This is a genomic window from Helicobacter sp. TUL (assembly GCF_002287135.1).
Classification (GTDB): Bacteria; Campylobacterota; Campylobacteria; order Campylobacterales; family Helicobacteraceae; genus Helicobacter_F.
Genome location: NZ_NESU01000009.1, coordinates 1 through 57,671, shown reverse-complemented (window position 1 = coordinate 57,671; position 57,671 = coordinate 1). Strand labels below are relative to the sequence as shown.

Below are 57,671 nucleotides of genomic sequence, written 5' to 3'. Positions count from 1 at the left end.
GCACTTCAGGATATTATGATTACCCAGCGAGTTCGACATCTGCTTTGCTTATTGAGGAAGCCAAACTTGGTGCGGTTTCAAATGCGACTATACAAGCACTTGATAAGTTTATTTCTCAAATGGCATATTATGGGGCACAACAAGAACAAAAGCAAACACAAAAACAAGAAGAAGCACAAGACCTACCAAGCACAAAGAAATGAATACTCTTAACACAATTATTTTGCGGATTTTACAAGATACACGCAATATGTCTATGGAGCAACAAGCGCGTATCATAGCCCAAAAATTAGAGCATAGATATAAGCTCTCACCAAGAACTACAGATACAAAATCCCAAAACAATTCCATAACCGCCCTTAATATAGTGCTTATTAAGATTATACGCGATCTTTTTGCGCCAAAGGTGAGGGAAAAATATCAAGAATTTTTCAAAATAGGCACAATTCACACTCCACATGGTGCAAAGGAATTAGAGCAACAATGGCTAAAATTTTATAGGGCAAAGGGACATCTTGTGGCACTCAATGCCATTGCACAATGTATGGTATGCGCCTTAAACCTTGCAAAAAACACAAAAGAAAATAATGAGCTTACGCGACTTTTGGCACACCCACAGAATCTTACAGATTTAGAATTTCTTGCACGCCTGTATAATGCGTTTAAAGATTCTAAGCAGCCGCTTTTTGAGCAGGTTTTGCAAGATGCAGAAAAAATGGGACAATATATCTACGAAAGCTGTGTGGCAAAACTTACAAACACGGCACCTAATCCTATTCCGCAGTTTAGTAATAAAGAGCTTGGTGGAATATGTGAAAAATGGAGTATGCAGATTCAGGCATTGGAGGTGGCGCCACGCCATAGCGAGAGTTTAGGAGACAAACAAGAGAGTGATTTGCGCCATAATATTCAAGAATTTCTTAACGCTAAAAATACATTTTTGTGCGTGATACGCGTGTTTAATCATCATGAGATTATAAAAGAATTTGGGCAAGAGGGTTATGCAAGGCAAGTTATTGTGTTTAAGCGTATTTTTTTGGGACACTTTGAATCTTTGTGCCGACATCACGATGTATTTGAGCCAAAAAATGGGGTTTTTTATCTTTTATTAGAGGGTGAAAAACAAGAGATACAACAGCGTTTTGAGACATTTTGTGCGCTTTTAAGGGAGCAGGTTTTTAACTACAAAGAACATAAGCAAACACTCAAATTTGATGGAAGATTGTTTGATAAGCATAGAGATTTTTTGCAAACCCTGCTTGATCTCCGAGCATACATAGGCGAGGTCCAATGAATCTATGGGAATTTTTAGAATCCAAGGGGCAAGAATATGCACCTTTTGATCCTAGACGCGCTCATAGAATCTACGCAAAATTAGCACCAAAGCTACATATAGAGAATCTTAAAGTTATCCACCTTGTGGGCACAAATGGCAAAGGAAGCACAGGGAGGTTTATCGCACTGGGGCTTATGCAGCAAGGGTATAAAGTCTTGCATTTTAGCTCACCGCATTTATGGCATTTTAGAGAGCGTTTTTTTACGCATACTGGTGAAGTGTGTGATCAAACATTGCAACAAGCACACGAGTTTTTGCAACAACAAGACTTTGTTAATGAAGCAAGTTATTTTGAGTATGCGACATTTTTAGCACTTTATATTGCACAGGGTGATGATTTTTTGGTGCTAGAGGCAGGGCTTGGGGGTGAATTTGATTCTACAAGCGTGATAGATTCAGATCTTAGTGTTTTTACGCCCATAGGTTTTGATCATAAGGATTTTTTAGGGACAAGCATAGAATCTATTGCAGGCACAAAGTTGCGTGTTATGGGAAAAAATGTCATTATGGCACCACAACACTATCGGCAATGCGTATCTATAGCCTATGAGATTGCCAAAGATTATCATGCAAGGATTTTTGCGCTAGAGTGTATCAAATCCCAAACACAATATGATGTGCAATATGAGAAATTTTGCCTCACTTTTGGGTTGCAAAATACGCTAGATTCTAGCTTTTGGCAAGGATATGTGGATTATGTATCACGCTATCATCTTGCAGAGTTTTTGGCACAAAATCTTTTGGTTGCAAGTTTTGCTTTGCAATTTTTTGGGATAAAGATAGATTTTTTGACGCTCCCTGCATTGAATCTACATGGGCGATGTGAGTGGCTTGCTCCTCATATCCTGCTTGATGTAGGGCATAATCAAGAATGTGCTAGGGCGTTAAAATCCGTGATAGAGCAAAATTTTAAGCAAAGGCGTGTGATTTTAGTGTATAATACGTATTCTGATAAAGAAGTGCATTGTATTTTAGAGCTATTAAAACCACACATTCAAGAGTTATGGATTTTTCCCTTAACTCATAATCCTCGTGTTATTGCGCGCGATGAGCTCCTAGCGATTTTAGAGGATTTGGGGATTGCTTATAGGGATTTTGTATTTGAAGATATGACAGATTCCAAAGAATATGTCATTTTTGGATCTTTTAGTGTGGTCGCTGGATTTTTAGATATATGGAGAGAGAAATTATGCAAGATAAACTAATGATTTCTATTATTGATGGTGATACTTTTAAACAATTTAGTATTCATAAGATTATAAAGCGTGTGCTTTTGTATGTGGCATTGGCGCTTGGAGTGGCGTTAGTAGTGTATTTTGTGATGGTAAAGTTTTTGGTTAAAGAGCTTGATGGGATTATTGCTGAAAAAAACAAGGCAAGAGAGCAATTCCAAGAACTCTATGAAAAAAACAGCGAACTTGTGCGTAGCATAGAGTATAAAACCAACGAGCTATTAAAGGCAAATACGCAAATTGGCGAGCTAGAAAAGATTGTGAGCATTCATAGAAATTTTGATATAAAAGTCGATAATCAAGATGTCGATCTTGATGCGCTTAGTGATGAACAAAGACAAATGGTTTTAAAGATTATGCCTAATGGTGATCCTGTGCGTGGATACAAGTGGGATCATGCCAAAAATTTGGATAACACCCAAGCACAATCTTTTGTGTATGAAGTCCCAAAAGGCACACCAGTGTATGCGACTGCAAATGGTATTGTTGATAGTCTGAATGCCTTTCAAGGTGGGAGCTATGGTGCGTATGTAAAAGTAGCCCATTCTTTTGGCTTCACATCAACATATGCGTATTTAGATTCTATGGTTGTCAAAAAGGGTGAGTTTGTCGCAAAAGGACAGCTTATTGGCTATAGTGGGCAAGGAGGTAGTGCTAAAAAAGAAGGGCTTTTATATGAGCTACGCTTTTTGGGCACACCGCTTCATACGATTGATTATGCATTATGGGATCTTGATAATTTTAATGCAGTAACCAAAAACAGAGATCGCATTGATTGGAAAAGCCTTGTGTGGGCGCTTGATGATTTGGCACAAATTCACACTTATAGGACTGCACAAGCAGATTCTCAATCTAATAGAGTGAGTATAGAATAGCCTATGAGTAATAAACGCCTGATATTGATGATAACCGATCAAGAAAAGACGCGTTATATCAATATACATTCTGTGTTTAGGCAAGTGGGTTTGTATGCACTGATTTTTTTATTAGTGTGCATTATTTATGGTATTGTTTCTGTGCGTGCGTTTAAGCATGAGATAGCCAATGTGTCTGCCCTCAACCAAAAAATCCTCGCGCAATATGAAAAAACGCAAGAAAAAAATGCGTATCTTAATTTTCAAATCGAGCAAAGATCCGAAGAAATTGGGCTTATAGGAGATAGAGTAGGGGATTTGGAGAGTATTGTAGGTGTGGGAGATACGCGAGATATTGCAGGTGAGGACTTAGGTGAGCGTATCGATGTGGCTTCATTGACAGGTGCACAAAAAGTTTTTGTGATGAAATTTGTGCCAAATGGCTATCCCTTGGATTATTATAAGCGTATTTCTGCCGAGTTTGGCTATAGAATCCATCCTTTATATTTTACAAGACATTTGCACGCTGGAATGGATTTTGCCACCGATATTGGCACTCCCGTGCATGCGACTGCTGATGGCGTCGTAGAATTTGCCAAAATGGGTCATAATGGTGGCTTTGGTAATTTAGTGAAAATCGATCACTCATTTGGTTTTAGGACTTATTATGCTCATTTGAATAAAATTGTCGTTTCACACGGCAGTTTTGTCAAAAAAGGACAACTTATTGCCTATTCTGGCAATAGTGGTGCTAGCACAGGTCCTCATTTGCACTATGAGGTGAGGTTTTTGGATAGTGTTTTAGATCCACGAAATTTCATCGAATGGACAATGAGTGATTTTTCATCAATCTTTGAAAAAGAAAGGAGCGTATCATGGCAATCTTTACTAACGACAATAAACAGCTTGATGGATCAAGCACCTCATCAGGAGGAGCAACTATCATTGCTACAGGAACAACCATAAAAGGTGAAATCGACATAGAGTGTCGTTTACATATTGATGGATATGTTGAAGGAACTATCAATTCCAAAGACACGGTGATGATTGGTAAAAATGGTTTTGTTAAGGGCATTATTAATGCACATGCATTGGTGGTGGCTGGTAAATTTATCGGTGATTGTGTATCTAATATACTTGAGCTTAAAGCACAAGGACGTATTGAGGGGACAATTACGGCAAATGAACTTGTGGTAGAACGCAAAGGTGTGTTTATTGGTGAAAGCAAAGTGCGTGATTCCAAGGAAATACCAAGCAAAGATATTGCCAAGGATATAGATTCTAAAAAGAAAGTTTAGGATTTGATACAGGGTGATATTTACGCACTTTTATCTCAAGAGTGCGCACAAACTAAGGAATTTAAACACGATTTTATTATCGCTTGCAAGGACTATCAAGAGGCGAGATCTTCTTATGAGGTGCTAGAATTTTGCCATAAGCACAGGGATTTTAGTCCTTATGTGCCTTTTATTTTACCAGAGGTGCGTGTGCATTTTGGCGATGATTTGACGCCATTTCGTGAGGATTTACTCGAGCTTTTACAGGTTTTGCGCACATTTTATCAATGCCAAAGCCCAAAAATCCTATGTGCTCCCATTTCAAGTATTTTGTATCCACTGCCTAAGTCAGAATTTTTACAAAGCTTTGTGATTGACAAAACAAATCCGCTAGATTCTCAAGTATTTGCCAAAAAACTCATAAGCTATGGCTATGAGAATGTAGAAGTCGTAGAAATGCCCGGCGAGATTAGTGTGCGTGGTGAGATTGTGGATATATTTTTGCCAAATGCACCTGCTCCATATCGAATCTGCTTTTTTGATGAGAATATTGAGAGCATACGCGTTTTTGATGTAAGCACACAGCTTAGTCAAAAAAATGAGATTGATTCCCTTGAAATCCCTGTTGCACTTTTTGGCGTGGATCAAGATGATATTACGAGATTAGGTGAGATACAATCAAGTGATGAACTTAGTGTAGAAAGTGGTGCATCGTGGTTGTGGCATTTGGGCGATAAGGGTGTGCATTTAAGCAAGTCTTATCCGTGTTTTATCACACAAAACGCGCTTGAGGAAGCCAAAGAATTATATGCCATAGAAGAGGAATTGCAATTAGCATTAGCGCCCAATCATATATATCAAATGCCCCTTATTCCTCGTAGTGAAGCATACGAGGAGATTCTCTTTGCACCAAAGATGTTATCTTCACTCCTTGCACTTCACAAACAAAAAGACATTACACTTATTACGCCAAATTATGCGTTACTCAAATCCTATGGACTTGATTATAGTGTTACGCCACCAAAGCTTTTAGAACCACTTGATATTGATCTCTCGCGCATACATGTTGTGTTAGATTCACAAAATCTCAATATCTTGCATAAAGATTGGCTTATCCTTTCTCTAAATAAAACCCAAAAATCCGCCAAAAAGCACAAAAGATCGCGATTACAGCTTAATGAGCTTAACATAGGCGAATATGTGGTGCATACAGATTATGGGATTGGAATCTTTAAGGGATTAAAAAGCACAAGTGTGTTGGGTGTGGTTCGAGATTTTATCGAGATTGCATATCAGGGAGAAGATAAGCTTTTATTGCCTGTAGATCGCTTAGATATGATAGATCGCTATGTGGCAGATTCTGGAATCTTGCCGATTGTCGATAGGCTTGGTAAAGGAAGTTTTAGCAAGCTTAAAGATTCTGTGCGTAAAAAACTCTTTGAAATTGCTGGGGCTATCATCGAGCTTGCCGCGCAACGCTCACTATTAGAGGGTGTAAAGATTACGAGAGATTGTGCGTTGCTTTATGCATTTGATAAAACTCGCCCCTTTGCCTTGACACAAGATCAAGAGCGTAGTATCAAAGAAATTTTAGATGACTTAGAATCTGGGCGCGTTATGGATAGATTGCTTAGCGGTGATGTAGGTTTTGGTAAGACAGAAGTTGCTATGAGCGCGATTGTTGCGCTTGTTTCACAAGGCTATCAGTGTGCTTTTATCGTGCCTACGACATTGCTTGCTTCACAGCATTATCAAACTCTGCAAGATAGGCTAGGATCACTCACAAAAGAGAATGGGCAACCTATCACAATAGCCAAGATTGATAGATTCACAAAAGACAAAAACACTCTACAGAGGGATTTACAAAGTGGCAGTGTTGATGTAGTCATCGGAACACACGCCATTTTAGGATTAGCATTTAACAAACTTGGGTTAGTTATTATTGATGAAGAGCATAAGTTTGGCGTTAAACAAAAAGAAAAAATGAAGGCATTATGCAAAAATGTGCATACTCTAAGTATGAGTGCTACTCCAATTCCACGCACACTCAATATGGCACTCTCACACATCAAGGGCTTTAGTGCATTGCGCACGCCACCTATGGAGCGCAAAGGTGTGCGAACATTTTTGAAAGTATATGATGAGAAGCTTATACGCGAGGTGATTTTGCGTGAGTTGCGACGCGGAGGACAAGTTTTTTATGTGTATAACAATATCGCGACAATCGCACAAAAAGCAAAGGACATTAATGAGCTTTTGCCAAAGTTGCGCATAGGGATTTTGCACTCTCAAGTAGAAAATGCACATTCTCAAGACATTATGGCGGATTTTGTGCAAAGAAAGCTTGATTTGTTGCTTTGCACAAGCATTGTCGAATCTGGCTTGCACCTACCCAATGCCAATACTATCATCATAGAGGAAGCAAATCGTTTTGGTATAGCGGATTTACATCAATTGCGTGGTCGTGTGGGGCGTGGTGCAAAAGAGGGCTTTTGTTATCTGTGTGTAGCGCGTGAGAGTGCTTTAAGTGATGAAGCCAAAAAACGATTAAGTGCGTTAGAAAAAAATTCTTATTTAGGTAGCGGAGAGAATCTTGCCTATCACGATTTGGAGATTCGCGGTGGAGGCAATTTATTGGGAGAAGCACAAAGCGGACATATCAAAAAAATCGGCTATGGTTTGTATCTCTCTATGCTTGAAGAATGTATCAATCAGCTTAGCGGATTTGGCATGCAAAAAAGCACGCAAGTAGATATCAAGCTTAATATTAGTGCCTATATCAATCCCGAGCTTGTGGGAAGTGATACATTGCGCTTAGAGCTTTATCGTCGATTGAGTTTGTGTGAGAATCTTGCAGAAGTCTATGACATTGAGGGCGAAATTGAAAATCGTTTTGGTAAGCTTGATCCATATAGTATAAACTTTTTAGAGCTCATCAAGATTCGCGTGTTGGCAAATACTTTGAAGCTTAAGCAAATTGCACATTATGGGCAAACTATCACTATCACATATAGCGATGATACAAAAGAGCGTATAGAATCTCCTAGCAAAGATTGGGACGATGTGCTGGGCAGTATTATGACATTTTTACGCAAGAGAGCTGAGGGCAATATATAGGCTTAGATTCTCACGCAAAGATTTGCAGAGAATCTAGCATACAAGAATCTAGCTTTGGTTTATTTTGTGAGGTCTTTGATAAATCTATCAGCGAGGTATGGACCATCACCATTTGATCCAATAAGTTTGATTTTATCAACAATTCCACGGAACAAAGCCTCTTCCTCATGTTGCTCACTTACATACCATTGCAAGAAATTAAAAGTTGGATAGTCTTTGCTTTGCAAGGTGCAATCTACAAGGTTATTGATAGATTGTGTGATTTTTTGCTCGTGCGCATATGTTTTTTCAAACACATCAAGCAACCCATTAAAGTTGGATTCTGGAGCAGCGACTTCTGTGATGATCACCTTAGAATCTGTTTCATTAAGGTATGTAATAAGACGCTTAGCATGTCCGCTTTCTTCATCGGCATGTTGAAACAAAAACAAACCCGCACCATCAAAGCTATTTTCATAGCACCAAGAACTCATACTCAAATACAAATTAGCCGCAAACATTTCTTTTGCAATTTGCTCATTGAGTAGTTTTACAATGTCTTGTGTAATCATTTCATATCCTTTAATGAGAATTTAACATACACATACTAAGTCATACTTTCTGATATTTAGCTTAAATTTTATCATTTTTATGCAATTTTGAGAATTTAGCATAATCTAATACCCACAGATTATTGATTGCAATAGAGTATATTGTGATATGTTGTTTGTTTCATTATGGATTTTTGGCTATGAGTTTGTATGGTATCTTATAGATATGCTCTAAAAATAATATTATAATCGTAATAAATCCAAAAAGGAGCGCATATGTTGATAGATTTCAATGGACACACGCCTCGTGTTGGCAATAATGTATTGCTTTGTGAGGGAGCTAAGATTATTGGGGAGGTGAGTATCGGAGATGATGTATCTATATGGTTTAATTGCGTATTGCGTGGCGATATACATTACATTCAAATAGGCAAAAATACAAATATCCAAGATTTAACCACTATTCATGTGGGATATAGGGATTGTGTGCCTCAAAGTGGTTATCCTACTATTATTGGGGATAATGTAACGATTGGACATAATTGTATCATTCACGCGTGTCATATAGAGGATAATTGTCTTATTGGTATGGGAAGCGTTATTATGGATGGCGTAGTAATTGGGAGAGATTCTATAATCGGCGCTGGATCGGTTGTTACCAAAGGGAAGCATTTTCCGCCACGATCTCTAATCTTTGGTAATCCTGCGAGATTAATTAGAGAATTAACACAATCAGAAATAGAGGAAATCACAGATTCAGCTATGCGTTATGTCGAATGCAAAAACCAATATTTGAAATCTTAGGCTTAGGAGTGCAAGCCTCTACAATTTCGTAGATTGTGCTTTGGTGTATTTTGTATCTTGCCTAGTATGCTTTATGCAATACTTAGGCTTTGTTATGTTTTGCATAAATCCACATTTATATTTATTTTATTCCTTGATATTATGCTTTTTAGCATACCATTCTATTTTATCACGTAGCTCTTGTGGGAAAGATTCTCTATATATGGCTGGGATTGTGGGGTTTAGTTTTTTATCTAGTTTGCCTGCTTCATAGAGTTCATCTAAATATTCTGGTATGTAGTAAGTAGGTGCATTAGGATAGCCTTGTGGGGGAGTTACTGCCAAGATTTTGGCTCGAAGAATAAAATCATTTTTTACCCATTCTTTGTTGTTTTCATTGGATACATCAGCATCTATAAATTCATCCAGTTTGCCTGTGCTAAATGGGATGATGTTATCTGTTCTATTCATAAACTCCTTTCTTGTTTGTTCTGTAGCTCTAGGATCTCTTGGATCTAGTAGTTTTCCTGCTTTGAGTTCATCACCCAGAATCAATAACACATCTCCACTATCCAGGTATCTACCATAATCCATTATCCAATCTACCCCCATTATCTCATCAATATAGGGATACATACCAAATCTATCTGGCTTTATCTTTTTGGCTAGACTCATCATTTGTGTTTTTCGCAATGGATTTTCATATGTGCCATAAAAAAATAGCCATCTGTATAATATCCTTTTTCCCAAATCTCACCTAATTGATGCACCAACACTCTTTTTTGATATGTTCTTGCTGTAAAGCCATCCACTCGTATTGCACTAAACCCCTTTATATCTCCTAGCATACCTGCTGCTATTTCCCACTCTGCCATTGCCAAAAATCCATCGCTTATATGAGCCATTCCCCTATTTGCCTCTACTATTTCATAGAGTTCTCTATACTCTTCATTAATAAGTTTTCCATTTTCATCTACACTAGCTATAGCATCTAATGGTATATCTATGACAGAGCTTCTTATCCCACTTCTAATTACTAAATATTTATATCTTTCTCTTTTTGTTTTTAGTGATTCATAATAGGCTTTTTCAGCTTTAGTCCAAGGAGCTATTTTACCTATAGGAGGTTGTGTAAGATAGAGATTGCGAAGTGCTTGATACTCTTTAAGATGATTTGGATTTGTTTTAAGGCTTGGATCAAAGTAGATAGGTTTGTAATTGGCATAGGGGGAAGATTTCATAATGATATTTGTTTGATGATATATATTTGTTACATATTGGCTTGTTTCTTCTGAAGTATCCATTTTTATTACCTTTTCAATTGGTAATTGTGTGGTCTCATCTTTTCTAAGTGTTGTTCTTTCTTTCTGTAAAATTACCTTACCATCGGAATCCAATGTTATATCTTTATTAAATGCATCTTTTGTTGTCATTGCTTTCTCCTTATTATTTGAATTCCCACAACCAACGACACTATATCCACCCAATATCCCTAATCCTAATACAGATATTGTATGTAAAAACTTTCGTCTATCTATCCTATCCATAATCCATCCTCCATTATTATTGTAGTAGCTAAGCGTCCTATGGATTTAGGGCGTTATTGCTATATTATTTGGTATTGCCATTTTAGCATTACTTTTAGATGATGTGTAGTTTATTGTTTGCACAAGATTTATAAAAGGCGTCATTGCATGGAGATAAAGAGTATATAGAATCTCCAAGGAGATTCACAAAGCTTATTGCGTAATCAGTAGAATCAAAGCCCCTTGTATAGCTAAAATATATTCTTTAGATTCTGTATATTCATATCGAGCCTCACGCAGTGCATCGTAATAGTCTTTATGATATGTGTTTTTTATGTTGTATTCCTGTATTTTGCGTAAAAATTGTGTTTTGTAGTATTGTAGCAACGAATCTAGCAAGTGCATTTAGCTTGTTTGATTGTTTTGTATTTTGGTGTTTATTGGGGATTCATATAAGTTTATGATACAATCTACACGAGATTTTCCTAAGAGGATAGAGGGTGCAATCACGAGAAAACAATGCTTACAAACTCATCAACAAGCACAAAAAGGCGTATTTTGATTATGAAATTTTGGAGACTTTGGAGGTGGGGATTGTGCTTTTTGGAAGCGAAGTGAAAGCAGCAAGGGCTTTGGCAGTTAATCTAAAGGATAGCTTTGTGCGGATTATGAAAGGTGAAGCATTTTTGTTTAATGCGCATTTTAGCGCACTCACACATACAAATACGCATTTTCGCCCAGATGAAAGGCGGACAAGAAAGCTTTTGTTGCATAGGCGTCAGATTGATAAATGGTTTGGCAAAGTTGCCACACAAAGCTTAGCAATCGTGCCACTTAGTATATATTTTAATCACAAAAACATCATTAAGCTTGAAATTGCATTGGCTAGAGGGAAAAAGCTTTATGATAAGCGTGAATCTCTCAAACAAAAAGAACTTAAAAAAGAGGCACAAAGTAGCCTAAAAAATGCCTTGAAAGGATTGTAAATGCGTGCAGTAGTTGATTATGGGGTGCTTGGATTTTTGTTGTTTTTAAGTATTATCGTGCTTGGTGTAGCCATAGAGCGATATTTGTTTTTTAGAACTATCAATGTGCGCGCCTTTGGCGATAAGAGAGTTTTAGAATTGGCGCTTCATAAGCGACTTACTCTCATCGCAACTATTGGATCAAATGCACCATACATTGGGCTTTTGGGGACGGTGTTTGGGATAATGGTAACGTTTGTAGAGATTGGTAGTAACTCACTTGTGGATACGCAAGCTATTATGTCTGGGCTTTCTTTGGCACTCAAAACAACGGCAGCGGGGCTTTTTGTAGCGATACCTTCAATTGTGTTTTATAATTTTTTGCTTCGCAAGGCAGAGGTGATTCTCACGCAATGGGATATTGCGCATAATCCTACGATACATACCCCAAGTAATTATGACATTTAGGATATGAGTATGAAAAAAATTGATTCTCTAAACCTTATCCCATTTATTGATATTATGCTTGTGTTACTTGTTATTGTGCTTACAAGTGCAAGTTTTGTGCAACAAAGTCGTATTGAAGTGGAGATTCCTAAGTTAGAAGAGGGTGTGCAATCTGGTGAAGACGCACAGACACAAGAAGAAATGATTGTTATCAATAAACAAGGGCAATATTTTGTGCATAATAAACAGCTAGATTCACAAGCACTCAAAGCGTGGCTAGAAAGAACGCCCAAGCAGACACAGATTGTCATAAAGGGCGATAGAGAAAGCGGATTGGAGCATTTTTTGGAAGTAAGTGCGCTTTTACAAATGCTTGGCTTTAGCAATGTGTATGTTGTTACGCAAAAACTTCCTCCAAACAAGGAGTGAGATTGCATAATAAACTAAGCGTGGAATGTGTATCGCTACAATGTAAGGAAATAGAATGCAAGAAGTGATTTTTGGTGTCAATATTGTCTTTAGTGTTTTTATGATTGCACTTTGTGTGTGGGATTATAAAAGCTATGTTGGGGGAATCCATAGGGATTTGAAATCGATTATTATGAGCACAGGGGTTTTGGGGACTTTTGTGGGAATCTTTGTGGGGCTTTGGGGTTTTGATACCACACATTTAGAAAATTCTGTGCCTTTGTTGCTTGATGGTTTAAAGACTGCGTTTTATACATCAATCTTGGGTATGGGATTGGCAATTATTTTGGCGATTTTGCAAAAACGCACACCATTAAAAAGCGATGAAGAGAGTAACCTAGAATATTTAGCCAAACAAGCACAGCATTTTACGCATTTGCATGCTTTGCCACAACTTTTGGAACATGTACAGACACTGCCTAGCACACAAGATATTCATAGCTTGTATGAGCGCAATAACGCCCTTATGCAGTCTCAATTTTCTCTTGTAAATCATACGCTCCAAGAGGCGGTTTCACAACTTGCCAAGGGTGCTTCACAAGAACTTATAGGGGCTTTAGAATCTGTGATTAAGGATTTTAATACAAATTTACAAGATCAATTTGGGGAGAATTTTAAGGAGCTAAATAGTGCGGTTGTGAAGCTTTTGCAATGGCAAGAAGAGTATAAGGATTTTGTGCAAGAAAGCAAGGCGCTTTTGATGAGCACACAACAATCGCTTGATAATGCCAAAGACGCACTTTCGCACACAGCTATGAATCTAGAAAAAATTACAGAGCAAAATACCCAAGTGCAGGAATTTTATGCAACTACATTGCGCCTTATGCAATCTTTTGAATCTACACAAAAAGATTTGGCGGCACATCTTGAAGCTATCGCGAGTTTGGAGGGGGATTCTAAGCAGTGCTTACAAAATCTTCAGACATTTTTTGTTACTGCCAATGAGGGTAGTCAAACAGCCAAACAATACCTTAGCATTCTTGTAGAAAACATAGCAGAATATAGCAAGGGACTTGGCGGCACTTTGCAAACGCATATCACACAAAGCGCAGAGTATCTAAAAGAAAGCATAGATTCACATACGCATACATTAGATTCTCAATTACAAATACATAGGGATTCGCTCACGCAACTAGCTCAAGATAATTTCTCAAATCTCAAAGCCTTTAGCAAGGATATCATCGCACATAGCACACAAAATATAGAATCTATCCTCAAAGAATGTATGCAAGTCTTGCAAGCAGAATTTGCCTCACTCACGCAATCTACACATACGCTTATACAAACTTTTGGGAATGAAGCCAAAGAGGGCTTAGAATCTCTTTTGGGGCAGGTTGAAAATTTTGCCCAAGAATCTAAAGCATTGCACACACAGAATCTAGAGGGCTTTAGGACGCTAAAAGATGAGATTAGCACACAGCACAAAACTATCATAGAGACATTTTCTACTCAACTTTTAGGTATGCAAGAACAACACCAAAAGGCATTGCACACTGCCTTGAATGCGGATTTGCAACGCTATCGTGAGGGCATAGATTCTCTGATGCAAGGGATTGATGGGGCTAAAAATCAAAGTCTTGAACTAAGCAAACATCTTGCTGAAAACTTACAAACACAATATCAACAAGCACATACTTATATCAAATCCCTTGCACTAGAATATCTCAAGGTGTTACAAAAACTTAGCAAAGAATCTGTGCGTATCCCAAAAGATACAAGCACGCAAATCCTTGCAGAGTTTGGAAGTTTCCAAAAGCAGATTATGGATTCTATGAGTAAAACCCAAGGCGATATTACCCAAAATGTCGCGCATTTGCATAGTTTGTATGAGAATCTAGGGCAACATATGCGTCGTGCATTGCAAGATAATGCCACACTCTCTGAAGATATGCAAGATTCACTACGCAACCTTGATAAAGCAATGAGTGCGAGCGTGGATAGTTTTTGGCAAAACTATGAATGGTTTTTAGAGCGTATCAAAGAACTTATTGGCACAAGGCGTTAGATTATGGATAGACACTCTTCACATAATCATTGGATTAGTATCTCTGATATGATGGCAGGGATTATGATGATTTTTTTGCTCATTATGATTTCTTTTATGTTGCTTTCGCAAAAAGATCAAGAAATGCTAAGCCAACAAAACAAAACACTTAGCGAAATGAATGATAAAATGCGCTCTATCGCCCAACATTATTCAAATCTACAGGCAGAACTTTATATAGATTTGCAAAAAGAATTTTCCAAAGATTTGGCGCGTTGGGACGCACAGATTGATACAGATAATACTATACGATTTAGAGAACCTGAAGTGCTTTTTGACACGGGCGATAGATATGTAAAACAAAGATTTAAGGATATTTTAGATGACTTTTTTCCTCGCTATGTGCGTATCCTTTCGCTTCCAAAATATCAAGCAAATATTGAAGAGATTCGCATAGAGGGGCATACTTCGAGTGGTTGGCAAAGCGCAACTACACTAGAAGATAGGTATCTTGGTAATGCAGAACTTTCACAAGCTAGGGCATTTGAGGTGTTAAAGTATTGCTTTAATCAAAAAAGCATAGATTCACAAAAGCCTTGGCTTATAGAGGTTTTGCGCGCAAATGGCTTAAGTTTTGCCAAGCCATTAGAAAACGACGATAAGTCTCGCAGGGTGGAATTTCGTGTCATAACAAAAGCCGATAAGAATCTCCAAGCAATTGTGGATTTAAGCAAAGAGCTTGGGATTAAATAACCTTTTTTTAAGTATTTTTTTGGAAGAATTCCAAGTTTTAAGTTAGCACAAAGGACACAATAATGAAAAGAACATACCAACCACACAACACCCCAAAGAAACGCACACATGGATTTCGCGTAAGAATGAAAACAAAAAATGGACGCCGAGTAATCAACGCAAGACGCGCTAAAGGTAGAAAACGACTTAGTGTGTAAATATTTATATGGGAGCATTGAAGGTAGATTCTCTAAAGAATAAGCGTGAGTTTGATTGTATCTTTAGAAATGGATCTCGCTTTGATACTCCATACTTTAGCCTTTATATTTTATTACCCAAGCAATTAACTCCCAAAATTTCCCAAAAAGCTTTTAGAATCTATCAAGATATACAATCTCGCAAGGCTGATGTATATTTAGGATTGAGTGTGTCAAAAAAGATTGGGTGCGCACCCAAACGTAATCTTTATAAGCGGAGAATGCGTGCATTGTGTCAAGATGAAAGCTTTAAGGGGCTTTGTCTTGTGTTTGTGCCAAAGATTGGGATTAAAGATCTTTCTTATGCGGATTTTGCCACGATGTGCCACAAAGCACTCAAATACACATACAAAAAATCTCAAAATATAGTAAGTAGAGCGTATGCGTAGCGTTTTTAGTGCATTGGTGCGTTTTGCTATCATCGCGTATCAAAAAAGCTTCTCAATCTTTTTGGGACGACAATGTAGATTCTATCCGACTTGCTCGCATTATGCATTGTGGCTTTTTGATTTTGATAGACCTTTTGTGGCGTTGTATAAATCGTGTGTGCGTGTTTTGTCTTGCAATCCACTTCATAAAGGCGGCATTGATTATCCTACAATGTCTTTAACACTAAGGTTATACTTTCCTACACAAAAGCAAAAAACTATCAAATATTGGCTCATACCCTATAAAAATCCTTTGTTTTTGGTTACAATTTCATACCCAAAACAAATACGATGTTTGTTTGTTATAATCAAATCTTTTTAAAGGCATTGCTATGTATTATCCAAACCCAAATCAACATAACAACGACAATACGCCATTAGGGCGTATTATGCTTGTGGTGGTGTTAAGTATCGCTTTTTTTGGCATATATATGTATCTTTTTCCACCCAAGCAATCAAACACAAAAGCTCCAGTAACCACGCAAAACACTCCAGTAGATTCTGTATCGCCTATAAGTGCAAGTCAAGCACCAGTTACCAAGGACGCATTACAACAAGTTAGCACCCATAATCTTGCAATCAAAGATTCTCTTATTGCCATTATTGAATCTGAAGATTTTGAGATAGAAATAGACGCGTTAGGGCGTATCCGACAAGTTTCGCTGAAGGACAAAAAATTTACACATGATGAACAAGAAAGCCTCTTTAGTATCGTGGGATCGTGGCTAGGTTTTGGTAGTAGCAAAAAAGAGCATATTGAGAAATTACCACTTTTTGGGGATTTGGAGCTAAAGCCTCTTGAAATGCGCTTTAGTGATGTGGGAATCAACAAAAAAGCTTACAATACACCATATGTGCTACAAAAAACCTCAAACCAAGGCAATCGCATTGCATTTGATGGAGAATCACAAAATATCGTGCTAACCCAAGATCTTGGCGATGTGCGTATCACAAAAACCTTAACTTTTTATCGCAACCTTTCATATGATGTGCGTATAGAGGTGAGTAATCCAAACCTTGAATATTTTATTAGCAATGGTATGCGACCTATGGGAGATAAAGATACATATGCCTTTAGGGGTGTGCTACTCAAAAAAGAAGATGGATCAATCCAAAAGATAGAAGATGGCGATGGTGAGCGCAAAGACTTTCCTAAGGCAAGTTTTGTTGCGAGTGTAGATAGGTATTATACGAGTTTGTTATTTACGCCTGATGTTGCCAAAGGATTGTATATTAGTCTAGATTCTGATGGGAGCAAAAATCCTATGCCATATGTGCGATCTAGCGGCGAGAGTGTATTGCAAGGATATATCGGACCAAAGGATTTTAAAATCTTAGAATCTATTAACCCAAACCTTACTGATGTGGTGGAATATGGTATGATCACATTTTTCGCACGTTGGGTATTTTGGCTTTTGGCATGGCTATATGATGTATGTGGGAATTGGGGTTGGTCAATCGTGCTTTTGACGCTTATTGTTCGTGTGATTTTATATCCGCTAAGCTATAAAGGTATGGTATCTATGCAAAAGCTTAAAGATTTAGCGCCAAAAATGAAAGAGATTCAAGAGCGTTATAAAGGCGATCCCCAAAAGCTACAAATGCATATGATGGAGCTTTATAAAAAGCACGGGGCAAATCCGCTTGGTGGTTGTCTGCCATTGCTTTTGCAGATTCCAGTATTTTTTGCCATTTATCGTGTGCTTTATAATGCCATTGAGCTTAAAAATTCGGCTTGGATTTTTTGGATTAATGACCTTTCGGCTATTGATCCATACTTTGTGCTTCCAGTGCTTATGGGCGTGAGCATGTATGTTTCCCAACGCCTTACCCCTTCAAATTTTACCGATCCTATGCAGGAAAAAATCTTTAAAATGTTGCCGTGGTTTTTTATGGTATTTTTTATCATTTTCCCATTCCCTGCGGGATTGGTGCTTTATTGGACAATAAACAATATTTTTTCAATCATTCAACAAATGTCCATTAATGCTATGCTAGAGCGCAAAAAACAGGCACAAATTGCACAACACCATGCACAAAATCACTTCAAAGAGCATAAGGGAGGTAAAAAATGAAAAAAATCGTAGCCAAAACACTCCAAGATGCCCTTTTAAAAGCTTCGGAGGAATTACATTGTTCGGTTGTGGATTTGGAGTATGAGATTGTCCAAAACCCTAGTAATGGGATTTTGGGTATAGGTCGCAAAGACGCGATTATTATTGTTGATGAAAAAAAGATACAGCATACCCCACGCCATACCTCACAAGAAAAATTTGAAAAACCCACCAAAAACACTTATACACAAGAAGAGAGCATTTGGGGCGAGGGCTTACAATCAAAGCCTACACGCATACAAAATCTAGGACATAGACGACAACATATGACACCACCAGCAGAGGATTTAGAATCTGCTTATGCGTTTGAATCGTATGCTGAAGTTTCCACAACTAGCGATAAAAATCACAAAAATCCTGCACACACATCATATTCTCAAGAAGTTTTTGATGAGATTAAAGCAGAGGTGATAGAGCTTTTTAGCTATCTACCTTTTGCTATAGATTCTATTAATGTCGAGCCGTATAAGGAAAATGTGGTTGCTATCACGCTTGATGGTCCTGATTGTGCGTTACTTATCGGAGAGAAGGGCTATCGTTACAAGGCAATCTCATATTTGTTGTTTAATTGGATTCACCCTAAATATGGCTATGGTGTGCGCTTAGAGATTGCAGAATTTTTGCGCAATCAAGAGCAAATGATTGATGCGTATTTAGATGGCATTATTCGCATTGTCCGCACTGAAGGCAGGGCGCAAACAAAAGTCCTAGATGGAGTGCTTGCCTATATTGCGCTTGGTAAATTGCGTGTGATTTTCCCTCATAAGTATATTTCTTTTCGCCTTAATGAGGAAGGGCAACGATATATCATTATCAACGATTTTAAACCTCTCTAATGCAGTTAGATTCTACAATTGTAGGCATTTCTACAGCCTCTGGAGTTGGGGCTATAGCTATCGTGCGCCTAAGTGGTGCGCGTGCGCTAGAGATTACACTCACACTTTCTAAACGCACTACTCTTATACCACGCCATGCAACACTTAGCTATGTGTATGATAATGCTTCTAATCCTATAGATCAAGCGATTTTATTATATTTTCAAGCACCAAAAAGCTATAGCGGTGAAGATATTTGTGAGATTCATTGTCATGGTGGTGCGGTGTGTGCAAGGCTTGTAGTAGAAAGGGCTTTGGAACTTGGTGCAGTGTGTGCGCGAAGTGGAGAATTTACCAAACGCGCTTTTTTAAATGGGCGTATTGATTTGGCACAAGCTCAAGCTATTGCAGGAATTATCAACGCACAAAGTGCTTCTGCGACACAGATTTTAGTGCGTCAGCTACAAGGCGAGGTGAGCGCATTTGTCCATAAAGTGCGTGATCAGCTTATCGAACTTCTTGCTTATAGTGAGGCAAATATCGATTATAGTGAAGATTTAGATGAAGACACAAGCTTAGCTATGCAACAAAAGCTAGAGGCACTCTCTCATACCTTGCAAGTTGTGTATCAAGATTCTATACACAGAGTGGGGCTTGTTGAGGGCTTTAGGCTTTGTATAGTTGGTAAACCAAATGTAGGCAAAAGTTCACTATTAAACGCACTTCTAGCCTTTGATCGTGCTATCATTTCGCCTATAGCTGGGACGACACGCGATACTATAGAAGAGAGTTTGTATATACATGGCACACTTGTGCGTTTAATCGACACAGCTGGGATACATCATAGCGATGATACAATTGAGCAAATCGGCATAGAGCGCAGCATTGCAGCTATGGAGCAAAGTAATATCATTATCGCGCTTTTTGATGCTTCTAGGGCGTTAGATTCAGAGGATTATGCGATATTAGAAATACTACAAACCCAAAAAGACGCGCAAGTGCTTATGGTGCTTAACAAATGCGATATGCCAAAAGCCCTTGATACACAATCTCAAGCCTTACTTACACAAACACTTCACGCCTTGCCACATCAAGCGAGTTCAGAAGTGATTGAAATCTCAAGTAAATGTGGCAAAGATGAGGCATTTACTCATCTAAACCCACATAAGATTCTTGATGCTATTGGGCATATGCTAGATAATGAGCAAAAACACGATGCGTTGGTGCTAAGCTCAAGTTATCAAATCACACAAATTACAGCTACAATCAATGCCCTAAACCAAGCAGCATTAAAGCTAGAAAGTGGGGAATTGGAGCTATTTTCTTTTCATATCAATGAATGTATCAAGGCAATTAGCGCTATTAGCCGACCATATGAATACACACAAATGCTTGATGCGATGTTTGGGGCATTTTGTCTAGGGAAATGACAGGCTTTTGCCACTCTATAGCGCAATCGCCAAAAGATCGCATTATCTTGGGTGGCAAAGAGATTTTTATCAAGCGCGATGATTTATTGGATTTTGGAATCACAGGCTTTAATGGCAATAAAGCGCGAAAATTTTTAGAGTTATTGTATTGTGATTTTGAGAGCATTGTAAGCTTTGGGGGCAATCAATCTAATGCTATGCAAACTTTGGGCGCACTTGCGTATGCACATAATAAAACATTATATTACATCACGCCCACGCCACCAAAATTTTTATATGATAATCCTATGGGAAATTATGCTTTTGGGCTTTCACATAATGTGCAATATGTGTTTGCACCATCTGGAAGTAGGGTAGAGCAACTTAAGACTCTTGCGCACAAAGTGTATGCACAAAACAATTCACACACTTGTTTGTTTATCCCGCAAGGTGGGAGTGAAGCATTGGCACAGAGGGGCATGTATGCCTTGGTGCAAGAATTAAGCAAGACATATGGCGATGAGATTCTTGTTTTTATGAGTGCTGGAAGTGGTGTAAGTGCGCGAAGTTTTTTACAAGCACAAAAAACATACAGCCACAATATGGATTTTGTTGCATTGTGTTGTGCTGGAGATATTAGCGGAGTTCCTCGTAGGTTGTGTGCAGATTTTGCTTTTGGGACATTACATAAGGAAATATGGGCTATGTATCACAATCTTATAGCACAGGGTATTGTGTTTGATTTGTTGTATGATTGTGTGGGATTTGTGCTTTTGGAGCATGCCTTAAATCAAGGATATTTTAGCGATGAGGACTTGGCAAAGACATGGGTATTTGTCCATAGCGGTGGGTTATTGGGCAATGCTAGTCAGATTCTGCGTTATGAGAGAAAATTTGGTGTTTCTTTTTAGCCACATATAATATTTTGGTATATAAATCTTATTTGTTTAAGAATATTTCAAGGTTTTAAAAATAAAATTCTTTTTGAAAATCATTATTATAATGGTTTTTAAAACTAACCTTACATAAGGAGGGATTATGTATTATAGGTATGTAACTAGTGCATTTTTAGCAAGTATAGTATTTATAAATTTTGGTTTAGCTAATGAGGAAGGCGATCAAGAAATGCATGATAGAGTGCAACTGCGTTCAGTAACAACAGCAACAGGATTTAAACAAAAGATTAAAGATGCTCCTGCTTCAATTAGTGTCGTGCCAAAAGAAGAGATTCTCACGCGTCCTATTCGAGATTTGGGTGATGCAGTGCAAAATGTCCCTGGTGTCGATGCGAGTGCAACTAAAACCGGCGATACAAGTATTTCTATGCGTGGATTAGGTTCGGATTATGTATTGATTCTTATAGATGGTAAGCGACAAAATGTAAATTCTGGATTCCATAGTAATGGATTTCAGGGTTTTATGAGTGCTATGATACCACCTGCTTCGATGATAGAGCGTATCGAGGTTTTGCGTGGTCCTGCTTCTGTGGTATGGGGTAGTGATGCGATGGGTGGTGTAATAAATATCATTACCAAGAAAAATCCCAATAAGCTTACAGCAAATATCATGCTAGAGACTAGAATCCAAGAGCATAATACAAACTGGCAAAGCAATGCCCAAGATAGAAAATATGGTAGCTTTGGGAATATGTGGGGGATTAATGGGTATCTTGCCACACCTATTGTCAAAGACAAGCTTTCATTAAGTGTGCGAGGGAAATATCAAGATTCTGGAGCGAATCTATTTTTTATTCCAAGTAGCATAACGCTCACTCCAAATGGCAATGGAGTGATAAATCCATATACCACACACTCTCCCACAGGCTATAGCACTTGGACACTTGGATCGAGGCTCAATTATTCACCAAGTGCTAAAAATAATTTCTACCTTGATGGAGAGTTTATCAATCGTGTAAGTGGTAGTTTAAATACCTCTGGTAATCGTATAACTTCTATTAGCACCAACACCAAAACAAATGTTATTGTAAATCACGATGGGGATTATGACTGGGGTAAAACTACTACATATCTTCAATATATGAATACTAGGAGGATTCCACACGCGAGTGATGTAGTTGTAGGGGCAGATTCTGGAATCTTAAATTGGAGTAGTATGCGAGAGAATCAAAATTATGTCTTTGATTCAAAATTTCATAAAAAAATATCTTTTGATACAGCTGGGCTACTTGCGATAAATGGTGGTGTGTATTATATGTATGAAACATACAAAAACTATTCAGATGCTAGAGGATTACTCACCCAACATCAAGCCGCAGCTTATGCAGAGGGTGAATATACCTTTAATGAATATGTTTCTACAAGTCTTGGGTTGCGCTATAACTATTCTAATATCTATTCTGCCACGCCAAACCCACGCTTTTATGTGAATGTCAATCCGACTTCTTGGTGGACTATCAAAGCAGGTATTGCCAATGGTATGAAAATCCCAAGTATTACGCAACTTGGTAATGGGTTTTTATATAGTGATACGACGACAGCGTATTATGGCAATCCTAATTTACAAGCTGAAAAAAGCTGGAATTATGAGCTAAGCACGATTTTTGATGTCAATCCCGGATTTTTTACATTGACTGCGTTTTATACGGACTTTAGAGATAAAGTTTATGCACAAGAATTTGGAAACTCTGGCACCGGTGCAATAAATGGCGATGTATTACCTAATGGTGAGCGATGCACCACTGGATCAACTTGTGTATGGTATACAAATGTAGATAAGGCACTCACAAGAGGGCTTGAAGCAAGTTTTGAGATGAATCCAATCTATGGCATAGGTTTTAACATTAACTATACATTTGCTGATAGTAAGCAACTATCTGGAGCACAGATGGGCTTACCGGTTAATTACCTCTCGAAACATACGCTTAATACAAAGCTTTCTTATAAGCCTAATAGCTTTTTTGATACCTATGTGCGTGTGCAAGGTAAATTTATGACTCCTATTAGTCAAACAAGCAATAGCGGTCAGGCACCAGCAGCACGGGCATTGTATGGGACATATTATAAAGATTATGCGATTGTGGATTTAGGTTTTAATTTTCATTTGCAAAAAGAGCTTACACTTAGCGCTGTGGTAAATAACCTCTTTGATGTAAATTTTGCCGATGTTACTGCGGTTGGTAATAATTACTCAAATATGTATGGTGTATATTTGCCAGGTAGAAACTATTGGATAAGCCTACGCTATGGATTTTAGGTCATCACTAAAATCTTAGAATCTTTAAGGAGCAAGTATAAATACTATCAATAAGCCTATATCTTGGAATACTCAAGATTTTGAGCAAGGAAAGGTGAAAATTACGCCACTAGCGCAAAATGCCTTTGCAAAAGAAATTCAGATTCTTATGGCAAAAGATAGCGTGATGAAAGAGCATAAAGCACCATTTCCTATTAGCGTGCAGGTGTTAAAGGGAAAAATTTGGTTTGAGGTAGAGGGGGAGCGCTTCGTATTAGAGGCGCTTGATATGATTGCGTTGCAAGCAAATGTCCCACACTCGCTAGGAGGCTTAGAAGATAGTATCGTGCGCCTTAGTCTCGCACAAAGTGATAGTGTTGTGCGAGTAAAAACCCTGCTTACATAAAAGTATGCAGTAAAAATTTGCTAAGTGCTAGATTCTAAAAGCCACCATATATTTAAGAATTCTTGTTTTATAATATAATAAAAAGCATTGTATGCTTATGAACATATGGAGGTTTTTACATGGAGATTGTTAGCATATCCGAAAACCCAACTCTTGCAAAGAGTAAAAAAATGATGTTTGGGGGGTTTCTTGGGTATATTATTTTAAGTTTGTTTTCGATTATATTTCCGTTTATAAGTATCGTTACTGCTTTGGCTGGACTTGTGTGTATCGTGGTTGTTTTTATAGGGCTTTATCATTTTAGCAAGATTGCCAATACATTTATATTTCGGTATGGTATATATGTGATTTTATCAAATATTGGCTACCAATTTTTTGCACCTTTTATGCTTGGGTTTTTGGGGATTGGTGATATAATGTTCTCAAACACTCAAGCTTATGTGATTTTGGGTATTGTAGTGTTGTTGGGTGTTGCGACTTTAATCTTAAGTATGTATTTGCAATATAAGATGAGCATAGAGATGAGCTTTTTAACAGGTATTAAAGCATTTATTACCGGCTATAAGCTTTGTGTGATTTATGTTGTAGGATTTATATTATTATGTGTAGCATTTATTTTTATGTTTGTGGATTTTTTGAATAGTAGTCCGCTTTTGGTAAGTGCCTCAATGTTTAGTGGTAGCGAGTATTTGTTTGTTAAATTTATGGAAGCATATAGTTCTGCATCTACGATTATGATTGGTATTTTGTTGTTGTTGTTTTGTGTTGGTATCGTGAGCTTGGGATTTTTGATGCTAGGACTTTTTAGAATTGAGTATACCAAAGTGCGAGAGAGGATTAAGTAGGGTTACCCAAAAGGGGGTTTAGATTCACGCTTTTAATAGTGTGCGCTCTCCCTGTGGGTTTTGGAGTTGTGCGCTAATATTTTCTAAATAAAAGACTGCAAAACTCGGATTTGTAACTTCCTTGTATATCTCTTTCACAATAGGGTATTTGGCAAACATCGCTTCTTTGACATCAAGATGTTGTGCTATCCTTGCTTCTCCTCGCAAACGCAAAAAACTTCCATCTTGATTACAAGCGCAATACTCTATACCCGAATGATTTTGGATATGTTTGTAAAAATTTTTTGTTGTAGCAGTGGCAAAGTAGATTCTATTATTGTGGCAGATGATACTTTGCACGGGGCGCACTCGTGGATTACCACAAGTTCCCTTAGTGCTTAAAAAACCTAATCCACAATCATCGATAAATGCTACGATATCTTGTAAATTTTGCATTTATTTTACCGCTGCCAAAGCTGCATCATAATTTGGTTCATTAGTTACTTCACTAACGATTTCTTTATATACGATTTTACCATTTGGATCAACTACAAATACCGCGCGTGTTAGAAGCCCTTCAAGTGGTGATCCTGCCAAAACTACTCCATATGCTTCACCAAATGCCTTTGTTCTAAAGTCGCTTAATGCACTAACTTTGTCGATACCTTCTGTGCTACAGAATCTTCCTTGTGCAAAAGGTAAGTCTAGCGAAATGACAAATACTTCAGCATTTGATAAGCTTGCTGCTTTTTGGTTAAATGTGCGTGTTTGTGTAGCGCATACACCTGTATCAAGTGAAGGCACGACATTGATAATTTGGAATTTACCACTTGCACCACCCACGCTTTTGACACTCAAATCTCCAGCGACAAGATCAACTTTTGGTGCGTTATCCCCTACATTAAGAGTTTTGCCATTTAAACTTACTGCATTTCCTTTAAATGTTACTGACATTGGATTCTCCTTAGTAAATAAAAGTATTGAGATTGTATCTTTTGATAAAACTTGCTACAATCTCGGATGAGATTTTAGCACAAGGTTAGTAATTGAAGAATAAATCATATTTGCTTGATACCTCTGTGATTTTAGATGATATCCAAAACATTGTCTATCTTTATCAAAATGGAGCAAACACTCTTTTTCTTTCTGATACAATCATTGATGAACTTGATAAAAAAAAGGACTTGATGAATGAAATGGGGTATTTTGTGCGAGAGTTTTTTAGGAATCTACAGACACCAGAAGATTCTAAATCTACAATAGCGCCGCTAAAAAATGATTATATCCGAGAGATATATTTTTCGTATGATACGCACTTGATACCTATCACATTGATTTATCGCCCACATTATGATATACCACATCAAGAGCATAGCTTTAATGATACAAAAATCATAGCCATTGCCAAAGATTATAATTTAATCCTTTTGACTAATGATATTTCGCTAAAAATCCGCGCCCTCACGCAAAATTTACATGCCCAATCACTTTTTAGGGATCGTGTTGAGAATCCTCAAGATATAGATTTTTGGCATACCTTTGAGATTCACAAAGATGAGAGTCTAAGCACTTTTGAATCAAGCAAAGAATTTCAAGTCTTAAAAAATTGGAGTTTATTAGAGCTTATAGAATTAGATAATACAGATTCTGCACTCTATCGCACTGGCAAAAAACATTTTGGTTTAAAAGTCGATGGCAAGTGTGAAATTACTGATTTTGATGAGATTATCACAGAGCATAAACCTTATATCATTCCTACAAACTTAGAGCAAAAAATGCTTTATGCTATGCTTTTACATCCAAAAAATCTTATTAGCATTGTGACAGGTGCTACTGGTAGCGGAAAGACACTTATTGCGCTACAAGCGGGATTAAGTTTGCTTAAAAGTGGTAGCGTAGAGGGGATTGTGTATTTGCGTAATACCGTAACTGCTAGCGACAAAGAAGCAGAATTAGGATTCCGTAAGGGTGATGAAAGCCAAAAGCTTGGATATTTTATGTATCCACTCTATAGTGCTATAAATTGTATGATTGATAAGCTTCAACAAGGTTCTTTAGCTAAACGCATAGAATATCGTGGTGAGGTTAAAACGATAGAAAAAATGGAGGCAACAGAATATTTTTTACAAAAACATAAGATTGAAGTTTTAGACATTGCACACGCGCGAGGTATTACAATTGCAAATAAATTTGTAATCTTTGATGAAGTCCAAAACGCCTCAAATGCAACAATAAAGCTTATTGGGACAAGAATAGGCGATGGGAGTAAGATTGTCTTTTTGGGAGATTGGGCGCAAATTGATCACCCTTATCTTAGTAAATTTCGCAATGGTGCATTAAGTCTCCTCCAAAAAGCCACTAGCGATACTATGATAGCCGCCATACAGCTACGACAAACTATTAGGAGTGATATAGCCAAGTGGTTTGGGAGCTTTGAATAGCACTAGCCAATCATTTTGGTCCTATGTGCTAATATCCCAGTGATATTTAGCGCAACTGCCACACATAGCACTATAATAATCCCATATGTATAGCTTTCAAAATGATCGTGCAAAAGTCCTATAGCAAAAGGACCACTTGCCGCTATGAGATAGCCAAACCCTTGCACCATAGCAGAAAGTTTTGTAGCAACCATAACCGAACTACTTTTTTGAGAAATAAATAATAAAGCCAAACCAAATACGCCACCCATAGGAGCGCCTATGCAAACAATTGCTACATATATTGTCCATTGACTTTCGCCAAGTAATACGCACAAATACCCAATCACATATAGGCTACACAAAAATGCCATATATAAGCTTTTGTGTTTTTCGCGTAATACACCTAACAACAAAGGACCAAAGAATGCTACAGGCACACACACAAATTGTGAATACAAAAGCACTTTAGTGCCATATTCAAGCCCATAGCCTTTTTGTGCAATAATTGCAGGAAGCCACGCAAATGTGCTATATGCTAAGAATCCCTGTAAGCCCATAAAGATTGTAATTTTCCACGCACCTATTTCACGCATAAGACTTTTTGTGTGTTTGTGTCGTATCTTTACTCTTGAAATACGATTGTTGCGTATTTCTGGAAAATATAGCATAAGAGCAAGGATACTAAAAATAAGCCAAAATGCCAAAGTATGTGGCACACCGATACTATATGTTAAAGGTAAAGCAAGCCATATGCCCATAACCGAAGAGAGATTTAGCACAAAAGAATAAAGCGCCATCATTGCTGTTGTATGTTTTGGAAATTTTTTCTTAACAAAGCTAGGCAAAAGGACATTAGCTACTGCAACACCAGCACCGATAAACGCTGTGCCCACAAATAATCCAGTTATGCCACCATAGCTACGCCCAATCTCGCCCAATACAACAGCACAAAGCGCACTAAAGAGAATCTTTATATCCGAAAAATACGATACGATAAACGAAACACTTCCAAAGGCAATGATAGGAATCGCACTTAAAAATCCAAACATAGCCGATGAGATACCATAATGTTCCCTAATGCTTTCTATCATAGGTCCTAATACATTAATTGGAGCACGAAGATTGAGTGAGATAGTTATAAGTATCGCGCAATTTAGCCAAAAATACCATTTTTTAGACATTATGACCTCCTTCATTATACGCCCTAATAATCGCTGGGAGTGTAACACAATTTTCTTACTTTTTGGGCATTAATCCATAAAAATATAGCGTTTCTAGCGTGTAGTTTTTTCTCATGATTATGGATATGGCTTATATACCCTTTGGGATTTATCAAAAATCTATTATACTACCATACCTTAAAACACAAAACTTATATGAGGAGAGGTAATGAAGTTATGTTGGAATACTTTTGATACGCGTTGGATGCTTTCGCTTTTTGGCACTGCGGTTGGTGCTGGAATCTTGTATTTACCTATCAAAGCTGGGGTTGGTGGTTTTTGGCCTATCGTGGTTATGTGTATCGTGATTTTTCCTATGGTGTATTTAAGTCATAGGGCGCTTAGTCTGTTTGTATCACAAGCAGATGGTAATAAAGACATCACACATGCCGCAGAGGAATATTTTGGGCGTGGGGTGAGTGTTTTTATCTCAATATTGTATTTTTTTGCAATTTTTCCTATTTGCTTGGCATATTGTGTGGGGATAACAAATACGGTTGAGAGTTTTATTTATAATCAGATTCTGCCACTTTGTGGAGAACCTCACGAAAGTAGTATCGCGCAATTTATACAAAGTATTTATACTACTTCTATCAATGAAAAAGGGCAGTCTATCCATAAAATTATGCCTATGTATCGTGCATTGTTGGTGTTTTTGGGCGTGAGTGCTTTTATGGGGGTTATGCTTTTTAGTGAAAAATTCATTACCAAAATGTGTGAATCGCTCGTATATCCTTTGTGTATCGCTCTTTTTGTTTTTTCTGTATATCTTATTCCTCATTGGTCATTTGATAGTTTGTCTGTTGTTCCTAGCTGGCAAGAGTTTCTCGTCGTTGTATGGCTTACCTTGCCTGTGCTTGTTTTTTCTTTTAATCATTCTCCAGCTATTTCTACATTTGCACTTAGTGTTAAGCAAGAATATGGCGCTCAACATGCACAAATGAAGTCTAATCAGATTTTGTTTTCAACATCGAGCTTATTGCTTGTGTTTGTGATGTTTTTTGTGTTTTCATGTGTCTTAAGCCTTAGTCCTGATGAGCTTGTGCATGCTAGAGAACAAAATATTCCAGTGCTTTCGTATTTTGCTAATAAATTGGATCAGCCTCTAATCGCATATGGTGCTCCTTTGATTGCATTTTTGGCTATTACGACATCATTTTTTGGGCATTATTTTGGTGCGCGTGAGGGAGCATATGGCATAGTGCGTAAATGTTGCAAACTCGCAGGTAATGAGAATCCAAATCTTAAAGTAATTTCTGTGGCAAGTGGCATTGTGATGTATATCATTATGCTTGTAGTTGCATATTTTGATCCTAGTGTCTTGGATTTTATTGAAAAGCTTGGTGGTCCTATTATTGCAGTTATTTTATTTTTGATGCCAATTATTGCGATTTGGAGCATATCTAAACTTAAGAAGTTTAAAAATCCATTCCTTGATGCTTTTGTATTTATTACAGGGATTCTAACGGTTCTTACCACTATCTATAGTTTTTAGGCATAAGTAATGTCAAGTAACTTTAGTATTTTTAAAATAGGTGTTGGTCCATCTTCTTCACATACGCTTGGACCAATGCTTGCTGGAAATTTATTTTGCACCAAGATTATAAATCGCCTTTCAGAAATACAGCGCATTGTCATTACATTTTATGGTTCTCTTTCGCTTACTGGCAAGGGGCATTTAAGCGATAAAGCAGTAATTTGGGGATTGAATGGATTACAAGCAAAAGACTTAGATGCAGAGATACAAGATACAAGCATTCATAAGGCGCTACAAGAACATATAATCACTCTTTGTGGGCAAAAAGATATTGCGTTTGATTACCAAAGAGATGTGGTTTTTTCTAAAGAATTTTTACCACTACATGAAAATGGTATGATTTTACAGGCATTAGATTCTAATGGTAGTGTGGTTGATGAAGAGACATATTATTCTATCGGTGGTGGATTTGTGCTTAATGCATTGGAATTAGAGAGACAACACAACATAAAAGCCAAAACACAAAAACTTGCCATAGAAGTAAATAATGCTACACAAGCACTAACATTGTGTCAAGAACATGATTGGAATCTTGCTACACTATCTTATAACTATGAGCTACAATTCCATACCAAAGAGGAGATTTATAGCTATTGTCATGAGATTTGGGAAGTCATGCAAGAGGTGTATTATAAAGGCACACATGCAACACAAGAATACTTACCAGGCACATTGCATTTAAAAAGACGCGCTAATGGCTTAAGGGAGCGCATATCGCTTACTACCGATCCTATGGGGATTATTGATTTTATTTCATTGTATGCTATTGCTATTGCCGAAGAGAATGCGAGTGGTGCCAAGGTCGTAACAGCCCCAACAAATGGTGCGTGCGCAGTGATTCCAGCTGTTATGTTGTATCTCAAAAATCATACCATAGGCTTTAATGATGAAAAAGTTGTAGAATTTCTCCTAACAGCTATGCTTATTGGATCTTTTTATAAAAAGAATGCAAGCATTAGTGGTGCAGAAGCAGGGTGTCAAGCAGAAATAGGCAGTGCAAGTTCTATGGCAGCAGGTGCTATGGCAACGGCGCTTGGTGCAAATGCATACAAAGCGTGTAATGCAGCCGAAATGGCTATGGAGCACCATTTGGGCTTAACATGTGATCCAGTAGGTGGCTTGGTGCAAATTCCTTGTATTGAGCGCAATGCTTTTGGAGCGATCAAGGCTATTTCGGCAGCAAGAATGGCAATGACTCGCAAAAGCACACCAAAAGTAGGGCTTGATGAGGTTATTAAAACGATGTATGAAACCGGCAAGGATATGAATTACAAATATAAAGAAACTGCATTGGGTGGGCTTGCTAAGAATCTTAGTGTGTGTTAGGTTGCAAAGTAGTTATGAGAATTTTAAGTTCTAAAATCATATAATTTCGCTCTCAGCAGTATTTTATCTTTGTGAGCAAGGAATCCAAAATGAATAAAATCCAAATCGATCAACAAGCGGTGGCTAAATTTTTTGAAGAATGTAAAATGCATGAAGTGGAATTCATAGATTTCCGATTCACGGATATTAAGGGTGTATGGAATCATATAGCCTTTAGTGCAAGTGCGGTTGATGAAAAGACATTTGAGGGTATCCCTTTTGATGGAAGTTCAGCACCAGCTTGGCAACCTGTCGATAAATCAGACATGATTCTTATTCCTGATCCTGTGCGATATTTTATCGATCCATTTACCGCTGATACAACAATGGTAGTGTTTTGTGATGTGTGGGATATTTATAAAAATCAACCTTATGAAAAATGCCCAAGAAGCATTGTAAAGCGTGCTATGCAGTATCTTAAAGATTCTGGAATCGGTGATGTGGCATATTTTGGACCAGAAAATGAGTTTTTTGTCTTTGATTCTATCAAGATTAAAGATTCTGTCAATTGTCAATATTATGAGATTGATACAGAAGAGGGAGAATGGAATCGTGATAAGGAATTTGAGGGCGTAAATATCGGACATCGCCCTGGGACAAAGGGTGGATATTTGCCTGTGGCGCCTGTAGATTCTATGGTGGATATTCGTGCTGAAATGGTAAAAGTGCTTAACCAAGTGGGGTTAGAAACATTTATCGTGCATCACGAAGTGGCACAAGGACAAGGTGAGATAGGCGTAAAATTTGGTGATATTTTGGAAGCTGCGGATAATGTCCAAAAGCTTAAATATGTCGTAAAAATGGTTGCCCACCTCAATGGCAAAACAGCAACATTTATGCCAAAACCACTCTATAACGATAATGGTAGTGGTATGCACACACATATTAGTATTTGGAAAGAGGGCAAAAATCTTTTTGCAGGTAATGCCTATGAGGGCTTGAGTGATTTGGCATTGCACTTTTTGGGTGGTGTTTTAAAACACGCACGCGCTTTAGCAGCATTTACAAATGCAAGCACCAATTCCTATAAACGCCTTATACCAGGTTTTGAAGCACCTTCAATCCTTACATATTCTGCACAAAATCGTAGTGCAAGTATTCGGATTCCATACAATAGTGGAGAAAAAGCAAAGAGAATGGAATTTAGATTCCCAGATAGCTCTAGTAATCCATATCTTGCATTTGCAGCGCTTTTGATGGCGGGACTTGATGGGATTAAGCAAAAAAGCGATCCAGGTAAGCCAATGGAAATGAATCTTTTTGAGTTAAGCCTTGATGAGATTCGAGAAAAGGGCATTAAGCAATTACCACACACACTACGCCATGCGATTGAAGAAATGCTTGTGGATAAGGCATATCTGAAAGAAGGTAGCGTTTTTAGTGAGGAATTTATCCAAACTTATAAACAATACAAATTTGAGACAGAGATTTGGCCTTGGGAAGGGCGACCGCATCCTTTTGAATTTTTAACTACCTATAGCTGCTAACTAGCCTTTTTGCTTAGCAGTAATCCTTTGGTGCTAGAAATCCTAAATAACCTTTAGGGTTATCTTTCTAGCGCCTCGCTATATTCACTCACTCTTTTTATCACGCGTGTGTAATCTTGGCTTTGTTTTGGATAGATTCTAGGGCTATAGTCGTTATAGGCATTTTGGCTTGAAATGTTTGCAGGGATAATGCGATGAATGACAATCGCGTTGTGTTCCTCCCATACATCAATAGGACTAAGGTTTGAAACATATTGCGCTTTGTGTGTAGAATCTTTTTGTAGTGCGTGTGCGGATTTTGTATCATTAAATCTAAATTCCACTTGATAAATCATCGTATCCTTGTCTTTTGGATTTTTTGCCCCACCATAGATGAAGTTTCCTAGACTATATACAATTTTTTTGCCCTTGTATTCCTCTATGCCTTGGAGGACATGCGGATGATGTCCAATGATAAGATCCGCACCACTATCAATCACATAATGCGCAATGTCTCTTTGTGTTTTGTTGGCGATATGTTGGCGCTCTTCGCCCCAATGAAAGACAAAGATTACAATCTCCGCTCCTTTGGCACGCAATGCCTCTACTTCTTTCTTTGCTGTATATTTTATGTCTGGATTCCACCCGCGATGTCCTGCAAACCCAAATTTATGCCCTTTGATTTCTCGTATATCAAGTATGCCTTCGCCAAAGTGCGGAATGTCTGCGTTTGTGAGAATAGCTATGGTATCCCTAAAGCCCTCTGTGCCATAGTCTCGTGTGTGATTATTGGCGATATTAACACTTTCAATACCTGCATGTTTAAGAATATTGGTATATTTGCTAGGACCCTTGAAGCTAAAGGGCTTTATAAAAGCATTGTGCAAATTTTTGTCCGTCAAGACACCTTCAAGATTCCCTACACTAAGATCATCATTACTTAGCACCTCACGCACACCTTTACCAAAATAGCTATAATCCTCGCCCACTTCTTTAAATTTTGCATTAAAGGTAGCACCACTACTTCCCTTATAATCTCCCAATACACAATCCCCTACAAAGCTTATGATTATGGTGCTTTGAGGAGCATATGTATCACTAGTATGTGTGTTTGCTTGAGTAAATGTGTTTTGTGTATGTGGAGCAGAGGGATCTCCACAACCCACAAAGATATATATACTTGCCAATGAAAAGATAAAATGCCTATACTTTCGCATACTTAGCCACATAGATTTTCCTTAGGTTTTGTCATTAGTTTTTTAGATTCTATCTTGGGTTTATACATCGCACTTACTACCACCAAAGCTTATGAGGCTAGTATTTTTTCTGTGATAGATTTGTGAAATTTCCTTAGGATTTTTTCTCTTAATCAAATGCCAATGCGCTACACAAATCCCAAAACAGAATCTTATGTATGATATTCTTATGTCTTATATAGTGAAATTTGTGGGTATTGTATCATACAAATATGTGTTATTGCTGTAGGGATTAGCCTTACTCATAGCGTAGGCTATGAGTAAATGGCTTGGATATATTCGTGATTATCACTATCTTTTTCAAGCACAAATTGTACTTTTGAGCCTTCTTTGAGCTTGTCTTCTAAGATAAGTTCAGCAAGTTTGTCTTCTATCTCTTCATACAGGGCGCGTTTGAGTGGTCTAGCACCATAGATAGGATCAAATCCTGCATTAGCAATAAAGGCTTTTGCTTCATCGCTTAGCGAGATTTGGATACCTTTTTGTCCTGCGACTTGTGCGATTTGTTCAAACATAATATCTACAATGCCCATAATGTCTTTGAGTTCTAGTGGATTAAAGATCACGACATCATCAAGCCTATTTAAAAACTCTGGCTTAAAGTAGCCTTTTAGCAAATCACGCACCGTATTTTCACGATCACTTTTATCATGCAATTCTAGAATCTTATCACTTCCTATGTTGCTTGTAAGGATAATGATTGTGTTTGAAAAATCTACCACAACACCTTTATTATCTGTCAATCGCCCATCATCAAGCACTTGCAAAAGGATATTAAACACATCAGGGTGTGCTTTTTCGATTTCATCAAAAAGCACGACACTATAAGGTTTGCGTCTAATAGCTTCTGTGAGCTGACCACCTTCTTCATATCCTACATAGCCTGGTGCTGCACCTACGAGACGACTTACAGAGTGTTTTTCCATATATTCACTCATATCAATTCGCACGAGATTTTTTGGGCTATCAAAGAGAAAATTTGCCAAACTCTTAGCACTTTGTGTTTTTCCAACTCCTGTAGGTCCTAGAAATAAAAAGCTTCCTATAGGGCGATTTGGCGCACTTAATCCAGCCTTGTTGCGTTTAATAGCGCGTGCAATGGCATGTATTGCTTCTGCTTGTCCTACCACACTTTTTGCTAATTCATCTTCTATGCCCAAGATTCGCTCTTTTTGGCTTTGGAGCATTTTTTTGATAGGTATTTGTGTCCATCGGCTTACAATACCCGCTATGATCTCCTCTGTTACGGCATTTTTTAGCAATGTGCCTTGTTTTAGCATTGTATCCCATTTTTCTTGGAGTTTTTTCTCTTCTTCTTGGATTTGAGGGATTTTGCCATAATCAATTTCCGCAGCTTTGTTGTAATCCCCATTGCGTTTGGCAATTTCTGATTGACTTTGGAGTGAATCTAGCTGTGTTTTTAGCTCTGCAATTTGCCTAAATACCTCTTTTTCATTTTCAAATTGCCCCTCTAACGTGCGTCTTTCTTCATTATAATTTGCCAAATCTTGCTCAATTTCTTCCAAGCGTGTGGCATTGTTTTTGTCTTTTTCCATATTGAGCGCTTGTTTTTCTACCTCAAGACTTTGAATCTGTCGCTTAATTTTACTAAGCTCATAAGGTTCAGATTCTATTTGCATTTTGAGTTCTGCTGCACCCTCATCAATAAGATCAATGGCTTTATCAGGCAAAAACCTATCAGGAATATAGCGTTGAGAAAGCTTAGCTGCCGCCACAAGTGCCGAATCCGTAATGCTTACATTATGATGTGCTTCAAGCTTTTGCTTAATGCCGCGCAAGATTTGTAATGCCTCATTGGTATTTGGTTCATTAAGCGTGATTGGTTGAAATCGTCTTGTAAGTGCAGCGTCTTTTTCAAAATACTTGCGGTATTCTTTGAGCGTTGTCGCACCTATAGTATGGAGTTCTCCACGTGCAAGGGCAGGTTTTAGGATATTTGCGGCATCCATACTGCCCTCACTTGCTCCAGCTCCTACAATTGTGTGAATCTCATCAATAAAAAGTATGATATTTCCAGCTTTTTTGACTTCGTTGATAACTGCTTTTAGTCGCTCCTCAAACTCTCCGCGATATTTTGCTCCAGCGATGAGCGCACTCATATCTAGGGCAATGACACGCTTATTTTGCAAAGATAGGGGCACAGATTTTGCCACGATTCTTTGAGCCAAACCTTCTACCGCAGCGGTTTTTCCCACTCCGGGTTCTCCAAGCAAGATAGGATTATTTTTGGTTTTGCGTATGAGAATCTGCATCATTGCTGTGATTTCTTCATCACGACCTATCACAGGATCTATGGCATTTTCAAGCGCCTTTTGTGTGAGATCAATGCCATATTTTTCAAGAGATTCAAAATTAGAATCATCATTTTGATCAGTGATTTTTGTCCCTGCACGAATAGATTCAAGTGTTTTTTTCAACTCACTGCTATCAAGATATTTGCCAAAAATTTCTTTATAGGCAGAATCTGTAAGATTGGCGATGATAAAGTTATCTACCGCGATATATGAGTCGCCATTTCTTGTCGCCTCGCCTTGTGCTTTTGCAAGCGCATCACTAAGGTTTTTTGATATGCTTAGATTCTCTTTTGTTACGCTAGAGGATTTTGGTAGTTTATCTGCTACACTGCGCGCTTCTAGTTCTATGGGAGCCTTATCGATATTGAGCTTATTTAGGGCTTGATTGAGCACAGACTGGGTATTTGTGAGCAATGCCCAAAACATATGCGCCATATTTATTTCTTGATTTTGGCTGTGGAGCGCAAGAGCTGCTGCACTATCTAGTGTTTCTTTGAGTTGGTTTGTGAGTTTTTCAAAAATATTCATGATATTCTCCTTATAATCTTAAGTTATTTGGCATTATATAAGTTTAGTCATTTAATGTCAAGTTTATTTATAAAAATAGACATAATTTTATATAAATCATACATCTAGCTCTTGGGGCGTATGAAAAATTACTAGAAAAATTAATTTTTAATGCTATTTTATGGAGAGCCATGGGTATCATACAAAAATACTCATGGCTTTGAAGTCGTAAGTCAAAGAATCACAATTTAAATTCTAAGAATCTAAATCTAGATCACAAAATCTAGAAGTTTTAATAAGTTTTTTTAGCCTTGATACTTTTTACTGCACTTTCAAAACTATTAATTTCTTTCTGGCTAATATGTTCTTCAAGTGCTGCACCTAATCCTTGATAGAGAGCGTTAAACAATTCACCTTTCACTTTTAGCGAATCATCTTCTAACATACCACCCTCCTGTTCTTTTTGGCTAAACATACTTCCTAAACTTGCTATGCTGCTAACCAAATCATCGTTTGCTTTTGTCTTTTGGTATTGTGCTTTTGCTACCTCATGAAATGGCATTTTTTCATCTAATGCAAATTTTACAGAATCAAGATGCACATCACTAAGCGGTTCATTATAATGAATAACTACATTAGTATGCCCTGTGTATGTGCCTTCTCTTGTTACAAAAGCTTCACATAATTGAACCCCAAGAGCCTCACGTGTTTGGCACTTCTCACCTACTTTTTGTTCCTTGGTTACATTCCTTGTAAGATTCATGCTTGCGTATACATGCATCTTGAGGTAACCATCTTTACGCTCTTGAAAATTTGGACTCTTTGTGCTTACTTGGTAGCCCTTGTTAGTCAAGATTTCAGAAACAAGATTCTGTAATGCTTCCTGAAATTTATCATTGGATATTCCAAGAGCGCCAGTCTCGCCCTCAACACTGAGATAAATATCCTTGCCTTGTGTCTTATTGGCTTTTTGTGTTGTTGCATATTCGAATTTAGCGGGTGTTTCTGATAATTTATTAACCGTATAACCCCCGCCTGTTTCACCTATACAACCAATAAAGGTAAACATACCTAATGCTGTAATAACACCTTTGAAAATTGTCCTATTCATACGAACTCCTTTGATTTTTTGATGTATTGCAAATTAAAAATAACCTGCATATGTTGGATTTTCTCAAAAAAAAAAAAAAATACTTTCTTAAAATTGATGAAATTTATTATAAATTTTTCTTGATTGATATTAAAAAGTTACATTATGTAACATAATGATGTATTAAAATTTCAGAGAGCTACAGATTCTATATGTGTGAAAATAGAAACACTTGGTTCTTTATAAGTTTTTAAATCTATATATTTTATAATTCCACTCGCCTAGATGATGCGCTTTTCTCACATAAATAACCGCAAGTCTGTTACTAAAAAAGCTTGTTGGGATATGTAGCATTGTATGTGTGTTTTGGTATTTTCGTTTGTAGCCTTGCAAGGTGAGAATCTGCCCCTAATTACGATCTCTTATCCCTGTATTTTTACTTTTTTAGGCTTTGCTACATTTAGAGTAACGCTTGTCTGGGTTACAATCACACAAAGGTTTTTAATGCAAACACAGCGGATTCTCATTCTTGGTAATGGTGGTAGAGAGTATTCAATAGGATTGTGTCTTTCACAAGATTCACGAGTGGAGGCACTATATTTTGCACCCGGAAATGGTGCTACATTGTTGCTTGGCAAAAACATTACTTATAATGACAATCACGATCTTGTGCGTGTTTGTAAGGAATTAGACATTACGCTTGTAGTCGTAGGTCCAGAAGAACCACTAACAAAAGGCGTGAGTGATGTATTGAAGGCAAATGGCATTAGGGTTTTTGGTCCTAGCGCTAAGGCTGCGCAACTTGAGGGCTCTAAGGCATTTATGAAGGATTTTGCTATGCGCCACAATATCCCCACAGCACGCTATATTAAAAGTAGTGATTTTGCACAAATCAAAGAATTTATAACAACTCTGACACCCCCTATCGTGTTAAAGGCTGATGGCTTATGTGCAGGTAAGGGTGTGATTATTGCAAAAGATGTAGATGAGGCGTTAGAGAATGCTTCAAAAATGCTTAGTGGGGAGTTATTTGGTGAAGCTGGAAAAGTGCTTGTGGTTGAAGAATATTTAGATGGCTTTGAGCTTTCTGTATTTGCGCTAAGTGATGGAAAATCCTCTTTATTACTTAATCCTGCGCAAGATCACAAACGGCTTTTGGATAATGATGAAGGTCCAAATACTGGTGGAATGGGTGCTTATACGCCAACGCCAATGTGTGATAAAGAGCTTTTTAGGGAAATACAAACAAACATTATGCAAAGAGCTATCGATGGTATGGCAGATGATGGTATGCCTTTTTGTGGGGTGCTATTTGGTGGGATTATGGTGGTGCGCAAAGAAGGAAAGCTTACGCCATATCTCTTGGAATTTAATGTGCGTTTTGGCGATCCTGAATGTGAGGTGCTTTTGCCATCTCTTGAGACACCATTGCTAGATTTATTGCTTGCTTCGGATTTGGGGGCATTGCAAGTGCGATTTAAAAATACCTATAGCGTAGGAGTAGTGCTTGCATCTAAGGCGTATCCTTATGCTAAAAGCGAGGCTAAGCCTATTTTTATTAAGGATTTTGACAACTCATTAGGACATATTTCTTTTGCTGGAGTAGAGTTAAATACACAGCATAGCATAGATTCTCATACTAGTGATAAAAAATTGCGTTTTGCTGATGTGCAAAATGGCGCACTTTTGGCAACTGGTGGGCGTGTGCTTGTTAGCGTGGGTGTGGGCAACACACTTTTACAAGCGCGAGAAAATGCCTATAAAATTATAGAATCTATCCATTTTGAAGGTATGCAATATCGTAGTGATATTGCTATGCGCGGTATTAGATTTTTGGATTCATAAAGAGATAGGGTATGGATACAAAGATTGAGCAATTACTAGAACGCGAGGATTTAAGCCTTGCATCATTACAAGCTAGAATAGTAGCGTATATCCTAGATCTTTGTATTTTGGGCGTAGCGATATCATTTATTTTTTGGGAGGAACTTATAGCCATACAGGTGGCTTTAGATTCTGGAAAGATTTTGCGCGATATGATGGCGACACTTACACTATGGGTCTTTGTGTTTTACATAGTCTATGAAGTGCTTTTTTGTATGCTCTATGGTGCGACATTGGGCAAGATAGTGATGAAGATTCGCATTATTAGCATAGATTTTGTGGATAAACCCTCATTTTTTCAAGCCCTCACACGAGCATTGCTTAAATACATAGGAAGTAATATTTTTTATCTTAGCTATCTACCAGCCTTTGGTGATGTGTTTAGACGCACATTGCACGATAAGATTCCAAAAACTCTTGTGATAAGTAACTAAATGCGTTTTAGGTATATTGTATTTGTATGCGTTTTTGCTATTAGTGCTTATGCTGCAGAATTACAGGATAAAAAAAGGATTTTTGAACTCTCTGCTAATAATGTAACCTCACACGGCAATGTTGTGATTGCCAAAGATAATGCCTTTATGCTGAGTGAAGATGTGTATATGTATGCGGATACAATCACATATGATCGTGAGAAAGAGAGTGCTGTGTTAGAGGGTAATGTCAGAATCTATCGTGGTGATAGTCTTTTTGTGGATGCAACAAGGGTAGATATGAATCTTAAAACCAAGCACACAATATTGCAACCCGCATATGTCCAAAATAGCGATGGTATGTGGTTTTTTGGGAAAGAAATTCAAAATACAGATAAGATTTATACTTTTAAACAAGCTGTTATTTCGGGTTGTGATGTGCAATTTCCAATTTGGCATATAAAAGCGAGTTCAGGGCGTTATGATTCTCAAAAAGAATATGTGAGCGCTTGGAATTCTAGGCTATATTTTGGATCCACACCTCTTTTTTATCTTCCTTATTTTGCTTTTCCTTCTTCTACAGAGCGAAGAAGCGGATTGCTCCCTCCAGAATTTGGTAATACAAGTAGGGAGGGTTTTGTATATATCCAGCCTGTGTATCTTGCGCCATATAAACAATGGGATCTTACATTATCTCCACAAATTCGTGTAGCACGAGGATATGGTGGCAATGCAGAATTTAGAATCGCTGATGAAAAAAATAACATAGCAAGTTTTAAAATTGGGTCATTTCATCAATACAATGAATATATCCAAAAATACAATCTCTTAAATAAAGAAATTTTTGGTTTTGAGGTGGATTATTCACGATCAGGGATACTTCAACCGCTTTTTAAAAATTACAAAGATCATCTTTATACTTCAATTATGTATATGAATGATTTGGAATACAAAAGACTTCAAAAACTTAATGGGACTTATAGCACACGCTTACATACTTCAAGGATTAATTACTTTGGACAAAGCGATAAACATTATGTTGGTATGTATTTTAAATATTTCTCAAACCTCGCACAAGAGAGCAATGCAAACACATTCCAAACACTCCCCAACCTACAATACCACCACTCTTTAGACACACTATTTAGTAAATATTTGTATTATGCTTTTGATGTGCAGAGTAAAAATATTACGCGTTCAGTGGGGTATACATATTGGCAAAATTCCATTAATGTCCCAATAGGCACAAATATATCGATTCTTAATGATTATGTGAATCTTAATGCCAAGCTTGATATGTTTGCAAGTAATGTATCGCTCAATAAAGCCCAAGATGTGCTTGATCCTGCTACAAGAAATAGCGTAGAGCGCAGTATGCAGTATGCCTATGTTAATTATGAAGTGGGAGTAAATTCTGATGTAGCCAAAGCATATAAATATTTTTTCCACACTATGCATCTTGAGGGAATTTTTAGCGCGCCAACCTATCGCTACACTTCAGATGCACTAAGCAATCAAGTCTATGATGCTTATAGTGCGCTTGCTCAAACTATGAGTTCTGCTGCCCTAGAGACATATTGGAATCCAAATGAGATTATTGATTTTGGAAGCGCACAGCCAAAACTTGATCTTAAATTTTCAAATTATTTTTATAATACCAAGGGTAAGGAATTATTTTTTTATCGTGTGTATCAAAGGATTTATACCCAAAACCAGCTTCTTACCCAAAACCAATCTTTGCGCCAAGAATTTGGCTTAAGTCCCTTTGATGGTCTCACACTAACAACTAATATTTTTTACTCTTATATTGCCAAAACCTTTAATGAAGCCTCTATCACAGCAAGTTTTAATAATTTTGGTGTGCAATCAACACTGAATTATTTTTTTCAGATAAATTCCCAAGCAATCCAAAGTGGCACTTACAATGACGCAAGAAACAGAAGTGGTTTTGTGCGTGGGAGTCTTCGATATGACTTTGGATATTTTCAATTTAGCGGAAATGTAGGATATGATACACAAAATAATTATTTTAAAGATTGGAGTGTGATCCTCTCTCGTGATATTCGTTGTTTTGGTGTTGCGCTAAAGTTTGCTGCCGATGTGCGTCCGATCTTGACTGCAAATACTAGTAACCCTATCGAAACTATCGCTAATCAATACATTAAGATAGAATTTAGATTTGTGCCTCTTGCTGGAGTTGGATTCACACAGCGATTACAACAACAATGATATAAAATCTATGAAAGGAGAGTTATGAAAAATACCATATTTGCTAATAGACAAGAAGCGTTGCAAAAGCTTGTAGATGTGCTTATGGTGCGAAACCTTGATTTTAGCCAAAGCGTGCTTTTAGCCACAAGCCTAGATGGAGCGTATTTTGCCGATGAACTTGCAAAGATTCTAAAAATTCCCCTAGAATATCTATTTACCCAAACTCTCTGCGCTCCATTAAATCCAGAATGTCAGATTGCTATTGTGAGTGAAGAGCTTGATATAGTTATGCATGAGAATCTCATCGATACATTTGGCATAAGCCTAGATTATATTTATGGTGAAGCCAAAAGACAATATGAAGAGAGCATCATTCCTACGCGTTATCAATATCGCAAGGGTGAGTTGCTTTCTTCTCTTAGGGGGCAAGATGTGCTTATTGTTGATCAAGGCATTGATACAGGTTTGACCGTGATGTGTGCGATTAAAACCTGTGTGAATCTCAATGCCAAAAGCATTAGGGTGGCTACGCCGATTTTGCCTACAAGCGTGTATGAATCTCTTAATGAAGTATGCGATGAAGTATTATGTGTGCAAAGCGTGGAGCATTTTGTGAATGTGGAGCATTACTACAAAGAATTACAACCACTTGAAAGTAAGGTGATTGAGGAAATTTTGGATAAACATTTGAGCTACAAAAGAAAGGATACAAATGATGAATCATAATGCAGTATGTGTGGAATTACAAAACCTTAGTGAATCGTATGATTTTAGAAGTGTGGCACAGGCAAGTAATGGTTCGGTGCTATATGCGAGTGGAGGCACTAGAATCTTGGCGAGTGTGTGTGTGCAAAGCAAGAAAGTTGTTGAGGGAGATTTTATCCCTCTTAGTGTGCAATATATTCAAAAAGCATATGCGTGTGGAAAGTTTCCATCTGGATTTATCAAGCGCGAGGGCAAGCCAAATGATTTTGAGATTCTTACCTCACGCCTGATTGATAGGAGTTTGCGCCCACTTTTTCCAAAGGGATTTGCGTATGCGACACATATCGTGGTGATGGTGCTAAGCTATGATGGCAAGAGCGATCTTGCATTGGGAGCACTGCATGCCGCAGCAAATGCGTTGTATGTGTCAAATATCGGTATCAAGGGCATGCCAAAAATGTGTGTAAGTGCTGTGCGCCTTGGATTTGTAGATGAAACATTTATCATCAATCCCACCAAAGAGCAACGCGCCCAAAGCACACTAGATCTCTTTGTGAGTGGAAAAGATGATGAATTATTGATGATAGAAATGAATACAGACAATCATACAAGTGTTTTAGCAGAATCTGTAGTAATGGAAGCGCTTGAGATTGCAAAAGAGAGGATTAAAAAAGATTGTGCGTGTTTTAAGGAGGCATTTGCGCCTTTTATCAAGCCTTCATTAGAGCTTGTGTTGCAAGAACAAGATTCTAAAGCCCTAGAATTTTTGCAAAATTCATGCGCCCAATTAGTCAAAAATGCCATTACACAAGCCTCTAAAAGTGAGCGCGCCGATTTTTTTGATGAGATTATTGCCTATCTTGTAGCGCAAGGCTATGAGGAAGAAGATGCTAAATATTCGCTTAGCGTGTATAAAAAGTCGCTTATGCGAGAAATGGTGTTGCAAGATCGTATGCGTGCAGATGGGCGCAAACTTGATGAAGTGCGCCCTATTAGTATTGTGATGAATCCTTTGCCTTATGCGCATGGTAGTGCGCTTTTTACGCGAGGACAGACACAAGCCCTTGTGGTTTGCACCATAGGTGGCGATAATGATGCCCAAAGCATTGAGCCACTTGGGGAAGCAGTAAAAAAAGATAAATTTTTATTCCATTATAATTTCCCAGGTTTTAGCGTGGGAGAAGCGGATATGATAGGTTCTGTGGGGCGTCGTGAGTTGGGGCATGGGAATCTTGCGCGTAAGGCATTGCGATCAAGCTTAAAAGATTCACAATCTAGCATTCGCCTTGTGTCTGAAATTTTAGAATCTAATGGATCAAGTTCTATGGCAAGTGTGTGCGGTGGAAGTTTGGCATTACAAGCATGTGGTGTGCAAATGCATACACTCATCGCCGGTGTGGCTATGGGACTTGTGACACAAGGGGAGCAATATGCTATCTTGACTGATATTACAGGATTAGAGGATCATGATGGCGATATGGATTTTAAGGTTGCTGGAAATGAAGAGGGCATTAGTGCATTGCAAATGGATATAAAGCTTGGGGGGATTTCAAGTGAGATTCTCCACGATGCACTTATGCAAGCCAAAAAAGCAAGAGCGCATATTTTGCATTTGATGCGTGAAGCACTCCAAGGTGTGGAGCCAAATTATGATGTCTTGCCAAAAATAACGACTTTTCCTGTGAGTGTGCATAAAATGGTGGATATCATCGGTCAAGGAGGCAAAACCATTAAGGGCATTATTGAGCGCTTTAATGTAAGTATTGATCTTGATAGAGAGCAGGGCAATGTGCATATACACGCTAATACAAAAGAGGATTTGCAAGGGGCTAAGCAATATATTTTAGATCTTGTAAGAGATGTAGATTTTGCAAAGTATCATAGTGGTATGCAATTTAGTGGCAAGATAAAAAAGGTTATGGATTTTGGGGCATTTGTGGAGTTGCCTCATGGAGGTGATGGACTTTTGCATATCAGCAAATGCACAAGCGACAAGAGCAAAAAAATGAGTGAGATTCTAGGGCAAAGACAAGAGATTCAATGTGAGATTGTAAGCGTAAATGGTCAAAAAGTCGAACTTAGAGCTATAGATCTTTAGGACATATGAGAGGGCGATAGTAGCCTATAGATATTAAGAGAGCATATATATGAGAGAGAATGAACATAAAGAGCAATTTTTAGCGGATTTGGGCGAAGTGTATAGAATCTATGCAGAGAGTATGAAAGAGCATTATAGATTCTATGAAGTGGTGCAACGCATAGAATCTACGCAAAGCTCATCAGATTCACAGCTTGAAGCTATGCAAAAGACATTATGTGATTTATGTGCGCAGCTAGAGATAGAATCTACAAGAGAGCATTTTGTGGCGCTTATAGAGCGGATTGTGAATTTACGAGAAGATTCTTTGTTGGAAGTGTTAAAATCTCTAGGTAAATCGCGCGATGAGATTTTATATGCACGAACGATTATGCTTGATTTTGTAAGCACATATTATGCTAAGGCGCATACCAAAGTGCTACAAAATATAGAATCTAAACAGCTTCTTAGCCCATTTTATCGTGAGATTTTTGCGAGTGTGTGCAGAGTTGGGCAATGTATGAATACATTTTTTGCGCTATGGGATAGGGAGCTTATTTATGGGATTAATGAGCGTCTTAGTGAGATATTTTCATTTCAAGAGGCTTTAGAGAGATTAGAGCCTACAATGGAGCGTGATAGTCAAGATAAAAATGCGCAACGCACATACTCCTTGCCGTGTATGCCTAATACAACACTTACAAAAGAGAGTGAATTTGCGTGCGTGCCTTATATCAAGGCGTTTCCTAAGGAAGTAGGAGCGATTATAGAGGCATTAGAGCAGAGTATCAAAAATCTTGAGGCTTTGGAAGATTCTATCTTTGATCGCGAAGAGGCATATATTACATATCTTGAGGCGCTAAAAAATGCGTGGAGTTGTGATGATAGCACGCGGCTTATAGAATCTTGGCGTGCGGTGGATTATGCGTGGATGGGTATTGATACACCTGTGCAGATAGGACACCCATTAGAATATTATGAAGATATTTATCGACATGCAGTGGCGCCAGAATGGGATTTGCGTATTTGCACACCAAATGACAATAAGGGCGTATATGCACTCAATGTCGCCCACAATATACACAATGCTTTTGATATGCTTGCTAAAAAGTTAGGGTATAACGCACACAGCAGGGAATTTGTCGAGCATAGCCTTAGGCAAAGCAAGGTATATGAATCTATTCCACTTTTTTTCTTTGGTGCAGAAAATAATGGGCTTTTTAGCGCACAAGTCGTGCCAAATGATGAAATTGTGAGCAAAAAAGAAGGCAAAAAGATTTTTGCTTTTCCTCTTCGTATCATTGCACAAGCGCGTGCTAAGCCCCAAATGCGCCTAACCTATGAGTTTTTCCCTAAGGCGTTTATTGCGCGTGGGCGAGAGATTTTATTTGATAATGAGCATTTATGGCATAGCGTTTATGACATCAGCACCAATGGACACGAGTTTGGGCATATTTTGTGGATTGATGAAAGCAGTGAAGAGGTGATGAATGCAAGTGGCGAATTTAAAAACATCGAAGAGTTCAAAGCCACAAGTGGAGGAATTGTCGCGTATTTGCTTGGTTCTAGCCCTATTGCAAATATTTTACAAGATTGCTTAGATGATATATATCGTCTTGATATACAGCAGTGCATAATGGCGATACAACAAAGCGATTCTATACATCAGCAGATATGGGAAGCAGTATTTGATGATTGTATCAAACGAGCAGTGGGACTTATGGCGTGGAGAGAAAGCCTTGAAGTGCGCCCATATTATTGTGAGGGGATTATCCATTTGCGTGGTATGTTTGAGAGTGGGGCGCTTAGCTTTGATGAATCTAAAGATTTTAGCAAACTTAGCATACACCGCACGCATTATGTAGAATTAGCACTTTGGTATCTACGCACCTATATAGATCTTGCCACGCACTATCGCGATAAAAAAGATGCCAAGTTATGGTTAGAGCGATTTTGCATTAATCAACAATCCCAAGGTGTGCAAGTGCTATGCCAACAAAGTGCTAAACTTGTAGAGCATTATTTTGCGCGTTATGTAGCTATAGGACAAGAAATCTATGAATAGGATTTATGCGTAAATTTAGGGAGCAGGGAAGAATATAATTTGCTTACAAAGTCTATAGGCTATGTAAAGATCGTGTGTGATACAAATAATAGTCGTTTCTTGGAGCGTATGAAGAAATGCTATCACTTCAAGTTGTAGTGCAAAATCAAGCCCTGATAAACTTTCATCAAGGATAAGAATCCTCGGCTTTAGGAGCAGAGCGCGTAAAAGGCATACGCGTTGTAATTCCCCACCAGATAGCATATTTGGGTATGCCCAAAGGATTGTATCAGAAAGTGAAAGTTGTGTGAGAAGTGGAGTGATATGCGCTAGTTGCGCGGATTTTTCTCGTATATCACAAAGATATATCAATGGCTCAATAAGATTCTCAAAAATACATAATGTAGGATTTAGGGACGCTAGAGAATCTTGAAATAAAATTTGCACTTGTGTGTATAGCTCTCGCCCAAATGTATGCAGAGGTTTAGAATCCAAGGTAATTTCCCCACTTTGTGGTGTGAGAATCTTGCTTAGCAATTTTGCAAATGTGCTTTTGCCACAACCACTAGGACCCACGATAGCGGTATGTATGCCTTTGTGCAGCACACAATGGACATTATGCAACACTGGAGTATGCACACATCGCAAAAATACATATTCTTTGTATGCATAACAAATCTCTTTTGCCTCTAAGATTGGCGGTGTTATAGGCGTGTATAGGGAGGGTTTGGATACTTTGGGAGGTAAGATAATGTCCTCGCGCTTACTAGCTTGCACTTTCCCTTTTTGGATTGTATAGAATCTATCCGCAAGACGCGCCACTATACTCATATCATGCGTAATAAGCAAGATTCCAATATGCTTTGTATCTCGTAGTTTTACAAGTGTCGCAAGGATTTCTTCTTGGGTATGTGTATCTAGGTTGCTTGTTGGTTCATCAGCAAGCAAAAAAGGAGTTTCACGCAAAAGCGCAATGGCAATCATTGCACGCTGGAGCATTCCTCCACTAAGCATAAAAGGATAGGCATTAAGCACAGATTCTATATCTGTATCTTTAAACCCACTTTCTTTAAAGGCGCGATGTATATGATGTGTATCATAAGGCTTGTGCAAAGCTTTTAGTGTCTCTTGGCAGTGGGATCGTATGCTAAAGAGCGGATTAAAATAGCTTTGAGGATTTTGGAGGATATGAGAAACATATGTAGAGGCATTGTGCATAGGGGAATTATCGATAGATATAGTGCCACATATTTGTGCGAGATTAGAGGGTAGTGAGTTGCTAATAGCGCGCATACACAGGGATTTGCCACTACCACTTGCACCAAGTAATGCAGTGATAGCACCACGCATGATACTAAGATGTATAGAATCTAGCAGGAGTGTATCATTAGCACACACGCTAAGGTTTTTGATATGAATGGCATCGCAAGTTTTTGTAAGAGTATTGTTATATTGCATACATATCGCCTACCATTGTTATAATGCTATGTATGAGAGATTGGCATATCATAGTATGCACGCAAATTCTCTCCAATAATATTACACAGCGCTACACTAATAAATAACGCCCCTCCTGGATAGAGCATAAGTTGAGGATAACTCCATAAATAATCTTTGCTTTCGCTAAGCATAATGCCCCATTCTGCCATAGGTGCTTGCACACCAAGTCCGATAAAAGAGAGTGCAGCGATATGGAGCATCATATGCCCCAAATCCATACTTGCTAAAATCACGCATTGGCTAAGGACTGGTCGTAAGATATGACGTCTAAAACTTTGGAATTTATTGCAACCATAACAGCTAGAAAGCACGATATATTCTTTATTTTTGAGGCTTAAGACAATGGATCGCACAATCCTAGCATACCAAGCCCAATGTGTGAGGATAATGGCAAGAATGACATTGGCTAATCCCACACCAAGCACCCCTACAAAAAAGAGCGCAAGCACCAAGGTAGGCATACTTAAGAGCACATCGCACACTCGCATAATAATAGAATCTACCTTGCCTCCTACAAATCCACATAATCCACCAATACTAATACCAAGGATTACGATACAAACAAGGATTATTGCGCTAGATCCCAATGAAATACGCATACCTTGCAAGATTCGAGAGAAAATATCACGCCCTAAATGATCACAACCAAATATATGCTCAAGGCTTATAGGGGCAAATTTTTGCGTGATGTCAATAGCATTTGGATCATAGGGGGCAATATAGGGCGCAAATATAGCAAATAAGACAAATACACAAAATAATATAGTGGTGATTATATTGTGTGTGTGAGCAAAGAAAGATTTTTGCCTATAAGGCGTGTAGGTATTATATTTCATTGCACGCCCTTAAAGTTTTTAGAGATTCTAGGATCAAGAAAAGCATACAAAATATCTGTAAGGATATTACAAAGTGTAAAAATCCCGCACAACACAAGCACAAAGCATTGGATAATAGGATAATCGTGATTGGCAATGGCTTGGATACTATAAAGCCCAATGCCTGGTATAGCAAAGATACTTTCAATCAACAAACAACCTCCAATAAGTTCGCCAATATGCATACCAAATGCCGTAACAATGGGTATAAGTGCATTATAGAGGATATGTTTTGTGATAATCTTGTATCGTGGAATATCACGAAGTGTGGCATATAAGATATGGTATTGTGTTCGCACCTGTAGCATATTTGCGCGTATGAGGCGTGCGTTGATACAAATTGACATAAATGCAATGCTGATTGTGGGCAAGATAAAGGACACAAGGCTTCCGTCGCTTATTGCTGGTAACCATTGCAAGGACACACAAAAAAATGCAATAAGCAAGAGTGCAAACCAAAAATTTGGCACACTCACACCAACAAGACAAAGAATCTGTAATGCCTTATCAAGCCATTTGCCTTCATACATAGCACTTAAGATTCCAAGTGGAATAGATAGCATAAGCGTAAGCAAAAAGCCAAAAAACACAAGCAGTAGCGTATTTGGTAGATAATAAAAAAAATCTGCTCGCACATCTCTTCCGCTCATATATGAGGTGCCAAAATCTCCTTTTAAAACACCACCTAACCATACTATGTATTGTTCCAAAAGTGGCTTATTTAGCCCAAATTCCTCTGTGAGTTCTGCGATAAGTTGAGGAGTTTGTGGGATATGGGAGTTTAGTAAAAATTGCGTGACTGGATCTGTGCCACCTAAGCGCAAAAACATAAAGATTGCAAATGAGGCAATAAGCAAAATAGGAATAAGGCTTAAAAGCTTTTTTATGATATATGCATTCATTTGTAGAATTCCCAAAATGGTATTTCATAGCTTAAAATACCCATTTGTATGCCCTTTATGTCTTTGTTTGCAATGGCTTTGTTGCGTTGTGCTGTTAGTGGAATATAGACATGACTTTGAGACAATAGGCTAAGAATCTGCTTTAATAGTGTTTGTGCATTGTTGGAATGAGGGTTTTGAGCCAAAAGCTTTGTGATTAATGTCCGAATCGTATCGACATTTTCAAGTCCAGATTGTGCGCTAAAGTCTATATGACTTGGTGTAAGCATAGAATATAAAATACTTAGAGGCTCATATGGCACGCCCCATGTATCATTAAAAGAGATTTCAAAATTACCATTTAGTTGCCTATTGCGATATATCGTTGGTTCACTAGCGCTTAGATTCAGCTCAATACCAATGCTTTGGAGTTCATAAGCAAGAATTTGGGCGAGCATTTTTTGGGCTGGACTATCGCCACTATAAAGCAATTCTAGTTTTATGGGCGCTTGGAGAGTAGGATTTGCTTGTGTAAGTAAGGCTTTGGCTTTTTTTGTATCTGGTGCTTGACAAGATTTAGAGATAAAATCATATTGTTTCTTTTGCGTGTGGGATTGTGGCTGAAAATTCGGAAGTGTATCGCGCGTGATAAAAAGCCAATCGCTACAAGGCTGCATATCTCCATATACACCGCGGACTAACTCTTGTTTGTTAATGGCTGTAGCGATAGCCTCTCGCATATATGCAGGAAGTTTGTTAGAATTTAACACCAAAGAAGTAATAAAGATTGGTTCTGAGAGATATGTTTTTAGATTCTTATCGTGCCAAATCTGCAAAAACATCTCAATAGGGATTATGTCATATCCATAGATAAGATCAATCTGTCCGCTTTTTAGGGCGCTAAGCTTTGTATTGGGATCAAAAATAACACGCATAACAATCGTATCAAAATAGATTCCGTTATAGCGATGTTTATCCCAATAATACTCATTTTTTTTGAAACTATCGCTAATCCCAGGTTGTGAATCTACAAGCACATAGGGACCCGTTCCGATAGGTTTGGGATCGTGTTTTATGAGATCAAGATCTGGAGGAAACGCACTAGGGGCTAAAAATCTAAATGGGCGTATGAGGGAGAGTTCATACAAAGTGGGAGTATAGGGATACTTTAAATGTAGCTCTATGTGGGAATCATCGATTTTTTTTACAGAATCTAGTGCGTGGATAAGTCCGCACCATGAATGTCTTACTTTATTTTTGAGGATAGATTCAAAGTTTAGCACTACTGCATCGGCATTAAAGCTTTCTCCATTGGAGAATTGCACACCCTCTCGCAAGGCAAATACATAAACTTTGCCATCGTTGCTAATCTCCCAAGATATTGCCAAAGAAGGGCTAAGCACACCATTTTTATCCAAACGCACCAATCCTTCATACACCATATTTTGTGCAAACATTGCATTTGTATTGTATCCTTGAGGATTAAGCGCACCGACATTTTGAGTAATGGCTACTCGTAATATGTTTTGAGCAACAAGAGTATTACACGCAAAACACCAAAACAATATCGATAAGATTTTATAAAGGGACATTTTCATAATATTTTGACTACTTCTTTTTTGTGATAAAGCATATGAGGTATTGTAACAAAAAAAATCATAATATTTTAAGAGGTTTAAGAATGATGAAAAAATTCCCTAGAGTGTATGTCATACATTCTTTGTTGTTATGTCTTGGGAGTTCGGTGGTTATGTATGCCAAGGATACGCAACGCCTTTTAGATTCTATCATTACCTCTTCCCCCTTAGAAACTGATGTGTCGCATATACACGGAAACATAAGTGTTATGGACACTACAGAGGTGCGTAAATCTCCTAATACCAAGCTTACTGATACGATTAAAAAACTTTCTGGTGTGAGAATCCAAAATGATGTAGGGTTTAATCCTCGTCCAAATATTATGATTCGAGGAATAAATCGTGGCACATTGGTTATGCTTGATGGCGTGATTTTAAGTGATTTGGAGGGTGAGAGCAGAATCCTAAATCAAATTTCACTTTATGATGTGGAGCGCATAGAGGTGGCTAGAGGTAGTTTTTCTAGCCTTTATGGCACAGGCGCTATAGGAGGAGTTGTAAATTTTGTCACCGCAATGCCAAAGAAATTTGAATCTAATCTGGTAGTTGGCTATGGCAATGAGTTGGTGCGTGATAGCGCAGATACAAACCTAATCAAGCTTTATGCCTCTGTGGGTGATGTATTTTTGCAAGGTGGGCTTCGGATAAAGCTTAGCGGTGGCTATACACAAAGCGGTGGGTATGCGAGTTTTCCTACATATCTTGCTCCTAACGATACAAGTCTTAGTGGTAGCGGACTTGGTGGTTACTACACAGACAAAGCAGGAAATCACATCATAGGCACAGGTGGCAAACGCGCGTATCAAACTTATGATGTGCGACTTAAGGCAGAATACGATATAGGCGATTGCGGTATGCTTTGGGCAATGGCGAGTATGTCCAATCATACTTATGATTTTGGGCATTTTACAAGCTATTTGTATGACAATACTACAGGACAATCCACGCATCTTATTGGTGGTAAGGATTATTTTGTGGGTTCTGGATTAGGCGGCATAGGGGATTATACGCATATTTTAGGGAATCTTGGCTATACGCATACTTTTGGGGCAGATTCGGTGCTAAAAATTTCTCTCTCTAGTCTCAATCTCTTAAGCACTTGGCAAGACGCAAATCGCGATCTTGGGGGCGATCGTTTTGGCGGTGCAGGCACTACGCAAGATATAAATTCAAGTAGCAATTATCTTGATATAGTATGGAATACTCGTTTTTTAAACATACATTCTCTAACTACAGCGTTACAATTTCGCTATTACACATATACACAAAAACAACGCAATATGGCAAATTGGCGTGATTCTGCTACACGTCTTGATAGCTTTCGTGGTTTTGGTCAAAGGGCATTTGTAGGTTCTGGTTATGTGCGATTAGATTCCCAATGGTGGGAAAATTTTTCTACCAATATCGGTGTGCGTTATGATTATTGGCGTAATTATGGAGGATATTTTTTTAACAATCAAGCACCAGAGCAAAACCGCGACACTATAGAATCTACGCTTTCATCTATAAGCCCAAAATTTGGCATTTCTTGGTCTATTGCACCTACTTGGCTTATAAGCTCTAGCATTGGCACGGGCTTTAGAGTCCCTACATTGCGCGATATGTATCAATTCACGCACGCAAGCAATGTATGGGCGATAAATCCTAATCTTACGCAAGAGCGCGCATTAAGCTTTGAGATTGGGACACAATATCGCACACAAAGGCTTTCTACAAGTGTGTATTACTTTCACACAGAATTACGAGATATGATTTATCGTGCGGGTAGTGGTGTGCAAAATAATCCTTGGCAGTATGTCAATGCAGGACTTGGTCGCATTCATGGGGTGGAGCTAGAGGGCGAGATCGCACTTAGTTCATATATATCTGTAGGGGCAAATTATACTTTTACCAATGCGCGAATCTTGGAAAATAGCGCTATGCCATACACAGAGGGCAAGCAACTTGCTGGTGTGCCTAGACATATGAGTAATGTTACTCTAAAATATCTTCCAAAGAGTGGCTTTTATGGCGTGATATGGGCGTATTATGCTCCTGCATTTTTTAGTAATGATACAAATTCTACGCCACTTACAAATACATATGGATATTATGAAAGTCAATTTAGCCTTAACACAAAAATAGGGTATGTATGGCGTAATGGCGCGGATCTTTCTTTGAGTGGATACAATCTTACAAATAATCGCTATTATGATTTTTATCGTGTAGCTGGAGCAAGTGTGTATATGCAACTCACATACAAGCTATAGATACAGCAATTATGCGTTAGCTACGCAATGACATTATAGATTTATATTACCAAGCCACACGCCTAAAACATCTCTCTTAGGCGTGTTTTACCAAATTCTACACCCGGCTGATCGTAGGTATTAATCTCTAAAGCACAACCGGCACATGAAGTCAAAAGTTCATAATACATCACAAGTGCTCCGGCGTTATATTCACAAATTTTGTCTATCACAATAGAATCTGTAGGAATTCCTTGCGCCTGTAGGGTTTGCATTGTAGCAAGACATTGTTTATCTAGCAATGTCGCAAAACTTGCACCATTAGCAAAGTCTGTAGATTCTAAAAATGTAAGTGTAGTGTTAGGAACGCGAGGTTTTGGGTAATGTGTGGGTTTAAGCGAAATAAATGTCACACTTTTGTCTTTGCAGCCTTGCACGATGAGTTGCAAAAATGAATGCTGATCGATACTTCCCACAAGCCCAACAGGCGTTAATCCTACCGCTTTGTTGTGAATGTTGAGCTTACCTAGACTTTCTGCCCATAATTGCACATACCACGCGTTAAATTCCTTGAGTATGCTTGAATAAGAAAAAAGCACATTGATAGGATATTGTTCGCGGTTTTGCACCAAATAAAGCGCTTTTTGCAAGATATGATCTTCTTTGCGATCAAAAAATCTCATCGCAAGTTCTTTGGCGCCTTGGAGAAGTTTTTTTACATCATATCCTAGTAGCATAAGAGGCAAGATTCCCACGCTACTTAGCACAGAAAATCTCCCACCGACATTTTTATCAATCCCAATGGAAGCGATTTTGTGTTTTTGACACCATTTTTGCAGTGGTGAATTCTCATCGGTTATTGCCACGATATGTGATGTATGCTTTTTAGATAAGAGATTATAAGTTTCTAGCACATATTTGAAAAGAGAGGAGGTTTCAATCGTGCTACCACTTTTGGAAATAACGATAAAAAGCGTATTTTTTACCTTCACCTTTTTAAGAGCCGTTTCCACCGCGATACAATCCGTGCATTCCAAGAATCTAAGCTTAATAGCATTGCGTTGTGGCAAAGAACTAAGCATAGTATCTAGCGCTTTTAATCCTAGCGAACTACCACCCACGCCAATAATCACAATATTTTTAAGCTTTGTAATAAGATCTTTGTGTTGCTTGATATATTGTTGTGAATCTTGCAAGGCTTTTTGACTAAAGGGCAATGCGTAATATCCGCTTGTTTGATTTGCGCGCTCTTTGGTGATAGATTCAAAGATTTGTGTTAGGCACCTTGTATCGTCTTTTGTTGTGTGGGCAAAAGAATGCGTGAATTCTAGCATAGGCTTCCCTCCTCCTTTTTTGGTTTAATGTGTGAGGGCATATACACTCATATCTACAAGGCGAGTAGAGTAGCCCATTTCATTGTCATACCAAGCTAAGACTTTGGCACTATTACCAATGACTAATGTCTTATCTGGCACAAAGATTGCGCTATATGGCGATCCGATAAAATCACTTGAGACACACTTTTCCTCATCTACATAGATAATATCTTTCATACTTGTATGCTGGACTTCTCTAAATAGATCATTAATGGCTTCTTTGTCTGCTGGTTTGCTTAGATTCACACTAAGATCTACAAGACTTACATCTGGAGTTGGCACGCGCACCGCAAAGCCATTAAACTTCCCTACAAGATCTGGAATCACAAGTCCCACAGCTTTGGCAGCACCTGAACTTGTGGGGATAATATTTAGTGCTGCAGCACGCGCACGACGCAAATCTTTGTGTTTGACATCAAGCACATTTTGATCATTTGTATAGCTATGTATTGTAGTCATTAATGCACTTTGTATGCCATACGCATCGTGCAACACTTTTGCGATAGGCGCGAGGCAGTTTGTTGTGCAAGAAGCATTTGAAATGACGCTTTCGCCTTTGTATTGTAGGTGATTGACACCATACACAAATGTCGGTGCTTCATCAGCTGGTGCGGAAATAATAACTTTTTTGACATTACCTTTGATATGAGCGCTTGAGGCTTGGAGAGAGTTAAATTTACCTGTGCATTCAATTACGCCTTGTGCGCCATATCGGCTAAAATCAAGGTTAGCAGGATCTCTATCCGAAAGGATTGCAACTTTGTTGTTGCCTATTTGGATAGTGTGATCATCGATTTTTTGCACATTATAGCCCCTATGCACAGAGTCATAGCGCAATAAATGCACGAGAGTATCAATAGGCGCGGTGGTATTGAGTGCAACTAATTCTATATCTTCTCTTGTTCCGATGATACGAGCCGTGCATAGTCCAATTCGCCCTGTTCCATTGATAGCAACTTTAACTGACATATGATTCCTTTTGAAGTAAGATAAATTATATCGTGCATTATAAAGAAAAAAATATAAAAACTCCCTATTTTATTGATTTCCAAAAAAAATAAAAGTAGAATCCCAACTTTTATGCCTGCTAGTCCTTGTAGCTCAGCTGGATAGAGCGTTCGATTCCTAATCGAGAGGTCATGCGTTCAAATCGCATCAAGGACACCACTACTATATATTCTTACTTCTAAGGATTTGTATGCAGCTTGTTCTTGCCACTTCCAATCCCCATAAAAAAACAGAAATTACAGCTATTTTTGCAACAACACTTCCTGATATGATGATTGTTAATGTAGGGGATATTATGCCCCCATTTGAGATAGAAGAAAATGGCACAAGCTTTGAGCAAAATGCCACCATTAAAGCAAAGGCAGTATATCAAGCCCTCACAACACTGCCTATGCAAACCCCCTATCTTGTGTTGAGTGAAGATAGCGGATTGTGTGTTGATGCCCTTGGTGGTGCGCCCGGAATCTATAGTGCGCGTTTTAACTTTAGGGATTTTGGTGATAATAGTTGGCAAGACATAAAGCCCAACAATCTCTCTCTTGATACATTGAATCTAATGCGCGTTGTTTATGAGCTACAATCTCGTGGCATAGAAGAATCTAGTGCGCGTTTTGTCGCGAATGTCTGCCTTTTTGGGTATATAGATGAGCAATGTATCTTACAAAACTTCCAAGGATTATGTGAGGGCAAGGTAATTACCACGCCAAAAGGCGATAAGGGTTTTGGCTATGATCCTATCTTTGTCCCAGAACATTACACACAAACCCTCGCACAAATAGAATCTAAAAATGAAATTTCTCATCGCAAAAAAGCCCTTGTGCAATGTATGGAGTATCTGCTCAAGATTCTATGATTGTTAGATTTTGCATGTATGCACAAAGCATATGATGTGTAAATCCAAAACTTAAAACCTCAAAACTTCCAAAAAATCTCCAAAACCCACAGAATCTTAAGCAA

Annotated in this window: 51 protein-coding genes and 1 tRNA gene (1 of these 52 running past the window's edge); 36 read left to right on the top strand and 16 right to left on the bottom strand. The window is 38.1% G+C overall.

The genetic code is table 11. From position 1 onward, the window contains the following. The 7 genes in view from lptE to B9T66_RS05490 are tightly spaced (at most 3 nt apart) and all read left to right on the top strand, a layout consistent with a single transcriptional unit that may run on beyond the window. Positions 1-203: the 3' end of an LPS assembly lipoprotein LptE gene (gene lptE, locus B9T66_RS05520; protein WP_095627994.1), read on the top strand. It extends 355 nt beyond the left edge of the window; only the last 203 of its 558 coding nucleotides appear in the window; its start codon lies beyond the left edge, outside the window; the stop codon is at positions 201-203. Then, positions 200-1,294, top strand: a complete 1,095-nt coding sequence (locus B9T66_RS05515; RefSeq protein ID WP_095627993.1) for a hypothetical protein — start codon at positions 200-202, stop codon at positions 1,292-1,294. The genes lptE and B9T66_RS05515 overlap by 4 nt, the downstream gene beginning before the upstream one ends. After that, complete coding sequence (locus B9T66_RS05510) at positions 1,291-2,541, top strand: Mur ligase family protein (protein WP_095627992.1); 1,251 nt, start codon at positions 1,291-1,293, stop codon at positions 2,539-2,541. The genes B9T66_RS05515 and B9T66_RS05510 overlap by 4 nt, the downstream gene beginning before the upstream one ends. Beyond that, on the top strand, positions 2,526-3,443 hold the full coding sequence (locus B9T66_RS05505; RefSeq protein WP_180763344.1) for a M23 family metallopeptidase: 918 nt from the start codon (positions 2,526-2,528) through the stop codon (positions 3,441-3,443). The genes B9T66_RS05510 and B9T66_RS05505 overlap by 16 nt, the downstream gene beginning before the upstream one ends. Positions 3,444-3,446: 3 nt before the next feature. Beyond that, a complete protein-coding gene (locus B9T66_RS05500; RefSeq protein WP_095627990.1) occupies positions 3,447-4,388 on the top strand; it encodes a M23 family metallopeptidase in 942 nt (313 codons plus the stop codon). Further along, entirely contained in the window at positions 4,298-4,720 is a 423-nt protein-coding gene (locus tag B9T66_RS05495; RefSeq protein WP_095627989.1) for a bactofilin family protein, read from the top strand. Before B9T66_RS05500 ends, B9T66_RS05495 begins: the two co-directional genes overlap by 91 nt. Before the next feature lie 3 nt (positions 4,721-4,723). Further along, positions 4,724-7,816 (top strand): DEAD/DEAH box helicase, encoded by a 3,093-nt coding sequence (locus B9T66_RS05490; RefSeq protein ID WP_095627988.1) that lies wholly within the window; start codon positions 4,724-4,726, stop codon positions 7,814-7,816. A 59-nt stretch (positions 7,817-7,875) separates the two neighbouring features. Here B9T66_RS05490 and B9T66_RS05485 read toward each other — a convergent pair whose 3' ends face one another. Next, positions 7,876-8,367, bottom strand: coding sequence for a ferritin (locus B9T66_RS05485; RefSeq protein WP_095627987.1), 492 nt, complete (start codon positions 8,365-8,367; stop codon positions 7,876-7,878). 255 nt (positions 8,368-8,622) lie between these two features. On the opposite strand from B9T66_RS05485, the gene B9T66_RS05480 reads away from it, so the two are divergent. Continuing rightward, positions 8,623-9,150: a gamma carbonic anhydrase family protein gene (locus tag B9T66_RS05480; RefSeq protein WP_095627986.1), complete on the top strand. Its 528-nt coding sequence runs from the start codon at positions 8,623-8,625 to the stop codon at positions 9,148-9,150. A 126-nt stretch (positions 9,151-9,276) separates the two neighbouring features. Here the strand turns inward: B9T66_RS05480 and B9T66_RS09165 are convergent, their stop codons facing one another. The 3 genes from B9T66_RS09165 to B9T66_RS08765 all read right to left on the bottom strand — a co-directional run bounded on the left by B9T66_RS09165 (position 9,277) and on the right by B9T66_RS08765 (position 11,060). Further along, positions 9,277-9,822, bottom strand: coding sequence for a hypothetical protein (locus B9T66_RS09165; protein WP_257874621.1), 546 nt, complete (start codon positions 9,820-9,822; stop codon positions 9,277-9,279). Then, on the bottom strand, positions 9,804-10,676 hold the full coding sequence (locus tag B9T66_RS09160) for a hypothetical protein (RefSeq protein ID WP_257874620.1): 873 nt from the start codon (positions 10,674-10,676) through the stop codon (positions 9,804-9,806). Before B9T66_RS09160 ends, B9T66_RS09165 begins: the two co-directional genes overlap by 19 nt. A gap of 192 nt (positions 10,677-10,868) precedes the next feature. Further along, a complete protein-coding gene (locus B9T66_RS08765) occupies positions 10,869-11,060 on the bottom strand; it encodes a hypothetical protein (protein ID WP_143429103.1) in 192 nt (63 codons plus the stop codon). Between the two features lie 95 nt (positions 11,061-11,155). On the opposite strand from B9T66_RS08765, the gene smpB reads away from it, so the two are divergent. From smpB to B9T66_RS05400, 15 genes are all read left to right on the top strand, one after another. After that, a complete protein-coding gene (smpB, locus tag B9T66_RS05470) occupies positions 11,156-11,641 on the top strand; it encodes an SsrA-binding protein SmpB (RefSeq protein WP_095627985.1) in 486 nt (161 codons plus the stop codon). Continuing rightward, entirely contained in the window at positions 11,642-12,088 is a 447-nt protein-coding gene (gene exbB / locus B9T66_RS05465; protein WP_095627984.1) for a TonB-system energizer ExbB, read from the top strand. Positions 12,089-12,097: 9 nt separating this feature from the next. Continuing rightward, on the top strand, positions 12,098-12,496 hold the full coding sequence (locus B9T66_RS05460) for an ExbD/TolR family protein (RefSeq protein ID WP_095627983.1): 399 nt from the start codon (positions 12,098-12,100) through the stop codon (positions 12,494-12,496). Positions 12,497-12,551: 55 nt separating this feature from the next. Further along, positions 12,552-14,540, top strand: a complete 1,989-nt coding sequence (locus tag B9T66_RS05455; RefSeq protein WP_095627982.1) for a hypothetical protein — start codon at positions 12,552-12,554, stop codon at positions 14,538-14,540. Positions 14,541-14,543: 3 nt separating this feature from the next. Further along, entirely contained in the window at positions 14,544-15,272 is a 729-nt protein-coding gene (locus B9T66_RS05450; protein WP_095627981.1) for an OmpA family protein, read from the top strand. Between the two features lie 62 nt (positions 15,273-15,334). Continuing rightward, positions 15,335-15,469 carry a 50S ribosomal protein L34 gene (gene rpmH, locus B9T66_RS05445; RefSeq protein WP_023946862.1) on the top strand — a complete coding sequence of 45 codons (135 nt, stop codon included), beginning with the start codon at positions 15,335-15,337 and terminating at the stop codon, positions 15,467-15,469. Between the two features lie 8 nt (positions 15,470-15,477). Next, positions 15,478-15,897: a ribonuclease P protein component gene (gene rnpA / locus B9T66_RS05440; protein WP_095627980.1), complete on the top strand. Its 420-nt coding sequence runs from the start codon at positions 15,478-15,480 to the stop codon at positions 15,895-15,897. Further along, a complete protein-coding gene (gene yidD, locus B9T66_RS05435; protein WP_095627979.1) occupies positions 15,890-16,258 on the top strand; it encodes a membrane protein insertion efficiency factor YidD in 369 nt (122 codons plus the stop codon). Before rnpA ends, yidD begins: the two co-directional genes overlap by 8 nt. Before the next feature lie 10 nt (positions 16,259-16,268). Continuing rightward, positions 16,269-18,011, top strand: a complete 1,743-nt coding sequence (gene yidC, locus B9T66_RS05430) for a membrane protein insertase YidC (protein ID WP_095627978.1) — start codon at positions 16,269-16,271, stop codon at positions 18,009-18,011. Then, positions 18,008-18,886 carry a Jag N-terminal domain-containing protein gene (locus B9T66_RS05425; protein WP_095627977.1) on the top strand — a complete coding sequence of 293 codons (879 nt, stop codon included), beginning with the start codon at positions 18,008-18,010 and terminating at the stop codon, positions 18,884-18,886. Before yidC ends, B9T66_RS05425 begins: the two co-directional genes overlap by 4 nt. Beyond that, positions 18,886-20,295 (top strand): tRNA uridine-5-carboxymethylaminomethyl(34) synthesis GTPase MnmE, encoded by a 1,410-nt coding sequence (gene mnmE, locus B9T66_RS05420; protein WP_095627976.1) that lies wholly within the window; start codon positions 18,886-18,888, stop codon positions 20,293-20,295. The genes B9T66_RS05425 and mnmE overlap by 1 nt, the downstream gene beginning before the upstream one ends. Next, complete coding sequence (locus B9T66_RS05415; protein ID WP_095627975.1) at positions 20,292-21,185, top strand: hypothetical protein; 894 nt, start codon at positions 20,292-20,294, stop codon at positions 21,183-21,185. The genes mnmE and B9T66_RS05415 overlap by 4 nt, the downstream gene beginning before the upstream one ends. Before the next feature lie 127 nt (positions 21,186-21,312). Continuing rightward, positions 21,313-23,487 carry a TonB-dependent receptor domain-containing protein gene (locus B9T66_RS05410; protein WP_095627974.1) on the top strand — a complete coding sequence of 725 codons (2,175 nt, stop codon included), beginning with the start codon at positions 21,313-21,315 and terminating at the stop codon, positions 23,485-23,487. A gap of 46 nt (positions 23,488-23,533) precedes the next feature. Beyond that, positions 23,534-23,872, top strand: a complete 339-nt coding sequence (locus tag B9T66_RS05405) for a cupin domain-containing protein (RefSeq protein WP_374220127.1) — start codon at positions 23,534-23,536, stop codon at positions 23,870-23,872. Between the two features lie 119 nt (positions 23,873-23,991). Beyond that, positions 23,992-24,717, top strand: coding sequence for a hypothetical protein (locus B9T66_RS05400; protein WP_095627972.1), 726 nt, complete (start codon positions 23,992-23,994; stop codon positions 24,715-24,717). Positions 24,718-24,741: 24 nt separating this feature from the next. Here the strand turns inward: B9T66_RS05400 and B9T66_RS05395 are convergent, their stop codons facing one another. Together B9T66_RS05395 and tpx are read right to left on the bottom strand one after the other, a co-directional pair. Next, on the bottom strand, positions 24,742-25,152 hold the full coding sequence (locus B9T66_RS05395; RefSeq protein ID WP_095627971.1) for a pyridoxamine 5'-phosphate oxidase family protein: 411 nt from the start codon (positions 25,150-25,152) through the stop codon (positions 24,742-24,744). Beyond that, entirely contained in the window at positions 25,153-25,650 is a 498-nt protein-coding gene (tpx, locus tag B9T66_RS05390; protein WP_095627970.1) for a thiol peroxidase, read from the bottom strand. It lies immediately after the preceding gene. Between the two features lie 92 nt (positions 25,651-25,742). On the opposite strand from tpx, the gene B9T66_RS05385 reads away from it, so the two are divergent. Continuing rightward, entirely contained in the window at positions 25,743-27,137 is a 1,395-nt protein-coding gene (locus B9T66_RS05385; RefSeq protein WP_095627969.1) for a PhoH family protein, read from the top strand. Between the two features lie 2 nt (positions 27,138-27,139). Here B9T66_RS05385 and B9T66_RS05380 read toward each other — a convergent pair whose 3' ends face one another. Next, the gene (locus B9T66_RS05380) at positions 27,140-28,300 is read right to left on the bottom strand and encodes an MFS transporter (protein ID WP_180763343.1); all 1,161 of its coding nucleotides are present in this window, start codon (positions 28,298-28,300) and stop codon (positions 27,140-27,142) included. 208 nt (positions 28,301-28,508) lie between these two features. On the opposite strand from B9T66_RS05380, the gene B9T66_RS05375 reads away from it, so the two are divergent. From B9T66_RS05375 to glnA, 3 genes are all read left to right on the top strand, one after another. After that, positions 28,509-29,834, top strand: coding sequence for an aromatic amino acid transport family protein (locus B9T66_RS05375; RefSeq protein ID WP_095627967.1), 1,326 nt, complete (start codon positions 28,509-28,511; stop codon positions 29,832-29,834). Positions 29,835-29,843: 9 nt separating this feature from the next. Then, complete coding sequence (locus B9T66_RS05370) at positions 29,844-31,202, top strand: L-serine ammonia-lyase (RefSeq protein WP_095627966.1); 1,359 nt, start codon at positions 29,844-29,846, stop codon at positions 31,200-31,202. An 89-nt stretch (positions 31,203-31,291) separates the two neighbouring features. Continuing rightward, on the top strand, positions 31,292-32,728 hold the full coding sequence (glnA, locus tag B9T66_RS05365) for a type I glutamate--ammonia ligase (RefSeq protein WP_095627965.1): 1,437 nt from the start codon (positions 31,292-31,294) through the stop codon (positions 32,726-32,728). A gap of 59 nt (positions 32,729-32,787) precedes the next feature. On the opposite strand, the gene B9T66_RS05360 is transcribed toward glnA, so the two are convergent. The 3 genes from B9T66_RS05360 to B9T66_RS05350 all read right to left on the bottom strand — a co-directional run bounded on the left by B9T66_RS05360 (position 32,788) and on the right by B9T66_RS05350 (position 37,896). Next, positions 32,788-33,936 carry a CapA family protein gene (locus tag B9T66_RS05360; RefSeq protein ID WP_095627964.1) on the bottom strand — a complete coding sequence of 383 codons (1,149 nt, stop codon included), beginning with the start codon at positions 33,934-33,936 and terminating at the stop codon, positions 32,788-32,790. A 281-nt stretch (positions 33,937-34,217) separates the two neighbouring features. After that, positions 34,218-36,806 (bottom strand): ATP-dependent Clp protease ATP-binding subunit, encoded by a 2,589-nt coding sequence (locus B9T66_RS05355; protein ID WP_095627963.1) that lies wholly within the window; start codon positions 36,804-36,806, stop codon positions 34,218-34,220. A 271-nt stretch (positions 36,807-37,077) separates the two neighbouring features. Beyond that, complete coding sequence (locus tag B9T66_RS05350; RefSeq protein WP_095627962.1) at positions 37,078-37,896, bottom strand: HpaA family protein; 819 nt, start codon at positions 37,894-37,896, stop codon at positions 37,078-37,080. Positions 37,897-38,232: 336 nt separating this feature from the next. Between B9T66_RS05350 and purD the strand changes: the two genes are divergently transcribed. The 6 genes from purD to ciaB are packed head-to-tail and all read left to right on the top strand — an operon-like array spanning position 38,233 to position 47,230. Next, positions 38,233-39,720, top strand: coding sequence for a phosphoribosylamine--glycine ligase (gene purD, locus B9T66_RS05345; protein ID WP_308201219.1), 1,488 nt, complete (start codon positions 38,233-38,235; stop codon positions 39,718-39,720). An 11-nt stretch (positions 39,721-39,731) separates the two neighbouring features. Next, positions 39,732-40,193, top strand: a complete 462-nt coding sequence (locus tag B9T66_RS05340; protein ID WP_095627960.1) for an RDD family protein — start codon at positions 39,732-39,734, stop codon at positions 40,191-40,193. Continuing rightward, positions 40,194-42,401 carry an LPS-assembly protein LptD gene (locus tag B9T66_RS05335; protein WP_095627959.1) on the top strand — a complete coding sequence of 736 codons (2,208 nt, stop codon included), beginning with the start codon at positions 40,194-40,196 and terminating at the stop codon, positions 42,399-42,401. A 24-nt stretch (positions 42,402-42,425) separates the two neighbouring features. Beyond that, entirely contained in the window at positions 42,426-43,109 is a 684-nt protein-coding gene (locus B9T66_RS05330) for a phosphoribosyltransferase (RefSeq protein ID WP_095627958.1), read from the top strand. Then, positions 43,099-45,186, top strand: a complete 2,088-nt coding sequence (locus tag B9T66_RS05325; RefSeq protein ID WP_095627957.1) for a polyribonucleotide nucleotidyltransferase — start codon at positions 43,099-43,101, stop codon at positions 45,184-45,186. Before B9T66_RS05330 ends, B9T66_RS05325 begins: the two co-directional genes overlap by 11 nt. Positions 45,187-45,235: 49 nt before the next feature. Further along, positions 45,236-47,230: an invasion protein CiaB gene (gene ciaB, locus B9T66_RS05320; RefSeq protein ID WP_095627956.1), complete on the top strand. Its 1,995-nt coding sequence runs from the start codon at positions 45,236-45,238 to the stop codon at positions 47,228-47,230. 15 nt (positions 47,231-47,245) lie between these two features. Here ciaB and B9T66_RS05315 read toward each other — a convergent pair whose 3' ends face one another. Genes B9T66_RS05315 through nikA form a run of 4 tightly spaced genes read right to left on the bottom strand, consistent with a single transcriptional unit; the run spans position 47,246 to position 52,063 of the window. Next, positions 47,246-48,667: an ABC transporter ATP-binding protein gene (locus B9T66_RS05315; RefSeq protein ID WP_095627955.1), complete on the bottom strand. Its 1,422-nt coding sequence runs from the start codon at positions 48,665-48,667 to the stop codon at positions 47,246-47,248. Positions 48,668-48,693: 26 nt separating this feature from the next. Then, positions 48,694-49,545: a nickel ABC transporter permease subunit NikC gene (nikC, locus tag B9T66_RS05310; RefSeq protein WP_095627954.1), complete on the bottom strand. Its 852-nt coding sequence runs from the start codon at positions 49,543-49,545 to the stop codon at positions 48,694-48,696. Beyond that, the gene (locus B9T66_RS05305) at positions 49,542-50,486 is read right to left on the bottom strand and encodes an ABC transporter permease subunit (protein WP_095627953.1); all 945 of its coding nucleotides are present in this window, start codon (positions 50,484-50,486) and stop codon (positions 49,542-49,544) included. Before B9T66_RS05305 ends, nikC begins: the two co-directional genes overlap by 4 nt. Then, positions 50,483-52,063 (bottom strand): nickel ABC transporter substrate-binding protein, encoded by a 1,581-nt coding sequence (nikA, locus tag B9T66_RS05300; RefSeq protein WP_095627952.1) that lies wholly within the window; start codon positions 52,061-52,063, stop codon positions 50,483-50,485. Before nikA ends, B9T66_RS05305 begins: the two co-directional genes overlap by 4 nt. An 83-nt stretch (positions 52,064-52,146) precedes the next feature. On the opposite strand from nikA, the gene B9T66_RS05295 reads away from it, so the two are divergent. After that, a complete protein-coding gene (locus B9T66_RS05295; RefSeq protein WP_180763342.1) occupies positions 52,147-54,351 on the top strand; it encodes a TonB-dependent receptor in 2,205 nt (734 codons plus the stop codon). Positions 54,352-54,413: 62 nt separating this feature from the next. Here B9T66_RS05295 and B9T66_RS05290 read toward each other — a convergent pair whose 3' ends face one another. Further along, complete coding sequence (locus B9T66_RS05290) at positions 54,414-55,664, bottom strand: glucose-6-phosphate isomerase (RefSeq protein WP_095627950.1); 1,251 nt, start codon at positions 55,662-55,664, stop codon at positions 54,414-54,416. Between the two features lie 24 nt (positions 55,665-55,688). Next, the gene (gene gap, locus B9T66_RS05285; protein WP_095627949.1) at positions 55,689-56,675 is read right to left on the bottom strand and encodes a type I glyceraldehyde-3-phosphate dehydrogenase; all 987 of its coding nucleotides are present in this window, start codon (positions 56,673-56,675) and stop codon (positions 55,689-55,691) included. 121 nt (positions 56,676-56,796) lie between these two features. Here gap and B9T66_RS05280 point away from each other — a divergent pair. Further along, a tRNA-Arg gene (locus B9T66_RS05280) sits at positions 56,797-56,873 on the top strand. Between the two features lie 31 nt (positions 56,874-56,904). Continuing rightward, positions 56,905-57,567: a non-canonical purine NTP pyrophosphatase gene (locus tag B9T66_RS05275; RefSeq protein ID WP_095627948.1), complete on the top strand. Its 663-nt coding sequence runs from the start codon at positions 56,905-56,907 to the stop codon at positions 57,565-57,567. Positions 57,568-57,671 lie beyond the last annotated feature (104 nt).

Coding starts and splice junctions, on each gene's coding strand:
- tpx (WP_095627970.1), bottom strand. CDS start 25,650: ATGTCAGTAACATTTAAAGGAAATGCAGTAAGTTTAAATGGCAAAACT.
- B9T66_RS08765 (WP_143429103.1), bottom strand. CDS start 11,060: ATGCACTTGCTAGATTCGTTGCTACAATACTACAAAACACAATTTTTA.
- B9T66_RS05350 (WP_095627962.1), bottom strand. CDS start 37,896: ATGAATAGGACAATTTTCAAAGGTGTTATTACAGCATTAGGTATGTTT.
- B9T66_RS05425 (WP_095627977.1), top strand. CDS start 18,008: ATGAAAAAAATCGTAGCCAAAACACTCCAAGATGCCCTTTTAAAAGCT.
- B9T66_RS05495 (WP_095627989.1), top strand. CDS start 4,298: ATGGCAATCTTTACTAACGACAATAAACAGCTTGATGGATCAAGCACC.
- nikA (WP_095627952.1), bottom strand. CDS start 52,063: ATGAAAATGTCCCTTTATAAAATCTTATCGATATTGTTTTGGTGTTTT.
- B9T66_RS05510 (WP_095627992.1), top strand. CDS start 1,291: ATGAATCTATGGGAATTTTTAGAATCCAAGGGGCAAGAATATGCACCT.
- B9T66_RS05370 (WP_095627966.1), top strand. CDS start 29,844: ATGTCAAGTAACTTTAGTATTTTTAAAATAGGTGTTGGTCCATCTTCT.
- rnpA (WP_095627980.1), top strand. CDS start 15,478: ATGGGAGCATTGAAGGTAGATTCTCTAAAGAATAAGCGTGAGTTTGAT.
- B9T66_RS05275 (WP_095627948.1), top strand. CDS start 56,905: ATGCAGCTTGTTCTTGCCACTTCCAATCCCCATAAAAAAACAGAAATT.
- gap (WP_095627949.1), bottom strand. CDS start 56,675: ATGTCAGTTAAAGTTGCTATCAATGGAACAGGGCGAATTGGACTATGC.
- rpmH (WP_023946862.1), top strand. CDS start 15,335: ATGAAAAGAACATACCAACCACACAACACCCCAAAGAAACGCACACAT.
- B9T66_RS05295 (WP_180763342.1), top strand. CDS start 52,147: ATGATGAAAAAATTCCCTAGAGTGTATGTCATACATTCTTTGTTGTTA.
- B9T66_RS05355 (WP_095627963.1), bottom strand. CDS start 36,806: ATGAATATTTTTGAAAAACTCACAAACCAACTCAAAGAAACACTAGAT.
- B9T66_RS05410 (WP_095627974.1), top strand. CDS start 21,313: ATGTATTATAGGTATGTAACTAGTGCATTTTTAGCAAGTATAGTATTT.
- B9T66_RS05290 (WP_095627950.1), bottom strand. CDS start 55,664: ATGCTAGAATTCACGCATTCTTTTGCCCACACAACAAAAGACGATACA.
- B9T66_RS05375 (WP_095627967.1), top strand. CDS start 28,509: ATGAAGTTATGTTGGAATACTTTTGATACGCGTTGGATGCTTTCGCTT.
- B9T66_RS05455 (WP_095627982.1), top strand. CDS start 12,552: ATGCAAGAAGTGATTTTTGGTGTCAATATTGTCTTTAGTGTTTTTATG.
- B9T66_RS05400 (WP_095627972.1), top strand. CDS start 23,992: ATGGAGATTGTTAGCATATCCGAAAACCCAACTCTTGCAAAGAGTAAA.
- mnmE (WP_095627976.1), top strand. CDS start 18,886: ATGCAGTTAGATTCTACAATTGTAGGCATTTCTACAGCCTCTGGAGTT.
- B9T66_RS05340 (WP_095627960.1), top strand. CDS start 39,732: ATGGATACAAAGATTGAGCAATTACTAGAACGCGAGGATTTAAGCCTT.
- glnA (WP_095627965.1), top strand. CDS start 31,292: ATGAATAAAATCCAAATCGATCAACAAGCGGTGGCTAAATTTTTTGAA.
- B9T66_RS05480 (WP_095627986.1), top strand. CDS start 8,623: ATGTTGATAGATTTCAATGGACACACGCCTCGTGTTGGCAATAATGTA.
- exbB (WP_095627984.1), top strand. CDS start 11,642: ATGCGTGCAGTAGTTGATTATGGGGTGCTTGGATTTTTGTTGTTTTTA.
- B9T66_RS05325 (WP_095627957.1), top strand. CDS start 43,099: ATGAATCATAATGCAGTATGTGTGGAATTACAAAACCTTAGTGAATCG.
- B9T66_RS09160 (WP_257874620.1), bottom strand. CDS start 10,676: ATGGATAGGATAGATAGACGAAAGTTTTTACATACAATATCTGTATTA.
- B9T66_RS05330 (WP_095627958.1), top strand. CDS start 42,426: ATGAAAAATACCATATTTGCTAATAGACAAGAAGCGTTGCAAAAGCTT.
- B9T66_RS05360 (WP_095627964.1), bottom strand. CDS start 33,936: ATGTGGCTAAGTATGCGAAAGTATAGGCATTTTATCTTTTCATTGGCA.
- B9T66_RS05485 (WP_095627987.1), bottom strand. CDS start 8,367: ATGATTACACAAGACATTGTAAAACTACTCAATGAGCAAATTGCAAAA.
- B9T66_RS05305 (WP_095627953.1), bottom strand. CDS start 50,486: ATGAATGCATATATCATAAAAAAGCTTTTAAGCCTTATTCCTATTTTG.
- B9T66_RS05415 (WP_095627975.1), top strand. CDS start 20,292: ATGACAGGCTTTTGCCACTCTATAGCGCAATCGCCAAAAGATCGCATT.
- purD (WP_308201219.1), top strand. CDS start 38,233: ATGTGTGTTTTGGTATTTTCGTTTGTAGCCTTGCAAGGTGAGAATCTG.
- ciaB (WP_095627956.1), top strand. CDS start 45,236: ATGAGAGAGAATGAACATAAAGAGCAATTTTTAGCGGATTTGGGCGAA.
- yidD (WP_095627979.1), top strand. CDS start 15,890: ATGCGTAGCGTTTTTAGTGCATTGGTGCGTTTTGCTATCATCGCGTAT.
- yidC (WP_095627978.1), top strand. CDS start 16,269: ATGTATTATCCAAACCCAAATCAACATAACAACGACAATACGCCATTA.
- B9T66_RS05380 (WP_180763343.1), bottom strand. CDS start 28,300: ATGTCTAAAAAATGGTATTTTTGGCTAAATTGCGCGATACTTATAACT.
- B9T66_RS05450 (WP_095627981.1), top strand. CDS start 14,544: ATGGATAGACACTCTTCACATAATCATTGGATTAGTATCTCTGATATG.
- B9T66_RS05460 (WP_095627983.1), top strand. CDS start 12,098: ATGAAAAAAATTGATTCTCTAAACCTTATCCCATTTATTGATATTATG.
- B9T66_RS05335 (WP_095627959.1), top strand. CDS start 40,194: ATGCGTTTTAGGTATATTGTATTTGTATGCGTTTTTGCTATTAGTGCT.
- B9T66_RS05515 (WP_095627993.1), top strand. CDS start 200: ATGAATACTCTTAACACAATTATTTTGCGGATTTTACAAGATACACGC.
- B9T66_RS05315 (WP_095627955.1), bottom strand. CDS start 48,667: ATGCAATATAACAATACTCTTACAAAAACTTGCGATGCCATTCATATC.
- nikC (WP_095627954.1), bottom strand. CDS start 49,545: ATGAAATATAATACCTACACGCCTTATAGGCAAAAATCTTTCTTTGCT.
- B9T66_RS05505 (WP_180763344.1), top strand. CDS start 2,526: ATGCAAGATAAACTAATGATTTCTATTATTGATGGTGATACTTTTAAA.
- B9T66_RS05500 (WP_095627990.1), top strand. CDS start 3,447: ATGAGTAATAAACGCCTGATATTGATGATAACCGATCAAGAAAAGACG.
- B9T66_RS05395 (WP_095627971.1), bottom strand. CDS start 25,152: ATGCAAAATTTACAAGATATCGTAGCATTTATCGATGATTGTGGATTA.